Origin of the sequence: Rodentibacter heidelbergensis (genome assembly GCF_002000125.1) — a bacterium.
Lineage (GTDB): Bacteria > Pseudomonadota > Gammaproteobacteria > Enterobacterales > Pasteurellaceae > Rodentibacter > Rodentibacter heidelbergensis.
On record NZ_MLHH01000027.1, the window covers coordinates 1 to 57671 of the forward strand.

At 40.3% G+C, this 57671-nt stretch carries 45 protein-coding genes, 1 pseudogene and 1 riboswitch (1 of these 47 running past the window's edge); of the genes and pseudogenes, 30 read left to right on the plus strand and 16 right to left on the minus strand.

From position 1 onward, the window contains the following. The 10 genes and pseudogenes from BKK48_RS09205 to BKK48_RS09250 all read left to right on the plus strand — a co-directional run. Positions 1 to 7147 (plus strand): hemagglutinin repeat-containing protein (locus tag BKK48_RS09205; protein ID WP_143538860.1); only part of this gene is annotated, 7147 nt, incomplete at its 5' end. A 118-nt stretch (positions 7148 to 7265) separates the two neighbouring features. Further along, positions 7266 to 7523, plus strand: coding sequence for a hypothetical protein (locus BKK48_RS09210; protein ID WP_143538862.1), 258 nt, complete (start codon positions 7266 to 7268; stop codon positions 7521 to 7523). 131 nt (positions 7524 to 7654) lie between these two features. Then, positions 7655 to 8887, plus strand: a pseudogene (locus tag BKK48_RS09215) (hemagglutinin repeat-containing protein); the annotation flags it as partial. Between the two features lies 1 nt (position 8888). Continuing rightward, positions 8889 to 9242: a hypothetical protein gene (locus BKK48_RS09220; RefSeq protein ID WP_077428092.1), complete on the plus strand. Its 354-nt coding sequence runs from the start codon at positions 8889 to 8891 to the stop codon at positions 9240 to 9242. 287 nt (positions 9243 to 9529) lie between these two features. Beyond that, the gene (gene thrS, locus BKK48_RS09225; RefSeq protein WP_077428094.1) at positions 9530 to 11461 is read left to right on the plus strand and encodes a threonine--tRNA ligase; all 1932 of its coding nucleotides are present in this window, start codon (positions 9530 to 9532) and stop codon (positions 11459 to 11461) included. A 198-nt stretch (positions 11462 to 11659) separates the two neighbouring features. Then, positions 11660 to 12031, plus strand: coding sequence for a YgiW/YdeI family stress tolerance OB fold protein (locus BKK48_RS09230; RefSeq protein WP_077428096.1), 372 nt, complete (start codon positions 11660 to 11662; stop codon positions 12029 to 12031). Positions 12032 to 12169: 138 nt separating this feature from the next. Beyond that, complete coding sequence (locus BKK48_RS09235; protein WP_077428188.1) at positions 12170 to 12838, plus strand: response regulator; 669 nt, start codon at positions 12170 to 12172, stop codon at positions 12836 to 12838. Further along, the gene (gene qseC / locus BKK48_RS09240) at positions 12828 to 14180 is read left to right on the plus strand and encodes a quorum sensing histidine kinase QseC (RefSeq protein WP_077428098.1); all 1353 of its coding nucleotides are present in this window, start codon (positions 12828 to 12830) and stop codon (positions 14178 to 14180) included. The genes BKK48_RS09235 and qseC overlap by 11 nt, the downstream gene beginning before the upstream one ends. 161 nt (positions 14181 to 14341) lie before the next feature. Then, a complete protein-coding gene (sohB, locus tag BKK48_RS09245) occupies positions 14342 to 15400 on the plus strand; it encodes a protease SohB (RefSeq protein WP_077428100.1) in 1059 nt (352 codons plus the stop codon). Positions 15401 to 15589: 189 nt separating this feature from the next. Continuing rightward, on the plus strand, positions 15590 to 16450 hold the full coding sequence (locus BKK48_RS09250) for an OmpA family protein (protein WP_077428102.1): 861 nt from the start codon (positions 15590 to 15592) through the stop codon (positions 16448 to 16450). 57 nt (positions 16451 to 16507) lie between these two features. On the opposite strand, the gene BKK48_RS09255 is transcribed toward BKK48_RS09250, so the two are convergent. Next, positions 16508 to 17371: a fructosamine kinase family protein gene (locus tag BKK48_RS09255; protein WP_077428104.1), complete on the minus strand. Its 864-nt coding sequence runs from the start codon at positions 17369 to 17371 to the stop codon at positions 16508 to 16510. A gap of 209 nt (positions 17372 to 17580) precedes the next feature. On the opposite strand from BKK48_RS09255, the gene pheS reads away from it, so the two are divergent. The 3 genes from pheS to BKK48_RS09270 are packed head-to-tail and all read left to right on the plus strand — an operon-like array spanning position 17581 to position 21307. Continuing rightward, complete coding sequence (gene pheS, locus BKK48_RS09260) at positions 17581 to 18570, plus strand: phenylalanine--tRNA ligase subunit alpha (RefSeq protein ID WP_077428106.1); 990 nt, start codon at positions 17581 to 17583, stop codon at positions 18568 to 18570. Positions 18571 to 18618: 48 nt separating this feature from the next. Then, positions 18619 to 21006 (plus strand): phenylalanine--tRNA ligase subunit beta, encoded by a 2388-nt coding sequence (pheT, locus tag BKK48_RS09265; protein WP_077428108.1) that lies wholly within the window; start codon positions 18619 to 18621, stop codon positions 21004 to 21006. A 4-nt stretch (positions 21007 to 21010) separates the two neighbouring features. Further along, complete coding sequence (locus BKK48_RS09270) at positions 21011 to 21307, plus strand: integration host factor subunit alpha (RefSeq protein ID WP_077428110.1); 297 nt, start codon at positions 21011 to 21013, stop codon at positions 21305 to 21307. Between the two features lie 51 nt (positions 21308 to 21358). On the opposite strand, the gene BKK48_RS09275 is transcribed toward BKK48_RS09270, so the two are convergent. The 4 genes from BKK48_RS09275 to xseB all read right to left on the minus strand — a co-directional run bounded on the left by BKK48_RS09275 (position 21359) and on the right by xseB (position 24968). Next, entirely contained in the window at positions 21359 to 21850 is a 492-nt protein-coding gene (locus BKK48_RS09275) for a C40 family peptidase (protein WP_077428112.1), read from the minus strand. 50 nt (positions 21851 to 21900) lie between these two features. Then, positions 21901 to 23769 carry a 1-deoxy-D-xylulose-5-phosphate synthase gene (gene dxs, locus BKK48_RS09280; RefSeq protein ID WP_077428114.1) on the minus strand — a complete coding sequence of 623 codons (1869 nt, stop codon included), beginning with the start codon at positions 23767 to 23769 and terminating at the stop codon, positions 21901 to 21903. A 69-nt stretch (positions 23770 to 23838) separates the two neighbouring features. Continuing rightward, positions 23839 to 24729 carry a (2E,6E)-farnesyl diphosphate synthase gene (ispA, locus tag BKK48_RS09285; RefSeq protein WP_077428116.1) on the minus strand — a complete coding sequence of 297 codons (891 nt, stop codon included), beginning with the start codon at positions 24727 to 24729 and terminating at the stop codon, positions 23839 to 23841. Beyond that, entirely contained in the window at positions 24729 to 24968 is a 240-nt protein-coding gene (gene xseB / locus BKK48_RS09290; RefSeq protein WP_077428118.1) for an exodeoxyribonuclease VII small subunit, read from the minus strand. The genes ispA and xseB overlap by 1 nt, the downstream gene beginning before the upstream one ends. 168 nt (positions 24969 to 25136) lie before the next feature. Here xseB and thiI point away from each other — a divergent pair, with 168 nt between their 5' ends. Then, entirely contained in the window at positions 25137 to 26588 is a 1452-nt protein-coding gene (thiI, locus tag BKK48_RS09295; protein ID WP_077428120.1) for a tRNA uracil 4-sulfurtransferase ThiI, read from the plus strand. A gap of 25 nt (positions 26589 to 26613) precedes the next feature. Here thiI and BKK48_RS09300 read toward each other — a convergent pair whose 3' ends face one another. Then, a complete protein-coding gene (locus BKK48_RS09300; RefSeq protein ID WP_077428122.1) occupies positions 26614 to 27561 on the minus strand; it encodes a gluconeogenesis factor YvcK family protein in 948 nt (315 codons plus the stop codon). A 150-nt stretch (positions 27562 to 27711) separates the two neighbouring features. Continuing rightward, a riboswitch (molybdenum cofactor riboswitch) is annotated at positions 27712 to 27873 on the plus strand. On the opposite strand from BKK48_RS09300, the gene moaA reads away from it, so the two are divergent. The 5 genes from moaA (at position 27862) to BKK48_RS09325 (ending at position 30902) form a co-directional block, all read left to right on the plus strand. After that, on the plus strand, positions 27862 to 28875 hold the full coding sequence (gene moaA / locus BKK48_RS09305) for a GTP 3',8-cyclase MoaA (RefSeq protein WP_077428124.1): 1014 nt from the start codon (positions 27862 to 27864) through the stop codon (positions 28873 to 28875). Its footprint overlaps the riboswitch before it by 12 nt. A gap of 51 nt (positions 28876 to 28926) precedes the next feature. Further along, complete coding sequence (gene moaC, locus BKK48_RS09310; RefSeq protein ID WP_077428126.1) at positions 28927 to 29406, plus strand: cyclic pyranopterin monophosphate synthase MoaC; 480 nt, start codon at positions 28927 to 28929, stop codon at positions 29404 to 29406. Beyond that, positions 29407 to 29652, plus strand: coding sequence for a molybdopterin synthase sulfur carrier subunit (gene moaD, locus BKK48_RS09315; protein ID WP_077428128.1), 246 nt, complete (start codon positions 29407 to 29409; stop codon positions 29650 to 29652). Position 29653: 1 nt separating this feature from the next. After that, the gene (moaE, locus tag BKK48_RS09320; RefSeq protein WP_077428130.1) at positions 29654 to 30106 is read left to right on the plus strand and encodes a molybdopterin synthase catalytic subunit MoaE; all 453 of its coding nucleotides are present in this window, start codon (positions 29654 to 29656) and stop codon (positions 30104 to 30106) included. Positions 30107 to 30236: 130 nt separating this feature from the next. Beyond that, entirely contained in the window at positions 30237 to 30902 is a 666-nt protein-coding gene (locus BKK48_RS09325; protein ID WP_077428132.1) for a Bax inhibitor-1/YccA family membrane protein, read from the plus strand. 56 nt (positions 30903 to 30958) lie between these two features. Here the strand turns inward: BKK48_RS09325 and BKK48_RS09330 are convergent, their stop codons facing one another. Continuing rightward, positions 30959 to 31855 (minus strand): TIGR01777 family oxidoreductase, encoded by an 897-nt coding sequence (locus BKK48_RS09330; RefSeq protein ID WP_077428134.1) that lies wholly within the window; start codon positions 31853 to 31855, stop codon positions 30959 to 30961. After that, positions 31855 to 32307: a transcriptional regulator ArgR gene (gene argR, locus BKK48_RS09335; RefSeq protein ID WP_077428136.1), complete on the minus strand. Its 453-nt coding sequence runs from the start codon at positions 32305 to 32307 to the stop codon at positions 31855 to 31857. The genes BKK48_RS09330 and argR overlap by 1 nt, the downstream gene beginning before the upstream one ends. A gap of 205 nt (positions 32308 to 32512) precedes the next feature. Between argR and mdh the strand changes: the two genes are divergently transcribed. From mdh to cysB, 9 genes are all read left to right on the plus strand, one after another. Then, positions 32513 to 33448, plus strand: coding sequence for a malate dehydrogenase (mdh, locus tag BKK48_RS09340; protein ID WP_077428138.1), 936 nt, complete (start codon positions 32513 to 32515; stop codon positions 33446 to 33448). 300 nt (positions 33449 to 33748) lie between these two features. After that, the gene (locus BKK48_RS09345; protein ID WP_077428140.1) at positions 33749 to 34360 is read left to right on the plus strand and encodes a ComEA family DNA-binding protein; all 612 of its coding nucleotides are present in this window, start codon (positions 33749 to 33751) and stop codon (positions 34358 to 34360) included. Positions 34361 to 34560: 200 nt separating this feature from the next. Then, positions 34561 to 37368 (plus strand): 2-oxoglutarate dehydrogenase E1 component, encoded by a 2808-nt coding sequence (gene sucA / locus BKK48_RS09350; protein ID WP_077428142.1) that lies wholly within the window; start codon positions 34561 to 34563, stop codon positions 37366 to 37368. 83 nt (positions 37369 to 37451) lie between these two features. After that, positions 37452 to 38681: a 2-oxoglutarate dehydrogenase complex dihydrolipoyllysine-residue succinyltransferase gene (odhB, locus tag BKK48_RS09355; protein ID WP_077428144.1), complete on the plus strand. Its 1230-nt coding sequence runs from the start codon at positions 37452 to 37454 to the stop codon at positions 38679 to 38681. 100 nt (positions 38682 to 38781) lie between these two features. Then, positions 38782 to 39951, plus strand: coding sequence for an ADP-forming succinate--CoA ligase subunit beta (gene sucC, locus BKK48_RS09360; RefSeq protein ID WP_077428146.1), 1170 nt, complete (start codon positions 38782 to 38784; stop codon positions 39949 to 39951). Continuing rightward, positions 39951 to 40820: a succinate--CoA ligase subunit alpha gene (gene sucD, locus BKK48_RS09365; protein ID WP_077428148.1), complete on the plus strand. Its 870-nt coding sequence runs from the start codon at positions 39951 to 39953 to the stop codon at positions 40818 to 40820. The genes sucC and sucD overlap by 1 nt, the downstream gene beginning before the upstream one ends. Before the next feature lie 123 nt (positions 40821 to 40943). Then, on the plus strand, positions 40944 to 41567 hold the full coding sequence (locus BKK48_RS09370; protein ID WP_077428150.1) for an L-threonylcarbamoyladenylate synthase: 624 nt from the start codon (positions 40944 to 40946) through the stop codon (positions 41565 to 41567). Between the two features lie 40 nt (positions 41568 to 41607). Next, positions 41608 to 42624 (plus strand): 23S rRNA pseudouridine(2605) synthase RluB, encoded by a 1017-nt coding sequence (gene rluB, locus BKK48_RS09375; protein ID WP_077428152.1) that lies wholly within the window; start codon positions 41608 to 41610, stop codon positions 42622 to 42624. A gap of 9 nt (positions 42625 to 42633) precedes the next feature. Beyond that, positions 42634 to 43605 (plus strand): HTH-type transcriptional regulator CysB, encoded by a 972-nt coding sequence (gene cysB / locus BKK48_RS09380; RefSeq protein WP_077428154.1) that lies wholly within the window; start codon positions 42634 to 42636, stop codon positions 43603 to 43605. A gap of 55 nt (positions 43606 to 43660) precedes the next feature. Here cysB and prmB read toward each other — a convergent pair whose 3' ends face one another. Further along, positions 43661 to 44605 (minus strand): 50S ribosomal protein L3 N(5)-glutamine methyltransferase, encoded by a 945-nt coding sequence (gene prmB / locus BKK48_RS09385; RefSeq protein WP_077428156.1) that lies wholly within the window; start codon positions 44603 to 44605, stop codon positions 43661 to 43663. Between the two features lie 94 nt (positions 44606 to 44699). Here prmB and smrB point away from each other — a divergent pair, with 94 nt between their 5' ends. After that, positions 44700 to 45203 carry an endonuclease SmrB gene (gene smrB, locus BKK48_RS09390; protein WP_077428158.1) on the plus strand — a complete coding sequence of 168 codons (504 nt, stop codon included), beginning with the start codon at positions 44700 to 44702 and terminating at the stop codon, positions 45201 to 45203. A 175-nt stretch (positions 45204 to 45378) separates the two neighbouring features. Here smrB and BKK48_RS09395 read toward each other — a convergent pair whose 3' ends face one another. Continuing rightward, positions 45379 to 46272, minus strand: coding sequence for a LysR family transcriptional regulator (locus tag BKK48_RS09395; protein WP_077428160.1), 894 nt, complete (start codon positions 46270 to 46272; stop codon positions 45379 to 45381). Positions 46273 to 46368: 96 nt separating this feature from the next. Between BKK48_RS09395 and topA the strand changes: the two genes are divergently transcribed. After that, on the plus strand, positions 46369 to 48975 hold the full coding sequence (gene topA / locus BKK48_RS09400) for a type I DNA topoisomerase (protein WP_077428162.1): 2607 nt from the start codon (positions 46369 to 46371) through the stop codon (positions 48973 to 48975). A 38-nt stretch (positions 48976 to 49013) separates the two neighbouring features. Here topA and BKK48_RS09405 read toward each other — a convergent pair whose 3' ends face one another. From BKK48_RS09405 to mukB, 6 genes are all read right to left on the minus strand, one after another. After that, on the minus strand, positions 49014 to 49847 hold the full coding sequence (locus tag BKK48_RS09405; protein ID WP_077428164.1) for a DUF4198 domain-containing protein: 834 nt from the start codon (positions 49845 to 49847) through the stop codon (positions 49014 to 49016). Positions 49848 to 50011: 164 nt separating this feature from the next. Beyond that, complete coding sequence (gene ftnA / locus BKK48_RS09410; RefSeq protein WP_077428166.1) at positions 50012 to 50512, minus strand: non-heme ferritin; 501 nt, start codon at positions 50510 to 50512, stop codon at positions 50012 to 50014. Between the two features lie 19 nt (positions 50513 to 50531). Further along, the gene (ftnA, locus tag BKK48_RS09415) at positions 50532 to 51020 is read right to left on the minus strand and encodes a non-heme ferritin (RefSeq protein WP_077428168.1); all 489 of its coding nucleotides are present in this window, start codon (positions 51018 to 51020) and stop codon (positions 50532 to 50534) included. 947 nt (positions 51021 to 51967) lie between these two features. Further along, positions 51968 to 53389, minus strand: coding sequence for an exodeoxyribonuclease I (gene sbcB, locus BKK48_RS09420; protein ID WP_077428170.1), 1422 nt, complete (start codon positions 53387 to 53389; stop codon positions 51968 to 51970). 12 nt (positions 53390 to 53401) lie between these two features. Beyond that, positions 53402 to 54277: a hypothetical protein gene (locus BKK48_RS09425; protein ID WP_077428172.1), complete on the minus strand. Its 876-nt coding sequence runs from the start codon at positions 54275 to 54277 to the stop codon at positions 53402 to 53404. Positions 54278 to 54360: 83 nt separating this feature from the next. Then, on the minus strand, positions 54361 to 57671 hold the 3' portion of the coding sequence (gene mukB, locus BKK48_RS09430) for a chromosome partition protein MukB (RefSeq protein WP_077428174.1). The gene runs 1216 nt beyond the window's last position; 3311 of the gene's 4527 nt are visible here — the last part of the coding sequence; its start codon lies beyond the right edge, outside the window; the stop codon is at positions 54361 to 54363.

Consider the following 57671-nt stretch of genomic DNA (forward strand, 5'->3'; position numbering starts at 1 on the left):
CGGAACTATCAGTGCCACACAACACGCCCGTATTCATTCAAGTAAAACCATTGAAAATACGGGTAAAATTGAAACGAAACAGGGTGATATTGCAGTTCGTTCACAAAAAAATATTGAGCAAAAAGGTTCGATCGTTTCTCGTCAAAATGGCATTTCTCTACAAGCAAAAGACACGATTGAACAAACCGGTGAGACGGTGTCAAAAGGGGATATTGCTTATCAAGCAACACAAGTCAAGGTTAAAAATGGTGCATTGATTGCGGCCGGTGTGAGTGTTCAAGATACCGCTCAAGGTGAAATGAGATGGCTCAATCAACAAAATTTACAAGGTGCAAATGTTATTATTTCTGCAACGGAGGCGATGACCTCAAACGCTAAACATTTAGCAAGTGGAACGATTAACGTTGAATCAAGAAAAGTTGATTTATCTGGAAGTCAGTTAAGTGCCCATCGTGTTGCCATTCAATCGACTCAATCGCTGTTAAATCTTAATCAAGCTACATTATATAGTGAAGACCGCACTTCACTGTCTAATCCAAACGAGATTTCAACCCATCAAGCCCATTTAAATGCAGGATATTTTGAAGTAGACACCGATAAATTAAATAATCAGCAAGGTAGTTGGATTCAACGTGGTACAGAAACGTTCTCTTTAAATCTAAAAGAGGGATTAGATAATACGCAAGGTAAAATGTCAGTTGAAGGCGCGCTTTCTATTCAAAGCCCATCAATTCAAAATCGTCAAGGCGTACTTTGGTCGAATAATCGTTTATCAATTGATACAAACACAGGAAAGATTGATTCTCAATTAGGTTATTTGTTTGGAAAAAACAATATCGACATTCATTCTGCAATATTTAATAACCAACAAGGTGAAGTTTTGGCGGAGCAAGTTTCCTTATCCGGTCATCAAGTAAATAATGAAAAGGGAAAAATTATTGCCGGCAATAAAGCGAATCTGTCCGTTAACCAATTGAATAATCAGCATCAAGGTATTGTTTATAGCAAAGGGGATCTGACGTTAAATACGAAAAATCTTCTGAATCAAGAGGGGATGATTTCCGCAGCATCTCAGGCAGTTTTAGGTGCAGAATATATTGATAATCGCCAAGGTGTGCTTCAAGGCGAGAGCAATTTTATTATTAAAACGGCCTCACTTAATAATGAACAAGGTGATATTTCGGCTAAAGAGGCAGTTATTTCTGCGGCAGAAATAAATAATACTCAAGGTGTGATGACTGCACAAAATTCATTAACCTTATCTGGTTCTCATTTGGACAATCGTGGCGGTATTGTTCAAGCAAAACAGGCTGAAATAAATTTAATCGATCTTGATAATCGTGCAAATGGAACAAGTGGTTCACTTTTAACGGCTTCAAATCGTCTGGCGTTGAATGTAGCAAATATCAATAACCAACAAACTAAAGCGAGCCAATCTACACCAACGCAAGGTATCCAAGCCGGTGAAGTGATTGTTAATGCAGATCATTTAGATAACCAAGATGGTGGAATTTATGTGGGGAGATCAGCCAATATATCGGTAAATCAATCACTTAATAATCAACAGGGGGAAATTTTATCTACCGGTCGGGTTGATATTACCAATCCTCATTTTACCCTTGTTGTGGATAATACCTTAGGGCTGATTGAATCACTTTCTTCAATAATCTTACAAGCCAAAACATTGATAAATGAAGGTTCGATGAAGACAAAAGGCGATTTAAATATCGCTTTAAAAGAGAGTTTCACACTGAATAAAGCGTTGGGTGTTGGGAACAACCTCACCTTTAATACCAAAGGTGACTTTATCAACAATACCCAACTTGTCATTGGAAATCGTGCATCAATTCAAGGTGAAACGATTAAAAATAATAGCAATGCAGAAATTTCTTCCAGTCACACAGATATTCAAGGGAAGAAAGTCGATAATTTCGGATTGATTGACGGTGATACCACGGTGATTAAAGCCGATGAAGTGAATAATCTCGGTGAAGCACGTCTTTATGGTACACATTTAGCGATTGAGGCGGATAGACTGAATAATTTTGAAAATGCAGAAGGACAATCTGCAACGATTGCCGCCCGTGAGCGTCTTGATCTCGGTGTCGGAGAGCTTGTTAATCGCAACCATGCACTGATTATGAGCTTAGGCACGCTCCATATTGGCGGAAAGTTAGATGAAAACCATCAAGCTATTGGCTATGCAAAGCGTGTCGATAATGGCAGTGCGACCATTGAATCTCTCGGCAATGCTTGGATTCGTTCATATCAGCTTTTAAACCATGATCTGCATTTAAAATTAGGGACAAAAGTTGAAAAAGAATGGATAAGAGAACTAGCCTTGGGCAATGATACCCACCGCTATCGTGATGGTGTAGATGGATACTATAATGTCAATAATGGTAGCCGTAGTCGTTATTCTTATTTCCAATTAAATGATGGTAAGCGAGTTGCTGGAGAAGGTTGGAAAGATTGGCGATATACGAGAACAACCACGACAACCACAATTGAATATCAAGATCCAGCTAAAATTTTGATTGGTAGCGAACTGCATCTTTCTGGTGAAGATTTGAAGAACAAACAGAGCCAAATCTTAGTGGGGCAAAAATTATTACTAGATGACAAAATATTTACTGAACGTACAAACGGATGGCTTAGTAGTACGCTTTCTAAATTAGATAATGAAGATTTGATTGGTAATATTGATGTTACTGACAAAGGTGAATTTGTCCAAGAAAGAAGAATTAGAAGGAAAAGAAAAAAATATTACCATTACCACAACTACAGTGATTTTACGGATGTACACGAAACCAAACATTTTAATTTTGGTTTAGACTTATTGATAATTGGTGAAAAAGTGAGTTCAACCGGTAAACAGGTTGATAATAAAAGCGATTTTCAGGGAATTTCTGTTGCTCAAAAAACACCGTTAGCAACAGAGTTAAATGTAAAATCCGTCAACTTGGAAAATATCACTTCCGGAGTGATGAAAAATCAAGATAATCTCGGCATTAAAACCCACTTGCCGGATATTTCTTTACCTCAAGCAAGTCTTTATAAAATCAATCCGAAGTCAGGATCATTCTTAATCGAAACAGATCCTCGTTTTACCGACCGCACAAAATGGCTCAGTTCGGATTATATGTTCAACGCACTGCGTAGTGATCCTCAAAATCTTCTCAAACGCTTGGGCGATGGCTTCTATGAGCAACGCTTGGTAAACGAGCAAATTAATCAACTGACAGGCAGACGTTTTTTAGAAAACTATCATTCTGATTACGAACAATACAAAGCCTTGATGGATAACGGAGCCTATTATGCGAAAAAATGGAATCTTTTACCGGGGGTAGCATTAACAGCCGAACAGATGAAAGAACTCACCACAGATATGGTGTGGATGGTGAAAAAAGATGTCACCTTAAAAGATGGGACAAAAATAACCGTGTTAGCCCCACAAGTTTATATTGTGGCACGCAATACTGATATTGATAGCCGTGGTGCGCTCATTTCAGCCAATGATGTGCTCATCAACACTAAAGGAGATATTCAAAACAGTGGCGTGATTGCTGGGCGTAACCTCACACATTTGAGTGCAAACAACATTGAAAATTTAGGTGGAAGTCTGCAAGGTCGGGATTTATATCTGTTTGCCAAAAATCGTCTTGATAATTTAGGTGGTGTATTGAAAGCGAGTGAAAATCTCGTAGGCAGTGCGAAAAATATTAATATTGAAAGCACCCTGTCCGAGACGGCTGATAATGGGCGTTTTAAACACCGAAACATTGATAAAATTGCGTCTATTCAGGTAGGTGATGAGGCACATCGTGGAAAAGTAAGCCTTTATGCCAAAGAATCCTTAACTGTCAAAGGTGCGAATATCAGCGTGAAAGGTGATGCAGATTTCCAAGCCGGCGATAAACTCAATTTTGGCACGGTGGAAACTGAAAATAGACAGCACTATATCAAAGACAGTGATAACTATTATAAGCTCGACCAAAAAAACGAGGTAGGTAATCAATTTAACCTCGAGGGTAACAGCCGCTTTGTGGGCAAAAGTGCGGTCGAAATGCGAGGTGTTTCAGCAAGTAGTCAAGGTGAAATGCAAGTGTTATCTGAAGGTGATATTCATATTGAAGAAAGTCGTCAGCAGGAGAAGCTTTCAGAGGGGAGAAAGTGGACAAAGCGTGGCGTGCTTCAGTCTAAAACTGAAATCCGCCGCCATATCCATACCTACGATTTAGCCGAAGGTTCAAGCCTAGATGCTGACAACATCACCCTCCACTCCAGCTATGGTAATGTGAATATACAAGGCGCCAATGTTGTTGCTGAAAACGGCTTAAAGATACAAGGGAAAAACATCGACATCAAAGAAGCCGAAAACCGGATTTATTCAGAAGATTTTTACAGCAAGAAAAAATCCGGATTATTGAGTGGTGGGATAGGCATTACGTTAGGTCGCCAAAAACAAACGTTGGAATCCGACCAAACCAAGTATTATGCCACCGCTTCGCAAGTAGGGAGCTTAAAAGGCGATAGCACGCTTATCGCAGAAAACCATTACAGCCAAAGGGCGAGTAGCCTGAGTTCGGTAAAAGGTGATGTGAATATCCTTGCTCAGCAGGTGAACATTCAATCTGCTGAGGACAAATACGAAACCAACACCAAACAAACCTTTGAGCAAAAAGGCTTAACACTTGCTATCACTTCACCCATCATTTCTGCACTTCAAGCGGTACAAAGCACGGTTAAATCCAGTGAAAAAGTGGGTAAAAGCAAGAATGACCGAGTCAATGCCATGGCAGCAGCAAATGTTGCGATGGATGCTTATCGGGCAGGACAAGCGGTGGGACAGGCAGGAAAAGCCGTTCAAGATGCCCTGGGCGAAGGTGGCGTGGATTCTGTGGTGGGGGTTCAAATCACTTATGGACAACAAAAAAGTGTCAACCAAACTCATGCAGAAGGCAAAACGGCCGCTACATCCCAAGTCAATGCCGGTGGCAAGGTGAATATCATTGCCACGGGAGCAGGGAAAGATTCCAATATCCACATCAAAGGCGCTGATGTTTCAGGCAAAGGCGGAACCCATCTTATTGCAGATAACGATATCAACATCACAGCAGCGGAGCAAAGCCACAAAGAACGCAGCACCAACAAATCAGCCGGTTTTAATGCCGGGGTGGCGATTAAAGTGAGCAATGGTGTGGCGGCTGGTGTGACATTAGGTGGTAACTATGGTAAGGGTTACGGCAATGGTGATGAGAAAACCTATGTGGCAAGCCATGTGGGAGATGCAAATAGCCAAACGACCGTGATAGCAGGTGGTTATGCAAACTTGATTGGCAGCCAACTCAAAGGCCAAAAAATCCAACTTGATGCCCAAAACCTCAACATTGAAAGCCTACAAGATACCGCTACTTACAAAGGCAAACAAATGAACATGGCAGGGAGTGTGACGGTGGGTTATGGGGTTTCCGTAGGGGGCAGTTATAACCAATCGAAAATTAATGCCGAGCATGCGAGCGTGAATGAACAAGCGGGGATTTATGCAGGTGATAATGGTTATGATATAAACGTTAAAAATAAAGTTTCCTTAACGGGGGGCGCAATACTTTCACAAGCGCAGAAAGAAAAAAATCAGTTCACAGCACAAGATTTTGAATATTCTAATATTCAAAATTATTCCAATGCCAAATCGTCAGCAATGGGACTGACAGGAGGTGTATCTTTTGGTCGAGACCAAACTTCTGACGAAGACAAAGAACTCAATGATATTTATCGAAAGGGTAGAGAAGGTGAAACCTTTGAGCAAGCTAATCCAAATAAAGCCAATGAATCAGCGGTGAAATTTGGTTTGGGGACGGATGACATCCACAGTACAGATTTGTATGCACTCGCTAAAGTGGGATTAACCAACTTAGCCAGCAATAGCAAGCAAAGTGAAAATCGTCAAAGCATGACCTATTCGGTGATAAGCGAAGGGAATTTCAATATTGGTAGCACGGAAGGTAAAGAAAATATTAAATCCATCAAAAAATCGACTAAACAAGAAAGCAATAAACTTGAAAAAGTGGATTATGCAAAAATGCAGAAGGACGTTGAGCAGGATGTAGGAACTATTCAAGGTTTTGCGAAAAATGTGGCAGGATTTACTGATGAAGCGTATCGAAGTCAGTTTATTGCGGAGCATCGAATGATGGGTTATGTAACAGATAAAGATGGAAAACCAATAAAAGATAAAAAAATATTGGATGAAATGGAAGGGGAAGCTAAGATGCAGGCTAAAAAGGAAGGGATCTCTGAAGACAAGCTCGAAAAGTATATTACAGATTATATTTCTTTAGAGGTATCTAAGGGTAAAAATATTTATCAACTCTATGAAGTCTTAGATCAGCAGCGTAATAGATTGAGAAAAACAGGGTATATAGATCCAGAAACAGAAAAATATACAGAGAAAGTAGTAGTTGGATTTAATGGTATTTTTAACCAGCTACAAAATGCAGCAAAATATGCGACACAAAATTATGTCACTGATGAAAATAACAACAGGATTTATAAAAACTTATATTTTATTCATAATCCAGAAGCAAATGGACTTTTACCTGAACTACTTGTAGCAGGCTATCAAAAATATTTTGAAGGAAATATTGGGGGATTAGGTAACTCAACAATTCAGGGTAAAAATTTGATGGAAAAATATGGAAAGCAAGGACTGTTTATTGGTTCTCATAGTAGAGGAACATTAACAGTCACTAATGCATTAAATAATTTAGAACAGAATGTTGATTTATCTGGTACAACAATGAAAATGTTAGGACCTGCTACGAATGTAAAAAATGCAGATAGGGTATTTAATAAACTGAGTGGAAGTCATATATTACTAGACAATGATGGAAATGATGGTATTGGGATTTTAATTGGTTGGAATCCCTCAACTCAAACTGTTAATAATCAAAATTATCCTTTATGGAAGTTAGCCTATGATATATTCAAAAGTGATGCTTCACCACATAATTGTGGTGGATTAGGGAATAAATTCTGTCAAGATCAAGGGTATCGAAATCCTATTTATCAGAATGAGTATAGATTAGATAACAAACTTGAGATGAGAAAAGTGATCCCTATCAATAAATTTAATGATAACGAATGAGGTTAATGTGAGAAGTATTATTTTGCTTTGTACATTTGGGTTATCTGGGTGCTTATTTGGATTTGAAGAATTTTTTCCTAATACATATCACAAATGTAGTTCTCTTAGTGGGTGGTGTGTGAATGAACCAGTAGGAGAAATTATGTTTTGGGACATAAGGGATCCTTCTTATAACATTACAGAAAAATGCTGTTCTGAAAAATGGGAGGAACAGGCTAATAAGAGAACTTATAAGAAAAATTTTGTTTTTGAGTTATGTAAAGTTGAGCCGAAAACCGGTGAATCACTAATAGGTAAAACGAAAAGTGAAGTTTACTCTTGCTTGGAACAACATGGGTTGTATCGCTATAGTTCTAAAACAGAGTTAAAAAAATAGATTAGAGAGAGCAAAAATAAATTAGATCAAAAAAACGAGGTGAAAATCAATTTAACCTTGATGGTAAAGTGCGGTTTATTTTCAAAAAGTTTTAAAACAGCTTGAGGATTGACCGTACTTTTATTTTTCACACCAACAAATCAGCTGGTTTTAATGCCGGGGTGGCGATTAAAGTGAGCAATGGCGTGGCGGCCGGTGTGACATTAGGTGGTAACTATGGTAAGGGTTACGGCAATGGTGATGAGAAAACCTATGTGGCAAGCCATGTGGGAGATGCAAATAGCCAAATGACCGTGATAGCAGGTGGTGATGCAAACTTGATTGGCAGCCAACTCAAAGGCCAAAAAATCCAACTTGATGCCCAAAACCTCAACATTGAAAGCCTACAAGATACCGCTACTTACAAAGGCAAACAAATGAACATGGCAGGGAGTGTGACGGTAGGTTATGGGGTTGCCGTAGGGGGCAGTTATAGCCAATCGAAAATTAATGCCGAGCATGCGAGCGTGAATGAACAAGCGGGGATTTATGCGGGGGATGAGGGTTATCACATCAATGTGAATAACCACACGGATTTAAAAGGGGCAATCATCACCTCTACTCAACAAGCGGACTTAAGAAAACAAATTAAGGAAGCCAAAACAGAGGAAGAAAAGACCGCACTTTATAATGAAATTTATAAGCTGCAATATCAAAAACGCTTACTTGAAACCGTGGTTGGTATTGTAGCCGGTTCACCTGATGTGGCGATAACCCAAGGGACATTGCAGTTAGCCGCAACGAAGATGAGGGAAGAAACATTGAAAAACTCAAGATTATTTAAAGGCATTAAAGATGCGAAAACAGGTCAAGTTCTTCGTAATGATAGCTATGATAGTGGTTATTTTGATGGGGTGAAACTAGGTGGGGTGAGGATTGATGTTGATGTGATTTGTAATAGCGGAATGGGAAGTTGTTCACAAAATAGCGATGGTTCTATCAATTTTATAGGAAAAGGAGATAAAGTATTAAGTGATACTATAGATCCTGCACAGAATGAAAAAGCAGCAGGATTATATGGAGAAACAGGAGGCTTTCAGTCAGTTAAAGGTGAATGGAATCTTCATTTTAAAAGATTTCCGTATGAGGTAGGTTCTATCTCAGATTTTACAGTGGAATCTTTTGCTGGAACTCATGATTTTACAGGAGGGCAAATTTGGGGATGGTATGACAAGCAAGGAAACACAGCCAAGAAAAATTCATTTACAAGTGTCGCTTCAACAGTAACGACAGTGGTTGCAATACCTCTATCAGCGCCATTTGCAGTTGCGGATGTTTTGTCTTCTGATTTTGTAGAAGTTCTAATACAAATAGGGGGGCATTAATATGAAGAAAATATTTTTATTAATTGGTTGTTTATCACTATCAAGTTGTTTTTATTCTAATGGGTGTTTCTACACACCTCAAATGGTGAACTGTGTTGATAAAGGAAAGGTATTTCCCTCAGTATCTCGTTATCAAAAACCATATAGTTTAGGAAAAACAAATTCAGAAAAACGATGGAAAGACGTTGTTGCTTGTGGCGGAAAATATGGAGATTATGATGAGGCAAGCATCACTACTGTAGCGGAATCGGATCTTTTTTATCGTTGTATGATTAATAAAGGATATATTCATTTAACACCCGCAGAATGTGGCTTTCAAAATCCTAAATGGGATAAGGGTAAGTGCAATTTATAAATAGGATACTATTGGAGTTTAGACATGTTTATTAATGAAAATAGGTGGCAAATAATATGCGATATATTTTTCCTTTCATTGTTCTTTTATTGAATGGATGTTGGTATTCAAATGGGGGTATAAGTCCCAAGTTTTCTGTTTAACAAGCGAATAAGAAAATGATAGAATTTGCGACCGCACTTTTTTCATTCAATGGTAGGAATGAAGCTCAGTGCGGTTAATTTTATTGAAATTTTAAACGAACATGTCACCTTTCGTATGGGTGACCACTGTATTAAGGAATAACTATGCCAATTATTACTTTACCTGACGGTTCCCAACGTCAATTTGATCGCCCTCTTTCCGTACTTGAAGTGGCTCAGGATATTGGTGCAGGTCTTGCCAAAGCAACCATTGCCGGTCGTGTCAACGGTGAACGCCGTGATGCCTGTGATCTTATCGAGCAAGATGCCACATTGGAAATCATTACCGCAAAAGATGAAGACGGTTTAGAAATTATCCGCCATTCTTGCGCTCATTTATTAGGCCATGCTATCAAACAATTATTTCCAGATGTGAAAATGGCGATTGGCCCTACGATTGAAAATGGCTTTTATTATGATGTGGACTTAGATCGCTCTTTAACTCAAGATGATTTAGAGGCCATTGAAAAACGTATGCTTGAATTGGCGAAAACCAATTATGACGTGGTGAAAAAACGCGTGAGCTGGCAAGAGGCACGAGATACCTTTGAGCAACGTGGCGAGCCGTACAAAATGGCAATTTTAGATGAGAATATTGAACGCACGGCAACGCCGGCGTTATATCATCATGAAGAATATATTGATATGTGTCGTGGGCCACATGTGCCGAATATGCGTTTTTGCCATCATTTCAAATTACAAAAAGTGGCAGGTGCATATTGGCGTGGTGATAGCAAAAATAAAATGTTACAACGTATCTATGGCACAGCTTGGGCAGATAAAAAACAATTAGCCGAATATTTACAACGTTTGGAAGAAGCGGCAAAACGTGATCACCGTAAAATCGGTAAAGCCTTAGATTTGTACCATATGCAAGAAGAAGCACCGGGTATGGTGTTTTGGCACAATGATGGTTGGACAATTTTCCGTGAGCTTGAAACCTTTGTTCGCACGAAATTAAAAGAATACGATTATCAAGAAGTGAAAGGTCCGTTTATGATGGATCGTGTATTGTGGGAGAAAACAGGGCATTGGCAAAACTATGGCGATCTCATGTTTACGACACAATCGGAAAATCGTGAATATGCCATTAAACCGATGAACTGCCCGGGGCATGTGCAGATTTTCAATCAAGGGTTAAAATCTTACCGTGATTTACCTATTCGTATGGCGGAATTTGGTTCTTGCCACCGTAACGAGCCTTCCGGTTCTTTACATGGGTTAATGCGTGTGCGTGGTTTCACCCAAGATGATGCCCATATTTTCTGTACGGAAGATCAAATCGAAAGTGAAGTAACCAGCTGTATTAAAATGGTTTACGACATTTACAGCACCTTCGGTTTTAACGATATTTATGTGAAGCTTTCCACCCGTCCTGAAAACCGTATTGGTTCGGATGAAATGTGGGATCGTGCAGAAGCAGGCCTTGCTGCTGCCTTGGCACATAATCAGCTTGAATATGAAGTTCAAGAAGGCGAAGGGGCATTCTATGGGCCGAAAATTGAATTTGCATTGCGTGATAGTTTAGGTCGTGAATGGCAATGCGGTACGGTGCAGTTAGACTTTGCCTTACCGGGTCGCTTAGAGGCGACTTATGTTGCCGAAGATAATGGACGTAAAACACCGGTGATGATCCACCGTGCAATTTTGGGTTCAATAGAGCGTTTCATCGGGATCATTACGGAAGAATACGCCGGTTTCTTCCCACCATGGTTAGCCCCAACACAAGCTGTGGTGATGAATATCACCGATAGCCAAGCCGATTATGTACAACAGGTTGCAAAACAGCTATCTGATGCGGGGCTACGGGTGAAAACGGATTTACGAAACGAAAAAGTCGGCTTTAAAATTCGTGAACATACTTTACGCCGTGTGCCTTATATGCTGGTTTGTGGTGATAAAGAAATCGCAGAAGGTAAGGTGGCAGTGCGTACCCGTAAAGGGGTTGATCTTGGCTCGTTCAGTGTAGAAGAATTTGCGGAAATCTTGAAAAAACAAGTAAGAAACCGTGAATTAAAATTACTCAACGAAGAATAAAAACACCGTAAAAAACAACCGCACTTTGTAGGCGGTAAACGATAAAAGGCTAGGTTGTTACTAGCCTTTTTTATCAATTTTAAGAAAAATGAAGGTTTCTTAACTTTTTCTTAAGATTTATGCGGTTTAATACACCTCAACAAAGCAACAATGCTTTGAAAAATGAATGATTAACCCTAAATTTAAGAGGAAAACTTTATGAAAAAATTAACATTAACCACATTGCTTGCCATTGCGACCTCAACAGCTTTTGCCGGTTTTAATGGAAATACCAATACCACGCAAGGTGGATTTAAACAAGCGCCTGCACAAGTGATCAGTGTTAAACAAGCTTTATCGGAAAAAGATAACACGATGGTGAGTTTAGTGGGAAATATTACTCAGCAAATTGATAAAGACGATTATCTTTTCAGCGATGGTTCGGCACAAATTAAAGTGGAAATCAAAAATCGTGTATGGAACGGTTTAAATGTAGGGCCGCAAGATAAAGTTAAAATCAGTGGAAAATTAGACAACGATGCCTTTGAAAAAGCAGAAGTTGATGTATATAGCATTGAAAAAGTGAATTAATCATTGGAAATGGTGGGCATTTTGCTCACCATTTCGTTTTGAAAGTGCGGTCACAAAAAGCAATGTTTTTGAAGGTTGGCTTTGCCAACGGCCTCGTGAGAGGTGAACAAACGAATGAACGAGTTTGTGAATAAATTTATGCGAATTTTATTAATTGAAGATGATGCGTTAATCGGCAACGGGCTACAAATAGGGTTATCCAAATCCGGATTTGTGGTGGATTGGTTTACAGATGGAAAAACCGGTTTTAATGCCCTCAATGCCGCGCCCTATGATGCGGTTGTGTTAGATCTCACCTTGCCGAAAATGGATGGATTGGATGTGTTACAACAATGGCGAAGCCATAATCAGTCTATTCCTGTGCTGATTTTGACGGCGCGTGATACCTTAGATGAACGTGTAAAAGGGCTGCAAAAAGGGGCGGATGATTATCTTTGTAAGCCTTTTGCACTGGCAGAAGTTATTGCACGTCTGCAAGCGTTGATCCGCCGTAGCTATGGACATACCACACCGCTACTCACCCACCTGAATGTTACCCTTGATCCGAACCAGCGAAGTGTTCGATTAAATGATGAACCGCTTTCTCTTACCACTCGGGAATATAAGCTGTTAGAGCTTTTTATGCTGAATAAAGATCGTGTGCTTTCCCGCTCAACCATTGAAGAAAAATTATCCACATGGGAAGAGGAAATTAGCAGTGCGGCCTTAGATGTGCATATTTATAATTTACGCCAAAAACTCGGTAAACAATTTATTCGTACTGTTCATGGTGTAGGCTACGCATTGGGGCAGCATGATGACAAATAAAAGTTTAAAGTTCCGCTTGATGAGCGGATTATTTTTGATTGCCCTGTTCGTGTGGCTAATTTCCACTTTTGTGGCTTGGAAAGTCGCTAAAAAAGAAGCTTATGAAGTGTTTGATGCTCAGCAAGTGCTGTTTGCCGAGCGTCTTGCTACCTCAGATTTACAAAATATTTTACTGGGTAATACCGAGTTCAATCGTGGTGGATTTAAACCCCTAAAACGAAAATATGATGACGATGCCCTGGCTTTTGCGATTTTTTCAAAAAACGGGGAGCGATTATTAAGTGATGGGGATAACGGCGATCATTTTATTTTTAGTGATAAAGAAGGATTTGCTTCAGCCTACATCGAAAACGATGATGATAAATGGCGAATTTATTGGTTACCGGTGGCACAAGGGGAATTGCGTATTGCGGTGGGCCAGGAAATTGAATATCGGGAAGAATTAGTCAATAAAATGGTTTTTGGACAAACTGCGATTTGGTTTGGCAGCTTACCGATTTTATTGGCTGTGGTTTTTTATTTAATTCACCAAGCCTTAAAACCGATTAATCAATTAAGCCGTGAACTGTTAGGAAGAAAACCGGGGGACATTTCGCTACTTGACACTTCAAACGTTCCAACGGAAATTTTGCCGTTAGTGAAAAATTTAAATCAATTTTTTGACCGCACTTCGGCGATGTTAAAAAGAGAACGCCGTTTTACCTCTGATGCCGCCCATGAGTTACGCAGCCCTTTGAGCGCATTACGAATTCAAACAGAAGTCGCCCAGCTTGCCGGTGATGATAAAGCCATGCGAGAACAAGCCCTAAGCAATTTAACCCTAGGCATTGATCGTGCCAGTCAGTTAATTGAACAACTTTTAACCTTATCCCGTTTAGATAATTTGAAAGAGCTTGATGAATTACAGCCGATAAAATGGCAAGAAATTATCCCTTCTTTAATTAGTGAGCTTTATATGGGGGCGCAAAAACGGCAAATTACCTTGTCGTTTGAAGAAAAATCTCTCCCTCTTGAAAAGAATGGCCAGCCTTTTTTGGTTTCACTCATGTTGAGAAATCTCTTGGATAATGCGATTAAATATGCCAAACCGGGGGCTTCGGTGAAAGTAATATTATCTAAAAATCACATTATTGTAGAAGATAATGGCGGTGGGGTGAGTGAAAGTGATTTAGCCCGATTAGGACAACGTTTTTATCGTCCTGCAGGACAAAATGAAAAGGGAAGCGGTTTAGGTCTTTCTATCGTATTTCGTATTGCAGAACTTCATCATTATAAAGTTCGCTTAGAAAATGTTATGGATGAAGGAAAAATCATCGGCTTTCGTGCCGTTATCCAATTATAGATAAAAATCAATGCTGACAAATCACAGCATTTGAGAATAAAAATGGCGATTATGTATTGCAAAAGATGAGATTTTATAAAAACTCCCTAAAAAGTTAGGGCTTCCTGTGGGAGTTAAAGTACAATAGCCCACTTGAAAACGGTAAATGAAAGGAATTTATTATGTGGACAGATATTTTTATCGGTTACGGTCTTTTTATTTTAGAAATTTTAACAATCTTGCTGATTATTGGGGCAATTGTGGCCTTTATTATTTCTGCACGTCAGCACAAGAATGGTGTGCAAGGGGAATTAGTGATTACGGATTTATCGGAAAATTTTGAAAATACGGTAAAACAATTGCGTCATTTTCATTTGTCGGAAGAGGAATTGAAACAGCAGGAAAAAGCGGAAAAGAAAGCAGAAAAGCAAAAAGCGAAAGCGTTGAAGGCCAAACTGAAAAAAGGGGAGGCCGTTGAAGCTTCAAAACCCTCTGTTTATGTTTTAGATTTTAAAGGTGATATTTCCGCTTCGCAGACCACGGCACTTCGTGAGGAAATTTCAGCTATTCTTAATGTAGCAACGCCGGAAGATGAGGTGCTATTACGTTTAGAAAGCCCGGGTGGGGTGGTTCATGGATATGGGTTAGCCGCTTCTCAGCTGGCACGTTTAAAACAAAAGGGTATTAAATTAACTGTAGCGGTGGATAAAGTGGCGGCGAGCGGAGGCTATATGATGGCTTGTGTAGCAGATCACATTATCGCAGCCCCTTTTGCCATAGTGGGATCTATTGGTGTGGTGGCCCAAATGCCTAATATTCATCGCTTATTAAAAAAACATGATGTTGATGTAGAGGTGATGACCGCAGGAGAATTTAAACGCACAATGACGGTTTTAGGAGAAAATACCGAGAAAGGAAAACAAAAATTCCAACAAGAATTGGAAGAAACCCATCAATTATTTAAACAATTTGTTCAGCAAAATCGACCGCACTTGGATATGGACAAAGTGGCAACCGGGGAGCATTGGTTTGGTTCGCAGGCATTAGAATTACAGCTTGTTGATGGGATTTCTACCAGTGATGATCTTTTACTTGAGAAGATGAAAGAAAAATTCGTAGTAGGTGTTACCTATAAGGTGAAAAAACCATTATTACATAAACTTGGACAGCAAGCAGAAGAGCGAGTAGAGAGTTTAATTCAGCGTTATATACATAAAAATCGGCAAGATTTTATTCATTAAATTATTTACATTTCTTTACAAAAAAACAGAGAAAATAGAGAGAGTTAGGGTCGTTTAATGTTTACAAAACGACCTTTTGCTATTAGTATAGCCAACCGAAACTTTTATAGTTTTCTAACATGGAATTCATCAATCTTAGTTATGTTTTCTTATTTAGGATAATGCTTTTAACAATTAAAAGGTAACAACATGAAATTATCTCGTATTTTATTATCTACCCTTGCTGTGGCAACCCTTGCCGGCTGTGGTAACTTAAGCAAAGTGACCGCTGAAGGTATGCCGGAATATAAAGATGTAGATGGTGTTCAAGTTCCTCAACTTGTATGGCCTAAAATTGATCAGTCCGGTTTCAACCATGATGGTAGCCAGTTCGGTTCATGGCCAAATTGGGATAACGTTCGTATGATCGAGCGTGGTATGAATAAAGATCAATTATATAATTTGATTGGTCGTCCACACTTCTCTGAAGGTTTATTCGGGGTAGAAGAATGGGATTATGCATTTAACTACCGTGAAAATGGCGTACATAAAATCTGCCAATACAAAATTTTATTCGATAAAAACCACAATGCACAAAGCTTCTTCTGGTATCCAAACGGATGTAACGGTAACTTTGCTTACACATTAAGTGGTGATTTCCTGTTTGATTTCGATAAAGATGTGTTAACCCCACGCGGTAAAGAAGTGGTTGATAATGTGGCTGCTCAGTTAAAATCATCAGGTGCGAAAGAGGTTAAAGTTGCAGGTTATACTGACCGTTTAGGTTCAGATGCCTATAATATGAACCTTTCTCAACGTCGTGCAAACCGTGTTAAAGCACGTTTAATTGAAGATGGCGTTACTGCACAAATTACAGCAATTGGTTACGGTAAAAATCCTCAAGTGAAAGCTTGTGAAGGTTTCCGCCATGCAAGTAAAGAAGAGAAGGATTGTTTACGTCCTAACCGTCGTGTAGAGATCACTGCTTCCGGCTCCGTATTGAAATTACATCAAGAAGGTGGTCAGGTGAATGGCGGAACGCAAGGGCCTACACCTCTTTATCAAAAATAATTTTTGATTGAATGAAAAATAGCATAACAAAAAGTTATGCTATTTTTTTATCTCAAATTAACTTTCTATAATATCGGATAATGTTTTTTGCGTAAGATGAATATAATTACCTAAGAAACGATGACTAAAATTTAACAAATAATAAAGCTGATAAATTGGCTTTCTTTTCTCATATCCCGCCCAATCTAAGGCAAAAGTGCGGTCATAATTGATATAGAATTTTTCAGGGAAAGGCTCAAAAAGTTCGGTGAAGGCAAGATCGCATTCCCTATCGCCCCAATAACATGCGGGATCATAGCTAAAGGTTTGATCATTAACCACGCAGACATTTTCAATCCATAAATTACCGTGCAAAAGGGAAGGTTTAGGATGATGTTTTGCGAGCTTTTGTGCAACGAGACGAACGATTTGATCGATATTTCCAAAATCTAGTCCCTTGTCCTTACATAACTGGAGCTGCCAACCAATACGCTGCTCGCTAAAAAAAGTAGCCCAATTCCCATGCCATTTATTTGGTTGATGTACCGGACCAAGCCAAGTATCGAAATCTAATCCATAATATTGATTTCCGGCAATTTGATGCAATTGGGCTAATTGATGTCCGAAGTCTTCAGTAAGTGAAGATTGTTGTTTAATGTTAAGCGCTTCTAAAAGTAAAAAACTGTGATTTTGTGAACAACCGACACCATAAACCATCGGGAGATGAAGTGCGGTCGTTTTTCGTAACATTTCAAGTTGATCGGCTTCTGCACGGAACATTGAGCGGTAGGATTTTTCATTGGCTTTGACAAAAACAGGCGCAACGCCATCATCAATAATCCAAGCTTCATGAATTTCTCCACGGTGGATACATTCCTTGTGTTTAATTGAATAATAAGCGCCAAATTGATCGGCTAAGACTTGAGAAACGGATTTCCACATAATCATCTCCTAGACACAACAAATTCACTCTTATTCTAAAAGATTTTCTAAAGATTACTGTGATATACCTCAAACTTTTAGAGATTAAATGATGCGATAAAATCCCCCTGAAATAGAGGATAATTGATAAATAAAAGGGTGATTTTTTAGTGCGTTGGTATTATCATTAAGCCCATTTTCAAATAATAGAAATTAATCAGAGGAAAGTTATGCAACATCTGAAAGATCTTGTAGAGAAAGCAAAATTGGCGATCGATACGATCGAGAATAAAAGTTTATCGGCATTGGATGAAATTCGTGTCGAATATTTTGGTAAAAAAGGTCATTTTACTCAATTAATGCAAGAACTTCGCAATGTTGCGGCAGAAGAGCGTCCGGCAATTGGGGCTAAAATTAATGAGGCAAAACAGGCTGCGCTTGATTTTTTAAATGCTAAAAAATCAGAATGGGAGCAAGCAGAACTTAATGCTAAATTGGAAAAAGAACGGGTCGATGTTACCTTACCGGGGAGAAAAATCGAAAAAGGGGGATTACACCCTGTTACGATCACCATTAATCGTGTTACCCAGTTCTTTTCCGAACTCGGTTTCTCCGTGGAAAATGGGCCGGAAATCGAAAGTGATTACTATAATTTTGATGCATTAAATATTCCAAAACATCATCCGGCAAGGGCAGATCACGATACATTCTGGTTTAATCCTGAATTATTACTTCGTACTCAAACTTCCGGCGTTCAAATTAGAACTATGGAAAAAATGCAGCCGCCTATTCGCATTATGGCGCCGGGGCGTGTTTATCGTAACGATTACGATCAAACCCACACCCCAATGTTCCATCAAATTGAATTACTTTATGTGGATAAAAAAGCCAATTTTACGGAATTGAAAGGCTTATTACATGATTTCTTACGATCATTTTTTGAAGAAGATTTACAAGTTCGTTTCCGTCCTTCCTATTTCCCATTTACCGAACCTTCTGCTGAAGTGGATGTAATGGGGAAAAATGGTAAATGGCTTGAAGTATTAGGCTGTGGAATGGTTCACCCAAATGTTTTACGCAATGTCGGCATTGATCCTAATGAATATTCCGGTTTTGCGGTAGGAATGGGGGTTGAGCGTTTAACGATGTTACGCTACAACGTCACAGACTTACGTTCCTTCTTTGAAAACGATTTACGTTTTTTAAAACAATTCAAATAATGATATTTAAATAGCAATAAAACAACGAATTTTTAAAGGATAAGCATAATGAAATTTAGTGAACAATGGGTAAGAGAATGGGTTAATCCAAGCATTTCAACAGAACAGTTAAGTGAACAAATCACCATGCTTGGATTAGAGGTCGATGGTGTAGAAAATGTCGCCGGTGATTTCACCGGTGTTGTGGTTGGCGAAGTCGTAGAATGCGCTCAACACCCTGATGCCGATAAATTACGCGTAACAAAAGTCAATGTAGGCGGGGAGCGATTATTAGACATCGTTTGCGGCGCACCAAACTGTCGCCAAGGATTAAAAGTGGCTTGTGCCGTGGAAGGGGCCGTATTGCCGGGTAATTTTAAAATTAAGAAAACCAAATTACGGGGTCAGCCCTCTGAAGGAATGCTTTGCTCATTCTCTGAATTAGGCATAGATGTTGAAGCCGAAGGAATTATTGAATTACCGTCTGATGCACCGATTGGTGAAAATTTACGGGATTACTTAAATTTAGACGATCAAACCATTGAAATCAGTTTAACGCCAAATCGTGCCGATTGCTTAAGTATTGCCGGTATTGCTCGTGAAATCGGTGTGGTGAATAAACTTTCGCTAAATCAACCGCACTTTGATGCGATACCGGCAACGATTTCGGATCGGGTTGAGATTGATGTGAAAGCACAAGAAGCCTGCCCTCGTTACCTATTACGTCTGGTGAAAAATGTCAATGTCAATACCACCTCGCCAATTTGGTTACAAGAAAAATTGCGCCGCTGTGGTATTCGTTCTATTGATCCTGTTGTCGATATTACGAATTATATTTTGCTGGAGTTGGGTCAGCCAATGCATGCCTTTGATGCAGACAAAGTTAAACCACCGGTACAAGTGCGTTTTGCAAAAGAGGGTGAAGAGCTGGTTTTACTTGACGGAAATACCGCAAAATTACAATCCAACACCTTACTTATCGCCGATCAAAATGGCCCACTGGCAATGGCGGGTATCTTTGGTGGACAAGCAAGTGGTGTGACCAATGAAACCCAATCAGTCATTTTAGAAGCGGCTTTCTTTGCTCCCTTAGCTATTGCCGGTCGTGCAAGACAATATGGTTTACACACCGATGCTTCTCATCGCTTTGAGCGTGGGGTTGATTTTGAATTAGCCCGTCATGCGATGGAGCGTGCAACGGCATTGTTGCTTGAAATTTGTGGGGGAGAGGCTGGAGAAATTAATGAAGCCGTGAGTGAAGCCCATTTACCGAAATTAAAGACCATTCAACTTCGTCGTGAAAAATTAGATGCCTTACTGGGGCATCATATTGACACGGAAACGGTGAGCGATATTTTCAATCGTCTTGGTTTTAATGTGCAATATGCCAATGAGGTTTGGACGGTAACACCGACCAGTTGGCGCTTTGATATTGAAATTGAAGAAGATTTGATTGAAGAAGTAGCGCGTATCTATGGTTATAACAGTATTCCAAATCATGCCCCATTAGCCCATTTACGGATGCGTGAACATAAAGAAGCGGATTTAGATTTAGCCCGCATTAAAACCGCACTTGTCGATGCCGACTATCAAGAAGCCATCACTTATAGCTTTGTTGATCCGAAAATTCAAGGATTACTTCATCCTCAGCAACAAGCCCTCATCTTACCTAATCCAATCTCGACTGAAATGTCAGCGATGCGGGTTTCATTGTTAAGCGGATTATTAGGCGCAGTACTCTATAACCAAAACCGCCAACAAAATCGGGTTCGTTTATTTGAAACAGGATTACGTTTTATCCCTGATGCGAAAGCTGAATTTGGTGTTCGTCAAGAATTTGTATTAAGTGCCGTCATAAGCGGTTCTGCCAAAAACGAAAGTTGGAACACGAAAGCAGAAGCCGTTGATTTCTTTGATTTAAAAGGGGATTTAGAAAGCCTGCTTTCTTTAACCGATGTGGGAGATAAAGTCCGTTTTGTGGCAAAAACCTTTGATGCGTTACACCCGGGACAATCTGCTGCAATTGAATTAGACGGAAAAGAGATTGGGTTTATAGGTACACTTCACCCATTGATCTCTCAAAAACTGGGGTTAAATGGTAAAGTGGTTGTATTTGAAATTTTATGGAATGCCATCGCCAATCGTCAGGTTGTTCAAGCAAAAGAAATTTCAAAATTCCCTGCCAATCGCCGTGATTTAGCCTTGGTGGTTTCCGATGACATTGCCGCAGGCGAGGTCATTGAAGCCTGCAAACAAGCAGGGGGAGAAAAACTCACTCAAGTGAATTTATTTGATGTGTACAAAGGTATCGGTGTACCAAGTGGTGCAAAAAGTCTTGCCATTAGCTTAATTATTCAAGACAATGAGAAAACTTTAGAAGATGATGACATCAATAAAGTGATCTCTGCGGTATTAGACGAGGTTAAACAACGTTTTAACGCTGAATTAAGGGACTAACGCTATGACATTGACAAAAATCAATATTATCGAATTTTTAATTGAAAAATATCATTTGCAAAAACAAGAGGCGAAAACCTTAGTGGATAATTTCTTTGAGGAAATTCGTCAGTCTCTTGAATCGGGCAACGAGGTGAAATTGTCCGGTTTCGGTAATTTTGAACTGCGTGATAAGGCTTCTCGTCCGGGGCGTAATCCAAAAACAGGGGAGAGTATCCCTGTTTCTGCCCGACGTGTGGTTGCTTTTAAACCGGGACAAAAGTTGCGTAATCGAGTAGAGAAAGCCAAATTGACAAAATAGCGAAAGATAAAAAGTGCGGTGATTTAATTGTTTAAATGACCGCACTTTGTTTTAAATTCGTCTTACTTGCCAAAAGGTTTTTGTCCAATAAGGGGAGTGTATTGAAGAATAAATCACCCCGCCTTTTGTGGAGGCATGGAGAAATTGCCCGTTTTTAACATAAATTCCCACATGGTATCCATTAGGGCCACGACCGGTTTTAAAAAAGATCAAATCGCCGGTTTGGATTTCTTCTTTGTGAATAAGTTTTCCGTACTTCGCTTGATCTTTTGTGGTTCTTGGCAAGGTAATGTTAAAACGGTCAAAAAAGGTTTTCTGAACGAAACCGGAACAGTCAATCCCACGGCGGGATTGCCCACCTAAAACATAAGGCGTGCCTGCCCATTCGTATTGCTGCTCACTGAGTAAAGTGATCGCCATAATAGGGTCATCAATTCTCCCTTTATAATTAATTGCGTATTCCTCTCTCTCCTGATTTCCAGAGGAACAAGCAAAGAGGGAAAGGGTAATCATTATAAAAAATAATCGATTAATCACTGTCATCTTGTTTCTCAAAAGAATGAAAATGTGCCTACCGTTGCCTATAACAGGGTTTATTTGATGCGATATTTCTCTTTAGTGAAGGCAACAATTTGCGCTTCAATACCTTGTGCATCTAATTGTAATTCATGAAGTATTTCTTGCTGTGTTCCCTGTGGAATGAAAAAATCCGGTAAACCGAGTTGTAAAAGTGCGGTCGGTTTTGCCGATGAATTTAACACTTCAGCTACAGCAGAACCTGCACCGCCCTGAATGGCATTTTCCTCTAAGGTGACTAAATAATCGTGAGTTTGTGCAAGGACATTAATCATTTCCACATCAAGGGGTTTGACAAAACGCATATCCACCACGGTGGCATCCAGTTTTTCCGCCACTTTTAAGGCATCAGGGAGTAATGTGCCAAAATTTAAAATAGCGATATTTTTCCCTTCTCTTACTAAGCGGGCTTTTCCTATTGGCAACATGCTCAGTGGTAATAATTCAACCCCTACCGCATTGCCCCGTGGATAACGCACCGCCGCCGGTTTGCCACATTGATAGCCGGTATAAAGCATTTGGCGACATTCGTTTTCATCACTTGGGGTCATGATGATCATATTCGGAATACAACGCATAAAACTTAAATCAAATGCCCCTTGATGGGTTTGACCGTCAGCCCCCACAATCCCCGCTCGGTCAATCGCAAAGAGAACGGGCAGATTTTGAATGGCGACATCGTGGATTAATTGATCGTAGGCCCGCTGTAAGAAAGTGGAATAAATCGCCACAACGGGTTTATAGCCTGCAATGGCTAATCCGGCAGCAAAGGTGACGGCATGTTGTTCGGCAATCGCCACATCAAAATATTGTTGTGGGAAACGCTGAGAAAATTCCACCATACCGGAACCCTCACGCATTGCAGGGGTAATCCCAATCAGTTTTGCATCCTTTTCGGCCATTTCACAAAGCCAATCACCGAAAATTTGCGAATAGGTTGGTCTGGCAGTAGATTTAGGTAATTCACCGCTTGTAGGATCGAATTTCGGCACACCGTGGAAACCGATAGGGTCCTTTTCAGCCGGGGCGTAGCCTTTTCCTTTTTTGGTTTTTATGTGAAGAAATTGAGGGCCTTTTAAATTTCGCATATTGCTTAGAGTGGCGACTAATTCTTCAATATTATGGCCATCTACCGGGCCAATATAGTTAAAACCGAGTTCCTCAAATAAGGTACTTTCCGGTGAGAACATCACCCCTTTCATATGTTCTTCGGTTTTTTTCATAAAATTCTTCACACTGGGCACTTTATCAAGAATTTTTTTGCTGCCGTCACGAACGGTGGAGTAAAAAGCACCGGAGAAAATACGGGCGAGATGATTATTGAGTGCCCCCACATTTTCTGAAATCGACATTTCATTGTCGTTTAAAATCACCAGCATATCGGTATGCAATGCGCCTGCGTGGTTGAGCGCCTCAAATGCCATGCCCGCCGTAATCGCCCCATCGCCAATGACACATACGGTTTTTCGCCCGGCATTTTCACGTTCTGCCGCAACGGCCACACCTAGCCCTGCGCTAATAGAAGTGGAAGAATGACCGACACTTAATACATCAAATTCACTTTCTTCCCGCCAAGGAAAGGGGTGAATACCGTCTTTTTGACGAATGGTAGACATTTGATCTCGGCGACCGGTAAGAATTTTGTGAGGATAAGCCTGATGACCCACATCCCAAATGAGCTGGTCAAAAGGCGTTTTATACACATAATGGAGTGCAACGGTTAGTTCTACAGTTCCTAACCCTGAGGCTAAATGGCCGCTGGTTTGGCTAACGGAGGTTAAAAGATAATCGCGTAATTCTTGGCAAAGTTGTGGGAGTTGTTCTTTATTTAGAAGACGCAGGTCTTCCGGTGAATTAATTAAAGATAAAAGAGGGTAGTTGTCCATTGTGAGTTATTCCAAAAAATTTGTGATTTTTGACCGCACTTTTCACTTAAATCAGTGATAGGGTCTTCATTAACTTTTTCTCGTAATAATAAATTCCGCCAAAGCACGAAGTGCGGTCGTATCAAAAGGAATGTTATCCAATTCGCTCAATGCCATTTGATATAAATCTTGCGCTTTTTGTTTTGCTCCTTCTAAGCCGAGTAATTTAGGGTAAGTGCTTTTATCCAGATCTAAATCCGAGCCTACAGGTTTACCGATTTCTGCACTCTCTCCCTCAATATCTAAAATGTCATCTTGTACTTGAAAGGCAAGGCCAATGGCATCAGCATAACCGGTCAAGCTTTGTTCTAAGGATTGGTTGGAAAAATGCGGTGAGCAAATAAAGCCCAGTTTTAATGCGGCAGTCAACAAGGATCCGGTTTTATTGCGATGGATTAATTCTAATTCTTGTAAGGTAATTTGTTTGTGTTCTGAAATTAAGTCTAAACTCTGTCCTAAACACATTCCTTGCACACCGGAAGCATGGGCTAAAATTTGCACCAAAGCCAGTTTCTGTTCCGAGGAAATATAAGGGGTTTGAGTGAGCATTTCAAAGGCAAAACTTTGTAAGGCATCACCGGCAAGAATGGCAGTGGCTTCATCAAAAGCGATATGACAGGTGGGATGCCCTCGGCGGAGATCATCATTATCCATTGCCGGTAAATCATCGTGAATTAAGGAATAAGCATGAATGGCTTCAACGGCAGCAGCGGCGTAATCAAGAGATTGTTCGTTCGCATTGAGCATTTTCCCTGTCGCATAAACCAAAAAAGGGCGAACTCGTTTCCCCCCTAATAACAACGCATATTTCATTGCCTCAAGCAGAGGGGCATGATGGTTTTCAATTCCCTCAAATTGCCTTTCTAGAAAATGGTTAATACGTTGCTGAACTTGTTTGAGTTGTTGGTTAAATGGGCTCATTATTCCTTTTCCTCATAATCACTCAAAGGTGCAGTATCACTTTTTTGCAATAGAATTTGAATACGCTGTTCGGCTTGTTTTAAACGTTCCTGCCCGAGTTGAGCCAATTGAATTCCTTGTTCAAATTCTTTTAGGGATTCTTCTAAGGGTAATTCGCCACTTTCCAGCCGAGAAACAATGGTTTCTAACTGTGCCAATGTGCTTTCAAAATCTGGAGAGGAAGCCGATTTTCGAGCCATTTAATCCACCTTATTTATGGGAAAATAAAGGGTATTGTACTGTAATTTTAAGGGATGTTAAAAATTTATTTCAAAAAATAGGCATGAGTATGATAAGCCATCTCGTTGTATGGACTTTTCTTCCGCTTTGCGTAAAATATTCGCTATTTTTTATTATGCTCAATCCTTATGAAATTTATTGTTAAACTTTTTCCCGAAATTATGATTAAAAGCGAAAGCGTGCGTAAACGTTTCGCTAAAATTCTTACCAGTAATATTCGCAATATTTTGCAAAAATATGATGAAGAAACCGCCGTAGTACGTCATTGGGATTACATTGAAGTGCGGTCAAAAAATGATGCACATCGTGATGCCTTAATTGACTTGTTACAACGTATTCCGGGGATCCATCATTTTCTTGAAGTAGAAGAAAAACCTTTCACGGATTTACACCATATTTTCGAATTGACCCTTGCTGATGTAGAAGCCCAACTCCAAAACAAAACCTTTTGCGTGCGGGTTAAACGCAAAGGAAAACATACCTTTAGCTCTATTGAAGCGGAGCGTTATATCGGAGGCGGGTTAAACCAACATATTGAAAGTGCCAAAGTGCAGTTGAAAAATCCCGATGTGACGGTGCGTATTGATATTGAAGATGACAAAATGATGCTGGTGAAAAAACGTCACACCGGCATTGGCGGCTATCCTATTGGTACACAAGAAGATGTCCTTTCTTTAATTTCCGGCGGGTTTGACTCCGGTGTTTCAAGTTATATGCTCATTCGCCGTGGCTCACGGGTGCATTATTGTTTCTTTAATTTAGGCGGCGCTGCACACGAAATCGGTGTGAAGCAAATGGCCTATCATATTTGGCAACGTTATGGTTCGTCTCACAAAGTCCGTTTTATTGCCATCAATTTTGAAGGGGTTGTTGGTGAAATTTTAGAAAAAGTCGATAACGGACAAATGGGCGTGGTGTTAAAACGAATGATGGTGCGGGCAGCAAGTAAAGTGGCGGCTCGTTTAAATATTGAAGCCATTGTCACCGGGGAAGCATTAGGGCAAGTTTCCAGCCAAACCCTCACTAATTTGCGTTTAATTGATGAAGCCAGCGAAGCGTTGGTTTTACGCCCACTCATCACCCATGATAAAGAACAAATTATCGCTCTCGCAAAAGAAATTGGCACAGACGATATTGCCAAATCGATGCCGGAGTTTTGTGGGGTGATTTCCAAAAATCCAACGATTAAAGCGGTGCGTGACAAGATTTTGGCAGAAGAGGGGCATTTTGATTTTGAGATCCTAGAACGTGCGGTACAACATGCCCAATATTTGGATATTCGTCAAATTGCAGAAGAAACGGAAAAAGAAGTGATTTCCGTTGATGCGCTTTCCGTACTGGGGGAAAACGATATTATTTTAGATATTAGAAGCCCGGAAGAAACCGATGAAAACCCCTTTGAATTAAATCACCACAAGGTGATCTTAATGCCGTTTTATAAACTCTCGTCACAATTTGGCTCACTCGATCAAAGCAAAAATTATGTTTTGTATTGTGAACGTGGTGTAATGAGTAAATTGCAAGCCCTCTATCTGAAAGAAAACGGCTTTTCAAATGTTTTCGTATTCGCAAAAAAATAAGCTGATTTTGACCGCACTTTCTTGTTTAGGAAGAGCAGTGATTTAATTCTTCCAACATTTCATCGATGGCTTTTGCCAATAATGTGCGGTCATGGCGATAACTGACATCATCGGCATTTAGCCGTTTTTCTAACACCTTAACGGAAGAAATTGGGGAAAAATCGACCGCACTTTTTTTGCCTATTGGTATGATGACCCCATCTAATACCTCTGCACCGAGGGTTCGGTGAATCCACTGAAGGCGATCTTGTAAAGAAAGGGTCGCCGCCGCACCGAGTTCAACCCCTAAATTATCAATAAAAATTTTCTTTGCCGAGCTTGCTTGAAGTGCGCTGCTTATATCGGATAAGAGCAATGGTGGCATAATGCTGGTTAAAAAACTTCCCGGGCCGAATAAAATCACATCCGCTTGTTCAATAGCATAAACCGCTTCTGGCGTGGCTTGAACAAGGGGAATAAGAAAGAGGGATAGGGGAACTTCGGTTAAATTATCAATACTCACTTCCCCAACAATGCTTGCTCCGATCCCTGTACTGGCGGCGAGATGCACCGGGCTTTCCGACATAGGAATTAAATGGGATTTCACCCGCAACAAATCACGAATTAAATTCACCCCATCTAAAGGACGAATGTGCATATTTTCAAGAGCTTTTAGCATTAAATTGCCGAGGTTGTGGCCGGCTAATTCCCCATCGCCCCCAAAGCGATATTCAAAGAGGGCAGAAGCGGTAGTCGGTTCAATGATGATTTGATTGAGGCAATTGCGTAAATCGCCCCAAGCAATCCCCCCTTGCTGCTGGCGAATACGACCGGTTGAGCCGCCGTTATCTGTGGTGGTAACGATACCGGTTAAGCGTTCTTTCATAAAACTAAGAGCCGACATCACCCTCCCCAATCCATGACCGCCACCAATAGCGACAACGCGTACATCATTTAAATAATCATAATGGCGGTGTGGGGTTAAATCGGACATAAACGCTCTCTTTCTACCTAGAATGGATTAATTTGTCATACATTATATATTTATTTATATAATTGATTTAAAAGAATTTATTGAAATTTTGAACAAGAAGGGCAGATGCCTTGCTTTTTTTGTTCTGTATCTTTTAAAATGCAGGGCAATTTTATCGCATAACTCCGAGCTTGTTTAGTCTAAGTTCCTCTTTGGTGAAAATACTTTAGTGAGGAATATGACGACAATGCCAATAACGCTATTTGTTATTCAGGGATATGCTGGAAACGGCTTGTCCTCTCCATTTTAGAAAGGTGTCACATGCAATCTATTCCCATTAAAAACGTGGGGAACGCACGTTTAATTGATGCGTTTCAGCGTACTTATTATTATTTGCGGCTCTCGATTACCGATCAGTGCAATTTTCGTTGTAATTATTGCTTACCTAACGGTTATCAGCCTGAAGCCAATAAGCCTCATTTTCTTACCCTTACTGAAATTACACGCCTTGTGCAAGCCTTTGCCAATATGGGGACAGAGAAAATCCGTTTAACCGGTGGCGAACCGACCTTACGAAAAGATTTTCTCACTATTGCAGAGCACATTGCACAAATTGAAGGTATTCGCCAGGTGGCATTAACCACGAACGGTTATCGTATGGCAAAAGATGTGAAGGCTTGGAAAAATGCAGGAATTAGCTCGATTAATGTGAGCTTAGATAGCCTTGATCCTAAAATGTTTTATCATATTACCGGTATCAATCAATTTGATGAGGTGATGCGTGGTATTGATCTCGCTTTTGACGTGGGCTATCAGAAAGTAAAAGTCAATTCCGTATTAATGAAACAATTAAATGACATTGAATTTGAGCGCTTTTTAGCTTGGGTGAAAGATCGCCCCATTCAAATGCGTTTTATTGAACTGATGCAAACCGGTGAAATGGATACTTTTTTTCAGCGTTATCATCTGTCGGGCAATATTTTAGCCGATAAACTGCTTGCAAAAGGTTGGGCAGTGCAACCAAAATCCTTAACAGACGGGCCGGCTAAAGTGTTTAAACACCCTGATTATGTTGGGGAAATCGGTTTAATTATGCCTTATGAAAAAAACTTTTGTGCAAGCTGTAATCGTTTACGGGTTTCGGCAAAAGGAAAATTGCACCTTTGCTTATTTGGTGAAGAAGGCATTGAATTGCGCGATTTGTTGCAATCTGACGAACAGCAATCGCTTTTACAAGCCCGAATTTTTGCCTCTTTACAAGGCAAACGTGAACATCATTATTTACACCAAGGTGATAGTGGAATTCGTCAACATCTTGCTTCCATTGGTGGCTAAACGAATGATAAAACCAAAATTTTTTCAAAATTCAACCGCACTTTTAAATTTATGACAACATTTACCCATATCAACAGCCAGGGCGAAGCCAATATGGTGGACGTTTCCGGCAAAATTGAAACCGTGCGTGAAGCACGAGCTGAAGCGCTTGTGACTATGTCACAAGAAACGCTTTCGATGATTTTAAAAGGTGAACATCACAAAGGAGATGTATTTGCTACGGCTCGCATTGCCGGTATTCAAGCCGCAAAACGCACTTGGGAACTCATTCCCTTATGCCATCCATTATTGCTTTCTAAAGTAGAAGTCAACCTTGAACCTTTAGTGGAATATAATCAGGTTCGTATCGAATCCCTTTGCAAACTGACCGGTAAAACCGGCGTAGAAATGGAAGCCCTAACGGCAGCAAGTGTTGCGGCGTTAACCATTTATGATATGTGCAAAGCAGTACAAAAAGATATTGTGATTGAGCATGTTCGATTATTGGAAAAGAGCGGTGGAAAATCAGGTCATTTTTTAGTGGAGAAATAAATGTTAAAGGTGTTGTTTTTTGCACAAACCCGTGAGTTGATTGGTAGAGATGAAATTCAAGTGGAAGAGATATTTTCCACCGCAGAAGCCTTGCGTGACCACCTCAGCCAAAAAGGGGATAAATGGGCGTTGGCTTTAGAAAAAGGAAAAACTCTTGTGGCGATTAACCAAACCCTTATGCCCCTTGAAAGTGAGATTAAACCCGGTGATGAAATTGCCTTTTTCCCACCGGTAACGGGGGGATAAGATGCAGGAAATTCACATTGCCGTACAGGAAGAAGAATTTGATCAAAATGCCATTTATCATTGGCTTTCGGCCTCTCATTCTGTTGGGGCGACAGTGATTTTTGTGGGAAAAGTGCGTGATCTTAATTTAGGCGATGGGGTATCAAGCCTTTATCTAGAGCATTATCCCGCCATGACGGAAAAAGCCTTACATGACATCGTCACGAGAGCAAAACAACGTTGGGATATTCAGCGGGTTGCCGTCATTCATCGGGTAGGATTGCTCAATACCGGTGATGAAATTGTGTTGGTTGGGGTCAGTTCTGCACATCGTGGTGAAGCTTATCGAGCCAATGAATTTATTATGGATTACCTCAAGTCAGAAGCCCCCTTTTGGAAAAAAGAACAAACCGATAAAGGTGAGCGCTGGATTGAGGCAAGAGATTCTGACAAGGCAGCCTTAGAAAAATGGTAAAACGTAAAATGGTAAAAGGTGGCATAGTGTGGTTTGTTTAAATAAAAATAATTTTTTTATTAGCCATTGACTTTTTATACACTCGCCCTTACCTTACACACTGCATTTAACTATATCATAAGGAGCTTTTATGCAATCACGCATTATTGTTGACTCAAGAGATGAATCCTTATTAAGCACCCATAAAGTGCTTCGTAATACCTATTTCTTACTTGGGCTGACAATGGCATTTTCGGCAGTTGTCGCCTATATTTCCATGGCGATGAATTTGCCTTATCCAAACATTATTGTGTTATTAGTCGGCTTTTATGGCTTGCTTTTCATTACCCATCGTTTGGCTGACCGCCCGGCGGGTATTCTAGCGGCATTTGCCTTTACCGGTTTTATGGGCTATACCATTGGGCCAATTCTCAATATGTATGTCGCAAACGGTATGGAAGACTTAGTGATGTTGGCATTTGCCGGCACCGCGATTGTTTTCTTTGCTTGTTCAGCCTATGTGTTGACAACTAAAAAAGACATGTCATTTTTGGCAACCGCCATGTTTGCCTTATTCATTGTGCTTTTATTGGGTATGGTCGCCAGTTTCTTCTTCCAAATGCCGGCATTAGCCATTGCTATTAGTGCATTATTCGTTGTCTTTTCTACAATGACGATCTTGTATGAAACCAGCAATATCATTCACGGTGGTGAAACCAATTATATCCGTGCCACAGTAAGTATTTATGTCGCAATCTATAACTTGTTCTTAAGCTTACTAAGATTGCTTTCAATTTTCTCAAATAACAACGACTAAATTTGATGAAAAATAAAACGCACCTTGATTACCTATCAAGGTGCGTTTTTTTATTACTATTTTTCGGGGAAAAGTGCGGTCAAATATTGAGGTAAATTTTCATAGTGAAAATGAAATTCGGCTTCAAGAAGCCGCGCAGGGTAAACCTTCTGACTTTCAAGTAAAAGTGTAGAGCGTTCACCTAAAATCAACTTTAATGCCAAGCTTGGGGCAGGAAAGAAAGCGCAACGTTTTAGGGATTGGGCAAGCTGTTGATTAAAGGTTTTATTCATCACCGGTTGTGGCGATACAAAATTATAAACCCCATGGCATTGAGGATGTTCTACGAGAAATAAAATCCCGCTCACCATATCTTCCAAAGCAATCCATGGCCAGTATTGCGAGCCTGAACCTAAAGGGCCGGCCAAATTCCAGCGATAGAGCGGAAGTATTTTTTGTAGTGCGCCCCCCTGAGGTGAAAGCACAATACCGGTTCGAAGCAGGCAAACCTTGGTTTTTGCCTGCAATGCGGCACTTTCCCAAGCTTGGCAAAGTTGTGCGGTAAAGGTGTGATGTGCAATCGGGCTTGTTTCAGTGAGTGTTTCCATTGAACGATCGCCGTAAATTCCCGTGGCAGAGCCAGAAATAAAACGAGGGCGATTAACACCAGCATTAATTAATTTCGTTAATTGTTGTGTTAAGGTTATTCGGCTGTCATACAGTACTTTCTTTTGTGTTTTTGTCCAAGGTTTTGCAAAAATAGGCTCTCCGGCGAGATTAATAACCACATCAAATTCATCTAAATTTTTAAAAGACGAAAGTGCGGTCAAAAATCGTAAAGTTTTTTGCGGAAAAAGGGCGGTTGCTTTTTTCTCATGTCGAACCAATAAGGTAAGCTGATATTGTTTTTGTAAAAGTTCAGAGATTAAGGCTTGCCCGATGAGACCGGTTCCGCCGGTAATAAGGATATTCATTAGAGTGAACGTTCAAACAAATCTTGAATTCGGTCAATCAGTGTTGAAATCGCTGTTACCCGTGTTGGGGTAACAAAAATCGTATCATCACCGGCAATCGTGCCGAGAATCCCCCCAGGCTTTCCAATGGAATCGAGCAGGCGAGCAATTAACTGCGCAGCCCCCGGTGTGGTTTTAATGACGACTAAAAATTCGTTATGGTCAATATCCAATACTAAATTTTTTAACGGACTGCTTGTGGTGGGCACGCTGAGTTCATTGGGTAAACAATAAACCATTTCCATTTTTGTGTTTCTGGCCCGCACTGCCCCGAATTTACTTAACATCCGTGAAACCTTAGATTGATTAATGCCGGGAAAACCTTGGTTTTTAAGGGCTTCAACAATTTCACTTTGAGAGGAAAAGCGCTCTTGGCTGAGTAGTTCTTTAAATACTTTTGTTAAATTATCCACTTTTCGTTTTTAGGTAGGCTTAAATTTGCATAAGCGTTGCATAAAAATTCAAGTTATGCAACTAAAATCCAAGGTTAAAAGCTTAAAAATAGGGAATTTATAAGAGAAATTTGAGCTAGATCTCATAATTGCATTTCTGTGTTTGTAATTTATGATCTAACCTTTTAGAATTTACTCGTTTATTCACAAACTCAAGGAGTCAACGATGAAAGTTGCTGTATTAGGAGCTGCCGGCGGTATTGGCCAAGCATTAGCGTTATTATTGAAATTACAATTACCGGCTGAAACGGAATTGTCGCTTTATGATATTGCCCCCGTTACGCCGGGTGTGGCGGCTGATGTGAGCCATATTCCCACGGCAGTAAAAGTAAAAGGCTTTTCCGGTGAAGATCCAAGCCCGGCCCTTGAAGGTGCAGATATCGTATTAATTTCAGCCGGTGTGGCACGCAAACCGGGTATGGATCGTTCTGATCTGTTCAATATTAATGCAGGAATTGTTCGCCATTTAATTGAAAAAGTGGCGGCCGTTTGTCCAAAAGCTTGTGTGGGTATCATTACCAATCCGGTTAATACAACGGTGGCGATTGCAGCAGAAGTGCTGAAAAAAGCAGGCGTTTATGATAAACGCAAATTATTTGGCGTGACAACCTTAGATGTGCTTCGTTCTGAAACCTTTGTTGCCGAATTGAAAAATTTAAACGTTTCCCGCACAACAGTACCTGTGATTGGTGGACATTCCGGGGTAACCATTCTTCCATTACTTTCTCAAGTGCCTTATGCTGAATTTTCAGCCGAAGAGGTGGCTCCGTTAACAAAACGAATTCAAAATGCCGGAACAGAAGTGGTGGAAGCCAAAGCCGGAGGCGGTTCTGCAACTCTTTCTATGGCTCAAGCCGCAGCACGTTTTGCCCGTTCATTAGTGAAAGGTTTAAGTGGTGAAACCGTTGTGGAATGTACTTATGTAGAAGGCGATGGCAAATATGCCCGCTTCTTTGCCCAGCCTGTTCGTTTAGGTAAAGAGGGGGTAGAAGAAATTCTGCCAATTGGCCCACTCAGTGAATTTGAACAAAATGCATTAGAAGCGATGCTTCCAACATTGCGGGCAGATATTGAATTGGGTGAACAATTTATTAACGGTTAATCCCTTTTTCTCCATAAGAAAGGCGCAAAATAGGCGCCTTTTTTTATGGAAAAAGAAAAATTTTAAGAAAAACCGTGAGTTAGTTCACAGATTTGAAAAGTGGTGTTTGCATAAATCATTTGATAAGCGTATTCTAAACTCATAAAGAACAAGTGCTATCCTAAATAGCCGATATTTATTTTGCTTTCCGAGTAGTGTCTCTCCCGAGGCACTTTTTTTTGCCTGTTAAAATGAACTAATCAATTATCTTTCAGTCTTATAGCCTGTCTTTTGACAAATATTATTTTTATAGGAGTATTTATGAAATCGTTAAAATCTTTATTAAGTTTAACTGCACTTGCATTAGCTGTTTCTGGTTCTGCTTTAGCCAATGAAAATGCGCTAAGTGCTTTAAAAAATGAGGCAACAAACAATATTAATTCGATAGTTCAAAGCCAAAAACAAACTGCAACTTCCACTAAAAACAGTGCGATGGAAAATGTGGTGAATGTAAAAGAAAAAGCGAAAGAATCGGCGAAATCTTTAAAAGAGAGCGCAAAATCAGCAAAAGAGTCGGCAAAAAGCAGTGCGAATTCTGTACAGGAAAAAGCCAAGTCTGCCCAAGAGAAAATGAAATCAGCGACTTCATCTGATAATTCATCAATGAAAGAAAAAGCGACTGAAAAATTAAATTCAGTTAAAGATAAAGCGAAAGCAGAGAAAGATAAAATTGCTTCAAGTGCAAAAGTGAATATTAATAAAGCTGATGCTGCCAGCTTGCAAAAACTTTCCGGTATTGGTGAGAAAAAAGCACAGGCTATCATTGACTACCGCAATAAAGTTGGCAAAATCAAAAATGCCTCAGAATTATCAAATATTGATGGATTGGGCAGCACAACCATTGAAAAAATTGCCCCTTATTTAACATTCTAAAATGTGTGATAAATTTAACTGCACTTTTCAAGGCCCGACAGTTTGTTGGGCTTTTTTATTGCCACTAAAAATAGCTCATAGTAGAAAAAATGGTTGAGCCAGATCACAAATTTGTAATAAACCTGTAATGAAATATTTTACATCTTTGATCCTATTGTATAATGAGTGGCGAATTTAATAGATAATTATTCGAGGTGAATATGCAGCCAAACAAGGCTTTTGAGGAATGGTTGGCAACAACCGCATTAGGTGGTGCGAACCAAGCCTATATCGAAGAATTATACGAGCGTTATTTGGATGACCCACATTCCATTGATGAAAGTTGGAAAACCACGTTCGACTCCTTCCCAAAATCAACTGTCGTTGAACAAGCCCACTCCCCGGTGCGTGATTATTTCCGTCGTTTAGCCCGTGAAAATAACGCAGAAACCGTAACAGTGATTGACCCAGAAGCCAGTGCAAAATTGGTGAAAGTGCTGCAGTTTATTAACGCTTATCGATTCCGAGGTCATTTGGAAGCAAACCTTGATCCCCTTAACTATTATCGTTGGAAAGTCTCCAGTGTACCGGAATTAGATTACCGTTATCATGGATTTACGGAACAAGATCTCAACGAAACCTTCAATATTAATCATTATGTCTATCAACGTGACACCATCACCCTTGCAGAATTAAACGATATGCTGAAAGAAACCTATTGTGGTTCTATTGGCTTAGAGTTTATGCATGTGCAGGATATGGAACAAAAAATGTGGCTTCAAAACAAATTAGAAAGTCGCTTAAATCAACCGCTTTTTACCCATCAAGAAAAAATTAATTTTCTTAATGAATTAACCGCAGCAGACGGACTGGAACGTTATCTTGGGGCGAAATTCCCCGGTGCAAAACGTTTTTCCTTAGAGGGGAGTGATGCCTTTATTCCATTGATGAAAGAAATTATTCGTCATGCAGGTAAGCAAGGCGTAAAAGATATTGTAATGGGTATGGCGCACCGTGGGCGTCTAAATATGCTCGTCAATGTATTGGGTAAAAAACCGGAAGATTTATTTGATGAATTTGCCGGCAAACATTCAGGCGATCGCACAGGTGATGTGAAATATCACCAAGGTTTTTCTTCTGATTTTGCAGTGGAAGATAACTTGGTTCATTTAACTCTGGCTTTCAATCCTTCTCATTTAGAAATTGTCAGCCCTGTGGTGATTGGGGCGGTTCGCTCACGTCAAACCAAGAGAAACGATCTTGAACGGGCCCAAGTATTGGCCGTTACCGTCCATGGTGATTCCGCAGTGGCAGGGCAAGGTGTGGTACAAGAAACCTTAAATATGTCCAATGCACGAGGTTATACCGTAGGCGGCACAATTCGTATCGTAATCAATAACCAAATCGGCTTTACCACCTCAAATCCGAACGACACCCGTTCCACAGAATATTGCACCGATATTGCGAAAATGATCCAAGCGCCGATTATCCATGTTAATGGCGATGATCCGGAAGCGGTGGCTTTTGCTGCCCGTATGGCGGTGGAATATCGTAGCCTGTTTAAACGGGATATTTTCATTGATTTAATTTCTTATCGTCGTCATGGGCATAATGAAGCCGATGAGCCATTGGCTACCCAGCCAATGATGTATAGCATTATCAAAAAACATCCGACACCTCGCAAAGTCTATGCTGATCGCTTAGTGGCAGAGGGCGTGCTCAGTGAAGAACAAACCATTGAAATGATGAATCTTTATCGTGATGCCTTAGATAACGGTGATCGTGTTGTGACAGAATGGCGTGAGATGGATACCGCCAAAATGGATTGGTTGCAATATCTCAATTACGACTGGACATCGCCTTATGAAAATACCTTCCCGAAAGCACGTTTTTCCACGCTTGCTAAACGTGTTTGCGAATATCCGGAAAGTTTACGGGCACATCCTCGGGTAGAGAAAATTTATAATGATCGTAAAGCCATGTACCAAGAAGAAAAATTATTCGATTGGGGAATGGCGGAAACCATGGCTTATGCCACCTTGCTTGATGAGGGCGTTAATGTTCGTTTATCCGGTGAGGATGCCGGACGGGGAACCTTCTTCCATCGTCATGCCGTTGTTCATAACCAAAATGATGGTACAGGCTATGTGCCGCTTACCCATTTACATGCCAATCAAGGACGTTTTGAAGTGTGGGATTCCGTCCTGTCGGAAGAAGCGGTACTGGCTTTTGAATATGGTTATGCGACCACCGATCCAAAAACACTCACCATTTGGGAAGCGCAATTTGGCGATTTTGCCAATGGGGCACAAATTGTAATTGACCAATTTATCAGTTCAGGCGAACAAAAATGGGGAAGAATGTGTGGTTTGGTGATGTTGTTACCACATGGTTATGAAGGACAGGGACCAGAGCATTCTTCTGCACGGTTGGAACGTTATTTACAATTGTGTGCAGAGCAGAATATGCAAGTTTGTATCCCATCTACCCCGGCACAGGTTTATCATATGTTACGCCGTCAAGCATTGCGTAAAATGCGTCGGCCGTTAATTGCTATTTCACCAAAATCCTTACTACGCCATCCTTTAGCGGTGTCAACTCTGGAAGAGCTCACTAATGGCGAATTCCAAACGGTGATAGGCGAAGTGGATGAGCTTGATCCGAAAGGGGTTAAACGTGTCGTGTTGTGTTCCGGTAAAGTCTATTATGATTTATTAGAACAACGCCGTGCTAATCATCAAACCGATGTGGCGATTATTCGTATTGAACAGCTTTACCCTTATCCTCATGAAGATGTGAAAAAAGCCCTTGAACCTTATACCCATGTGAAAGATTATGTATGGTGTCAGGAAGAGCCACTCAACCAAGGGGCTTGGTATAGCAGTAAGCATAATTTTGAGAGTTCTATTCCTGATGGAGTGAAACTCAACTACGCCGGGCGTCCGGCATCAGCTTCTCCGGCGGTGGGCTATATGTCATTACATACGAAACAGCAAAAACAATTAGTGGATGATGCGCTAACATTGTAAAGTGCGGTTAAAAATCACAAAGATTTGTCGGGAAGAAATCGTACTCTTCCCGACAAAAAATTAAGAAACAAAAAGGAAATACTATGACAATTGAAATTCTTGTTCCTGATTTACCGGAATCTGTTGCTGATGCGACAGTGGCGACATGGCATAAAAAAGTCGGTGAAGTTGTAAAACGTGATGAAATCTTAGTCGAAATTGAAACGGATAAAGTGGTGTTGGAAGTACCGGCACAAGCTGATGGTGTGCTTGCTGAAATTTTACAGGCCGAAGGGGCAACAGTTGTCAGTAAACAGGTGTTAGGCCTGCTTTCCATAGCACAAGCCGGCGATCTGAGTACTGCAACCCTAAAAGAAACCAATGAGCCTACACCGGCCGATCGTAAAAATGCGGCCATTGAAAATAGCCATAATAACGCTGCGGATCAAAGTCCGGCAATTCGTCGTTTATTGGCAGAGCATGATCTTGACGCTTCACAAATTCAAGGATCAGGTGTGGGAGGAAGGCTCACTCGTGAAGATATTGAACGTGAACTTGTTAAGCGAGATGCGCAAAAAGTGAAAGAGCAGGTCGCCACAGAGCAAAATACCATTAGCACGGTAGCATACAGTGCTCGTTCTGAAAAACGTGTTCCAATGACAAGGTTGCGTAAACGTATCGCCGAACGGTTACTGGAAGCCAAAAACAGCACAGCAATGCTCACCACCTTTAATGAAGTGGATATGCAACCGATAATAAATTTGCGTAAAACTTACGGTGAAAAATTTGATAAACAACATGGCGTGCGTTTAGGGTTTATGTCTTTTTATATTAAAGCCGTTGTCGAAGCCTTAAAACGTTATCCGGAAGTCAATGCCTCGATTGATGGTGATGATATTGTTTACCATAACTATTTTGATATTAGCATTGCCGTTTCCACACCACGAGGGCTAGTTACACCGGTGCTGCGTAATTGTGATAAGCTCAGTATGGTGGAAATTGAAAAACAAATTAAAACCCTTGCAGAAAAAGGGCGGGACGGAAAGTTAACCGTGGACGATTTAACAGGCGGTAATTTCACCATTACCAATGGTGGGGTGTTCGGTTCTTTAATGTCCACACCGATTATTAACCCACCACAAAGTGCCATTTTAGGTATGCATGCCATTAAAGAGCGTCCGATTGCACTGAATGGTGAAGTCGTCATTCGTCCTATGATGTATTTGGCACTTTCTTATGATCACCGATTAATTGATGGCAAAGAATCCGTTGGTTTCTTAGTGACAATTAAAGAATTATTAGAAGATCCGACAAGATTACTTTTAGAAATCTAGGCAAAAAGTGCGGTCAATTTTGATCGCACTTTTGTTTTTTAGCAAAAATATGATACTTTCAGATGGCTTATCACATACAGAGAAAATGCGGGGGAAATAAATGAATCTACATGAATATCAAGCAAAACAGCTTTTTAAAGAATATGGATTACCGGTCAGCGATGGGGTGATTTGTCATTCGGTTGAAGATGCCGCCATGGCACCTTTTCAGCTTAACGGTGATACTTGGGTGGCAAAATGTCAAGTCCATGCCGGCGGGCGGGGCAAAGCAGGTGGGGTTCAATTAGTACATAATGCAGAACAAGCCCGAGCTTTTGCCAAAAAATGGTTAGGTCATCGCTTAGTGACCTTTCAAACGGATAAGCATGGTCAACCGGTGAACAGTATCTATATTGAAGAAACCTGTGATATTGATAAAGAACTTTATCTTGGTGCTGTTATTGATCGCTCAACCCAAAAAATCCGGTTTATGGCCTCTTGTGCCGGAGGAGTGAATATTGAAGAAGTTGCGCGAGATACCCCCCATTTAATTCATACCCAATCAATTGATCTTCTAATCGGTGGAATGCCTTATCAAGGGCGGGAATTAGCCTTTAAATTAGGGTTAAGTGGCGAGCAAAATAAACAATTTGTTCATCTCTTTGTGCAATTAGCAAAATTATTTGTAGAAAAAGACCTTTCTCTTTTAGAAGTTAACCCCCTTGTCATCACAAAACAAGGCAATTTGGTTTGCTTGGATGCAAAAGTCGCCATTGATGATAACGCCTTATTCCGTCATAAAGATTTATTGGCTTTGCGAGATTTAAGCCAAAGTGACTTGCGTGAGGCCGAAGCAGAAAAACATCAGTTAAATTATGTGGCCTTAGAGGGCAATATCGGCTGTATGGTCAATGGAGCGGGGTTGGCTATGGGCACAATGGATATTGTTAAACTCTATGGCGGAGAGCCGGCAAATTTCCTTGATGTGGGAGGGGGGGCGACAAAAGAACGTGTCGCTGAAGCCTTCAAAATCATTCTGACTGATGAGGCAGTAAAAGCGATTTTAGTGAATATTTTTGGCGGAATTGTCCGTTGTGATCTCATCGCTGAAGGGGTGATCGCCGCCATTCAAGAAGTGGGCGTTGAAGTCCCTGTGGTGGTGCGTTTAGAAGGAACGAATGCTGAATTAGGGCGTAAAATTCTGTCGGAAAGTGGCGTGAATTTAATCGCAGCCAATAGTTTACAAGAGGCAGCACAAGCCGTGGTGAATGCAGCGAAAGGAGAAAAGTGATGTCGATATTAATTAATAAAGAAACGAAAGTCATTTGCCAAGGGTTTACCGGTGCTCAGGGCACATTTCATTCCGAGCAAGCCATTGCCTATGGCACAAAATTAGTCGGGGGTGTATCCCCCAATAAAGGGGGGACTACCCATTTAGGCTTGCCGGTATTTAATACGGTACGAGAGGCCGTTGAAGCAACAGGTGCGACAGCCACGATGATTTATGTGCCTGCCCCATTTTGTAAAGACGCGATTTTAGAAGCCATTGATGCAGGAATTCAATTGATTGTCTGTATAACTGAAGGTATTCCTACGCTGGATATGCTTACGGTAAAACAGAAATTACATGAAAGCGGGGTCATTATGATTGGTCCTAACTGCCCGGGAGTGATTACCCCTGAAGAATGTAAAATAGGGATTATGCCGGGAAATATTCATAAAAAAGGGAAAATTGGCATTGTGTCCCGTTCCGGTACCTTAACTTATGAAGCAGTAAAACAAACCACCGATGAGGGCTTTGGACAATCCACTTGTGTGGGGATTGGGGGCGATCCGATTCCCGGTTCAAGTTTTATTGATATTTTAAAACGTTTCCAAAATGATCCTGAAACCGAAGCCATCGTGATGATTGGTGAAATCGGTGGTTCTGCCGAAGAAGAAGCGGCTGCTTATATTAAAGACCACATTACCAAACCAATGGTGGGCTATATTGCAGGCGTTACCGCACCAAAAGGAAAACGTATGGGACACGCCGGAGCCATTATCAGTGGCGGGAAAGGGACGGCTGAAGATAAAATTGCTGCGCTTGAAGGTGCAGGGGTGAAAACAGTAAGAAGCTTAGCAGAAATTGGCTCTGCATTAAGAACATTACTGAGCTAAAAACACATTAAGAAATGACCGCACTTTGATAATCTGTTCAACGTGCGGTTTTTTATCACAAGTTTTTATAACCTAGTGATTAAAAGGTGTATAATCTCGGCGGTATTTTTTAAAGGAAAAATGATGAGTCAGTTTTTTTATATTCATCCTGAAAATCCACAGGTTCGTTTAATCAATCAAGCAGTGGAAATTTTGCGTAAAGGCGGGGTGATTGTCTATCCTACCGATTCCGGTTATGCATTAGGTTGTATGCTAGGAGATAAACAGGCGATGGATCGTATTATTGCGATTCGTCAATTACCGGAAGGGCATAATTTTACCTTGGTGTGTCGTGATTTATCCGAGCTTTCTCATTACGCTACAGTGAGTAATGTTGCTTACCGTTTAATCAAAAATAATACGCCGGGGCGTTATACCTTTATTCTGACCGCAACAAAAGAATTACCACGTCGTTTAATGACATCGAAACGAAAAACCATTGGTTTACGAGTACCGGATAATCAAATCGCCTTAGATTTACTCAGAACATTGGGCGAGCCTATTCTTTCCTGTTCTTTGATGTTACCCGGGGAAGAATACCTTACTCAATCTGATCCTGAAGAGATTCGGGAACGTTTAGAACACCAAGTAGATTTAATCATTCATGGCGGTTATTTGGGGCAAGATCCCACCACAGTGGTGGATTTAACCGAAGATACACCGGTTATTTTGCGTGAAGGCAGCGGTTCTACCGCCCCCTTTATTTAACTTATACCAAGACGCTTGTGAAAGCGACAAAGGAAATACAATGAAAACCAACCAATCAAGAAAAAACACCCATCAACATCACGAAAAACGTCAGGAAAATCGACCGCACTTTGAGCGTAAAAATACAGCTCAAGAGGCTATTTTGGACAAAGCATTTCCAACGAAAAGAAAATCCTCCCCACAACAAATGAAGCCGAAAGCAGAAGGGGAAAAATTACAGAAAGTTTTGGCTCGTGCTGGGCAAGGATCACGCCGTGAAATTGAAGCGATGATTGCGGAAAATCGGGTCAGTGTCGATGGAAAAATGGCCACTCTGGGTGATCGCATTGATGTGCATTCCGGGGTAAAAGTGCGTATTGACGGCCGCATTATTAATCTTCAGCAGGCACAAAAAGAAATGTGTCGTGTGTTGATGTATTACAAACCGGAAGGGGAACTTTGCACACGGAGTGATCCGGAAGGGCGTGCAACCGTATTTGATCGTTTACCCCGTTTGAATGGTGCTCGTTGGATTGCGGTGGGTCGTTTGGATATTAACACCTCGGGATTATTATTATTTACCACCGATGGTGAATTGGCAAACCGCCTTATGCACCCAAGCCGTGAAGTGGAGCGTGAATATTCCGTGCGTGTGTTCGGACAAGTGGATGACGTGATGTTGGCTCGTTTACGCAAAGGGGTGCAGCTTGAAGACGGCCCGGCAAATTTTAAGGAAATTAAATTTACCGGTGGGGTCGGTATGAATCAATGGTATGACGTGACCTTAACAGAAGGACGTAATCGTGAAGTACGCCGTCTGTGGGAATCACAAGGTATTCAAGTCAGCCGTTTGATTCGTATTCGTTATGGCAATATTCAATTAATGAAAGGTTTGCCACGGGGCGGATGGGAAGAAATGGATCTTGAGAAAGTGAACTATCTGAGAGGATTAGTGGGATTACCTCCGGAAACAGAAAGCAAACTTGATGTAACCAAAGCTCGCCGTCGGCCAAAATCAGGGCAGATTCGTAAAGCGGTAAAACGTTACACTGAATTGGGAAAACGTTATAAAAAATAGGGGTCTGCGATGAAAATGCAACAACTTCGCTATATTGTGGAAATAGTGAATCAAAATTTGAATGTGACAGAAGCAGCAAATGCACTTTATACCTCACAACCTGGGATCAGCAAGCAGGTACGTTTATTGGAAGATGAACTCGGCCTAGAAATTTTTGAGCGTAATGGAAAACATATTAAATCCGTTACGCCTGCCGGGAAAAAAATCATTTCTATTGCCCGAGAATTGTTGGTAAAAGCAGAAAGCATTAAATCTGTTGCCTACGAATATACCCGCCCTGATCATGGTGTATTGCGTATTGCCACAACCAATACCCAAGCCCGCTATGTGTTACCTTCGGTGATTGAACGCTTCTCTAAACAATATCCTGATGTCAGTTTACATATTCATCAAGGCTCACCAACACAAATTCATGATGCACTTATGTCTGGAGAAGTGGATTTGGCAATCACCACGGAAGCCGCCTATTTGTTTGATGATCTCATTCAATTGCCTTGCTATTTGTGGAATCGTTCTGCTATCGTAAAATCCGATCACCCCTTAGCAAAAGTGAAAAACCTCACTATTGAAGAACTCGGGCAATACCCACTGGTTACCTATACTTTTGGTTTTACCGGGGTATCGGATTTAGACTATGCTTTCAATGCAGCCGGCATTTTGCCGAATATCGTTTTTACGGCGACCGATGCTGATGTCATAAAAACCTATGTACGTCTAGGGCTAGGGGTTGGCATTATGGCAAGTATGGCGCATACCCTGCTTGATCATGATCTTGTTGCTATCGATGCCAGCCATTTATTCCGCTCCAGTATGACGCAAATCGCTTTTAAACAAAGTACCTTTTTGCGTAACTATATGTATGATTTTATCGAATATTTTTCACCGCACCTTACCCGCCCTATGGTGGAAAAAGCCGAGAAATTACGAGATAACAATGAGGTGAAAAAATTATTTGATAATGTGGAATTGGAAGTAAAATAGCCACATTTATAAAAAAGCGGTCAAAATTCAAAGAGAATATTGATCGCTTTTAATATTAAAATAACGCCTGATATTTCACTAATTCTTCACGGCTTATAGCAAACACGCCCAAACCGCCATTTTTGAGTTCAACCCAGTCAAAGGGGATATCAGGGTACTGTTCAATGAGGCTGACCATGCTGTTTCCTACCTCACAAACCAATACACCGTTTTCCGTTAAATAATCCGGTGCTTGTTTTAAAATTTGTTTCGTGATGTCCAAACCATCTTTCCCTGAACCCAAAGCAAGTTCAGGTTCAAAATGAAACTCTTCCGGCATATCCGCAAGATCGTCTTCATCCACATAAGGGGGATTGGTTACGATAAGATCGTATTTCTGCCCTGCAATATTCTCAAATAAATTTGATTGAATCGGGAAAACTCGATGTTCCATTTGATGGCGGGCAATATTGATTTCTGCCACATTGAGCGCATCAACAGATAAATCCACCGCATCCACTTCTGCATCAGGGAATGCATACGCGCAGGCAATCGCAATACAACCACTGCCGGTGCAAAGATCAAGAATGTGCTGTGGTGTTTGTTTTGCTACACCTTCAAAACGCTCTTGAATGAGCGCACTAATCGGAGAACGAGGAATAATCGTGCGTTCATCCACATAAAACTCATGGCCACAAAACCAGGCACTGTTTGTGAGATAAGCCACAGGAACACGCTGTTCGATACGGGTTAAAACCAACTGAATGAGACTTTCTTTTTCTGACGGAGTCAAACGACTCGGGAATAATTCGGTGGGAAAATCAATCGGCAATTGTAAACCGGCAAGCACCAGTTGAAGGCTTTCATCCCAAGCATTATCATAGCCTTGTCCATAGTAAATATCAGAACGGTTGAATACACTATATGTCCAACGGAGAAAATCTTGAATGGTATGAAGTTCATGGGCAACATTATCTTCTAAAATTGTTGCTACCAATTCTTGATTGTATGTGGTTTCCATCGTCTTTTCCTTATAAAAAAATTTGCCTAGTTATACCACAAGGTGTGGAGGATAACTATGATATGATACGCCAAATTTGAAATGAGTAAGAAAAATGCAAGAAGAATTTGAGTTATTTCGTGCTGAAACGAAAGGGATTAAACCCATTAAACAGGATACTATTATTGCACCACGCCAAAAGAGTGGTCAAAAAAAGTCTTATTTGCGTGATATTCGAGAAAAAGAAGATACCTTATTTTATTTTTCCGATGAATATGAGCCGTTGCTCAATGAAAATGATGGGATTGTAAAATACCTTCGTGAAGGGGAGGATTCGCATTTATTGAAGCAATTACGTCGTGGGGATTTTTCTCCCGAGCTCTTTTTAGACTTGCACGGTTTAACCCGTGAACAAGCTAAAATGGAGCTTGCTGCATTATTGCTTGCCTGTGAAAGTGAGCGAATAGATTGCGCCAGCATTATGACCGGCTACGGCTCTTTTACTTTAAAAAAACAAATTCCCCGTTGGTTGGTTCAACATCCCAAAGTGCGTGCATTGCATCAAGCCCCAAGAGAATGGGGCGGCGATGCGGCAATTTTGATTTTAGTCGAGGTATAATTTTCTTTTTCTATAAAGGAAGATCAAGTAAAAGTGCGGTCAATTTTGAGTATGTTTTCAAAATGATGTAGAAATGCCCAAAGCAAACTAGAGTAGGACACATTGGGTGTGTCCGTTTAAACATTGATTTTATAATGTACACACTGAGTTTATTCATCCTACAAATAACCCGAAATCAAATTTCAGTGCAAAGCCCTAAACTGGTTAAAAATTCAATAAATGCCCGCACTTTTGCCGGTAAATGTCGGCGGTTTGGATAAACAACATGAATTTCCAATTCTTGTTGTTTGTATTCCGGTAAAATTTCCACTAATTCCCCTGTTTTAAAAGCATCATCTAAAATAAAATGGGGTAAATTCACAATGCCAAGCCCTGCTTTTGCCATATCTAAAAGGGCGAGGCCATTATTGCTTACGACTTTTGATTTAATTTTAAAACGCTGAGTTTGGTTTGGCCGTGCACCTTGCCAATTCACTTGGTTTAATGTGCTTTTATAAAGTAATCCTTCATGTTGTTCTAAGTCATTCGGGGAGCTGGGTATACCATATCGCTCAAGATAACGGGGAGAGGCTGCAAAGTGAATGGTAGAAGTGCTGATTTTACGAGCCACTAAAGAACTGTCTTGCATATAGCCAATGCGTAAAGCAAGATCATAGCCTTCCGCCAGTAAATCGATTTTTTTATCGTTAAATTCCACTTCAACATGTAAATTAGGGTGTGCCGCAATAAACATCGGAAGATTAGGGGAGATGAATAATAACCCAAAATCTCGAGGAACAGAAATCAACAGGTTACCTTGTAGGGTTGTTGTCATGTTGCTGATACTTGCATCGGCTTCATCTAAATCCTGCAAAATACCTTGGCAACGTTGGTAATACATCATACCGGCTTCTGTGGGCATAATCTTTCTTGTAGTACGTTGTAACAAACGGGTTTTAAGATGTTCTTCCAACTGAGAAACTAATTTGCTTGCCATCGCGACTGACATATTTTGTTGTGTTGCTGCTTGCGTAAAACTTTGTGTTTCGACAACTTTGCAAAAAACAGAAATCGCATTGAGTTTGTCCATTTATATCCCTTTTTTCAAAAAAAACTTGATTTTGCTAGCGTAACTTTGCACTATACCGCCAATTTTACAAAATGCTAGCAAAAATTAGGTAATCAAATGAGTAAATCTTTGGTGATTGTCGAGTCACCGGCAAAAGCGAAAACCATTAATAAATATCTGGGTAATCAATATGTAGTGAAATCCAGTGTAGGGCATATTCGTGATTTACCCACCGTGGGGACAAGCACCGGTGAAAAAGCCAAACCCATCTCAACTAAAGGGATGAGTGCTGACGAAAAAGCAAAGGTAAAAGCAGAGAAAGAACGTAATGCGCTGGTAAAACGAATGGGAATTGACCCTTATCATGATTGGAAAGCGAATTATCAAATTTTGCCGGGGAAAGAAAAAGTTGTCGCTGAATTAAAAAATCTCGCCAAAAAAGCCGATCATATTTATCTCGCCACCGATTTGGATAGAGAAGGGGAAGCCATTGCTTGGCATTTACGAGAAGTGATTGGTGGTGATGATGAACGTTTTAGTCGTGTGGTGTTTAATGAAATTACCAAAAATGCGATAAAACAAGCCTTCGAGAAACTGGAACACTTAAATATGGATCGTGTCAATGCGCAGCAAACCCGTCGATTTTTAGATCGGGTTGTGGGTTTCATGGTTTCGCCACTTTTATGGAAAAAAGTCGCTCGGGGGTTATCTGCCGGACGTGTACAATCTGTTGCAGTAAAACTCTTGGTCGAACGTGAACGGGAAATTAAAGCATTCCAACCGGAAGAATATTGGGAAGTTGCCGTTCTCACTCAAACCTTAGGTAAAGAAAATATCCGTTTGGATGTCGTAGAGTATAAAGGCAAAAAATTTGATCCTAAAAATCAGAAAGCGGCACAAAGTGCGGTCGATTTTCTCAGTGTTTCAGATTACGTTGTCACAGATTTAGATACCAAACCCACCAGTTCACGCCCTCGTGCGCCTTTTATTACTTCAACATTGCAACAAACAGCGAGTACCCGTTTGAGTTTTGGTGTGAAAAAAACCATGATGCTGGCTCAACGTCTTTATGAAGCGGGGTATATCACTTATATGCGTACTGACTCGACAAATTTAAGTCAAGATGCGCTCAATATGGCTCGTCACTATATTGAACATCGTTTTGGTGCACAGTATTTACCGACAAAACCGAATTTTTATTCAAGCAAAGAAAATGCCCAAGAAGCCCATGAAGCGATTCGCCCATCAGATGTGAACACACTCCCGGAACATCTAGAAGGAATGGATAAAGATGCCGTGCGTCTTTATGATTTGATTTGGCGTCAATTCTTAGCCTGCCAAATGCCACCGGCACAATATGATAGCAGCACACTCACTGTCACTGCTGGCGATTATACACTAAAAGCAAAAGGGCGAATTTTACGTTTCGATGGTTGGACGAAAGTCTTACCACAAATCGGAAAAAATCCTGAAGATCAAGAATTACCAGAAGTCAATGTTGCTGAAAAATTGGCCTTAAAAGAAGTGCAACCAACTCAGCATTTCACTAAGCCGCCGGCTCGTTTTACTGAAGCTGCTTTAGTCAAAGAACTAGAAAAGCGGGGAATTGGTCGTCCTTCCACTTATGCGGCAATTATTTCCACTATTCAAGAACGTGGCTATGTGAGAACCGAAAATCGCCGTTTTTATGCTGAAAAAATGGGCGAAATCGTTACCGATAGGCTTAATGAATCCTTTGGTGATTTGATGAATTATGATTTCACCGCCAATATGGAAAATGTGCTGGATCAAATCGCTTCAGGTTCGGCAAATTGGAAAACGGAATTGAATCAATTTTTCAAAGACTTTTCCAATCAATTATCAAAAGCAGAATTAGATGAACTTGAAGGCGGCATGCGTCCGAATAGTTTGGTGGAAACAGATATTAAATGTCCGACTTGTGGTAGAAATATGGCGATTCGTACGGCCAGCACCGGGGTATTTTTAGGTTGTACCGGCTATGCTTTACCGCCTAAAGAGCGTTGCAAAACTACGATTAATTTAATTCCTGAAGCGGAATTACTGAATGTATTAGATGAATCTTCCGAAACAAAAGCGTTGATGGAGCGTAAACGTTGTCCAAAATGTGGTACAGCAATGGACAGCTATGTTATTGATGCTAATCGTAAAATTCATATTTGTGGTAACAATCCAAATTGCGATGGCTATTTAATTGAAGAGGGCTCTTTTAAGATTAAAGGCTATGACGGGCCAATTGTTGAATGTGACAAATGCGGTGCGGATATGCACTTGAAATTAGGTCGTTTCGGCAAATATATGGCTTGCACAAAATGTGATAATACACGAAAAATTTTGAAAAATGGCGAACTGGCCCCGCCAAAAGAAGAACCGGTACATTTCCCTGAATTAAAATGCGAAAAATCGGATGCTTATTTTGTGTTGCGTGACGGTGCAAGTGGGGTGTTTATGTCTGCCCATAATTTCCCTAAATCACGGGAAACCCGCCCTGCAAAAGTGGCAGAGCTTGCGTTGTATCGGGAACGTTTACCGGAAAAATTAGCTTATCTTGCTGATGCACCGCTAAAAGATCCTGAAGGAAATGAAGCGATTATTCGTTTTAGCCGTAAAGAGAAAAAACAATATGTGACTTCAGAAAAAAACGGTAAAGCAACAAAGTGGATTGTTGATTTTATTGACGGAAAATGGATTGAGCGAAAAAAATAGAAGATAAAAGTGCGGTTAAAATTAACCGCACTTTTGTTTTAGTGGTGATGTTCAGGTTTTGGAGGGAGTTTATCCAAACCTTTTCCCACCGGAAAAATTAAGGTTGAATAATTCGCTGAATATTGGCAAATATGTTGATCGGCAAATGGCGTTTTATGAACGACTTTTATTTTCCAAATCCCGTCAATTAACGGAATGATATTCACACGCCCTTGGCTATCTGTTTTACCGGAAAAGCCTTGAGGCTCACGATGACCCGTAGCCGCCTCTAAATCTTTCACAATAACAGTATCTGCCGTAGCAATAACTGTTTCTCCCGCTAATGGCATTTCATTATAGAAAATTTGAACAGGGAAGGCTTCGCCTGATTTTGCTAGGCTAGGATCTTTTAATGGGACAATTTCAAGGGGTAGTCCGATACGGGTCATGGCCATTTCTGCATTTAAAGGCTGTTTTCCCACCGTCACAAGGCTTTTGCCAAACATTTGAGTTTGCTCACAATAAGTGGCATTTGATGTTCCTTGCATATTGTCCATTTTCCAACCCTCAGCATTTTGCGACCAAAAAGTCGGTTTGTAGGTTGCAGTAATCCAGTAAGAACCCGTATTTAAAGGTTTTTCTGACTGATATTGATAATTTTCACCTTTTTGGACTAGGGGCTGATGGACACCATCTTGGTTGATAATTTCCATCGGCGCAAAAATAGATAGGCGGGCCTCTGGGATTTTTTCAACATAGGGGTAGTCTCCGTAAGCTAGCTCGGCTTTTAAAATATTGCCTTCTTTTAGTTGTTGCGGTGCGGACACCCAAACTTCGTGAGCTTGCACAGTACCGATACAAAGGGTTAGAGCGACAATAAAATTCTTTTTCATTATTTTCTCCTTTAAATGAAAATCATTTACTAAAAATGGGGTAGAAATATAGAGGAAAAGTCGAGAAGAAGCGAGTAGTTTTCTTTTGATTTGTGAAATCGATCACAAAAAGGCGGCCATAAAACTTCATGTTAAATGACCGCACTTTATAAAATACTGATGTTTTAAAGAGTTGTTTCAGCCAATTTGCCTAAATCTTTATCAATTAGGAATAATCCTTTGCCATCATCACCAAGCAAATTCAATTTATCTAAAATTCCGCTGAATAATTTTTCTTCTTCATGCTGTTCTGCCACATACCACTGTAAAAAATTAAAAGCAGAATAGTCTTTTTCTTCAAAAGTACGTCCAACTAACTCGTTGATTTTACCTGTAATGAATTTCTCATGCTCATAAGTGATTTCAATTACTTCTTTTAAGGATTTATATTCATGAGCAGGGGCTTCGATTGCTGAAATCACGGCTAATGCGCCGGTTTCGTTCAAATAGGTAAATAATTTACGCATATGTTGCATTTCTTCAGCCGCATGTGCAGACAAAAACTTTGCCGCACCTTCGAAACCCTGTTGATCACACCATGCGCTCATTTGAAGGTATAAATTAGAAGAATAAAACTCTAAATTCATTTGATCGTTTAATAATTTTATTACGTTTGCTGATAACATTTTATTTCTCCTTAATGTCTTATTCCAATGTTGCTAAATCACGATCGATGAAATATAACCCCTTACCATCGTCGCCCACAAGGTTAAATTTATCAATAATACTACTGAATAATTTTTCTTCTTCGTGTTGTTCTGCCACATACCACTGTAAAAAATCAAATGTAGAGTAGTCTTTATGGGCAAAAGTGACTTCAACCAATTCATTAATTTTTGATGTTACAAATTTCTCATGTTCAAGTGTGATTTCAAATATTTCTTTCAGCGACTGATAGTCATTTTTAGGGGCTTCAATTTTTCCTAAAAGTGGCATACCGCTTGTTTCGCTCACATACTGGAATAACTTTTGCATATGTTCCATTTCTTCATCGGCATGACGAAGCAAGAATGCTGCCGCACCTTCATAACCCTGTTTTGAGCACCAAGCACTCATTTGCAAATACACATTAGAAGAGTAGAACTCGAGATTAATTTGCTCATTTAGTTTGTCTGTAATTGCTTGATTAAGCATAACCAACTCCTTTTTCTTTTGGTGAGTAAAAACGACTTGAATTAGGTTTTTTATTCTAGAGCTTCAAATGAGAATTTTCAATACAATATTTAAAATTAATATCATAACCCATTAATTTTAAATAAAAAAATAATAATATCAATTCTCATTAACGTAGCCACTTTAATTTCTGTAACAGCGTCACATTATAGACATATTATTATCTTCCTTATTCTTACATCACAAATAACTCCTTGAGTTAATCCTTAAAAGAAGCATGAAACGAAGCGGTTGAATTTAGTGTTTCAATTTAGAAGATTTCGTTCAAAACAGCTAAGACATCATCAATACATTCAGCAAAAATCAAAATAGGCTTCCTTCTAAAAAGTCAGCCATTTTTATCTGTTGAAAAATAGTGGGGGAAACGAATTTCACTTGCCAACAGAACACCAAATAAAAAGTGACTTACCATAACATATTATTTAACATAATATGCATTATGCGAAATTAGTGATAAGGTGAGCGAAAACTACGGATTAATAAAATCACAGAGTTATACACAGGTCACAAATACTAGTTAAACAAGACAAATAAAGTGATTTCCAAGCGTTGTAACGCTTTCTTATTGTGATTTATTGAATGGTTAATATTGAGTGTCAGTGTTTTGTAAAGGTTTTCTTATGTTTTGGTGAGATGCGTAAAGTGCTTATTTTTTTATTAGAGATGGAAAATAATTTAGGAAAAATCAATATCTCATAAAAAAGTGGTTAATCTTTAAATGCGATAAATGATGTGAAAAGTTGGTGGTTTTCTCTCACCTTTTAAAAGGTATTTGTTATGGCTTCTAAAATAAGTTTAACGATGAGCAAGAAATCAATCTGAAAAGTTATTTGAGAATTGATATGTTTGGCATTAAAAAAGCATATTCGGTGAACGAATATGCTTTCATCTTGTGATGTTGTCACAATTTAACTGAGTAATTTAACCCCATATTCATAAATTTGTTGTAATAAGGCTAGTTTTTCCGGATGGTTAGCATGCTCATTAGCAAGCTGCTGTAAACTCTTTTCAAACTCAACGGCACCTTGCTCTAATTTCCGTTGGCGGTATTTCTGCCATTTTAATTGCTCTGAGCGTGTTAAGGTTTTATAAAAATGTCTTGCTCGATAATGGAATAACAACTCTGCTATACGCTTATCTTCAAAGGCTAAACCGTGCTCAGCCAATTTCTCAGCCGGTAATTGTCGTAAAATCGCCATATTATTTTTATCTGCGTAACTAAAAAAGCCATTATAAAGCTCGGTTTCCACATTATCGCTTGGCTCAAACTCACGCTCTTGGCTAAATATATCCGTTACTTTTTCTCGAATATCAAAAGAAGCACGCAATTTAGCCAGGTTTTCCAAACATAATTGACGATCTATACCTAAACGTTCTGCGTTTTCTGGCAATAAGGTTTTTGCCGGAGCCAGAATGGGGCATTTATTGATATGCACCAGTTTTAATGGAACGGATGGCACTTCCCTTTTTTCCAATTCAGATTTTTTAGTATATAAATCATCACGCAATTCATCTGCATTTTTTACCAGTAAATTATCAATATCACCGGCCAAATCACAAACGATCACGGCATTTTGATTAGTGGGATGCCAAGCTAATGGCGCAATCCATGTGCAATTTCCACGATAATTACCTAACATACCGGAAACATGGACGAGAGGTGTCATTTCGGCAGTATCAATGAGCTTCTCTATTTCTTTTTTACCACGATTATCAAAGAAATATTGGAATAATTTAGGCTGTTTTTCTTTGATTAATTTTGCCATTGCAATAGTAGCATAGACATCTGACATCGCGTCATGCGCATTTTCATGTTCAATGCCATTCGCTTTGGTAAGATTTTCCAATTTAAAATTGGGTACGCCCTCTTCATCAACACACCATTGAATACCTTCCGGACGAAGTGCATAACAGGCACGCACTAAATCCAATAAATCCCATCGGGAATTACCATTTTTCCAACTATATTCATAAGGGTCGATAAAATTTCGATAAAAAGTATAACGGGTCATTTCATCATCATAACGAATATTGTTATAGCCCATTACACAGGTGTTTGGCTTTGAAAATTCCGCAAGAATTTTTTCTGCAAATTCTGGTTCCGGTATGCCTTTTTCATTACATTCTTGGGGGGTAATCCCGGTGACCATCACCGCTTCAGGAGAAGGCAAATAATCGTTGGTTTGCTTACAATAAAGCATTACCGGCTCACCGATAATATTAAAATCGGCATCGGTACGAATACCGGCAAACTGCGCAGGGCGATCTTTTGCCGGGCTAATACCAAAGCTTTCATAATCATAAATAAAGAAGCTAAAATTATTTGCCATACTACTCTCTTTTTAAAGGATGAATTTGTCTAGATAGTATAAGCAAAAAATTGCACTTAAACTAAATAGAATACCTAATCCATTGATTTTGCTAATTTTCTCTTTAAAGATAAGCGCACCGGTAATCGTACCAAGACAAATTACCCCGATGTTCATTCCAGCAAAAACTAATGTCGGGTTAGTGCCGAAACTTTGATGTGCTTTAATATAAAAGAGAATATTAAAGAAATTTAATACGCCTAAAAGCAACCCGCCCAGAAAACTTGGTACGGTCCATTGTGTTCTTTTCAGCACTAAATAGATAAACATTACGCAAGCAGCAAGCGAGAAGGAAATAAATAACGTTGCCGGAAATGCGCCCCCGCTTTTGGCGACTTGCTTAAATAAAATATCAATAATGCCATAGCCGAACCACACGCCAATTAAGCCTAAAACGCCCTTAAAATTGACCGCACTTTGTCCTTGGTTAGGTTTCGTCAGCAAACAAAATAGCCCAATAAAGGCGAGAAAAATCCCGACGATTTTTGATTGGCTTAGTGTTTCGTTGAAAATTAAAAATGCAGCTAAGATAGGAAGGAATAAAGAAAGGCGCTGTGCCGCATCAGAACGAACGATCCCCGCAAACTCTACGGCTTTTGACATAATAATAAATACACTTGGCAGCAATAGTCCTAAGGCCAAAAAGATGGGAGAATGTTCACTTTGCGCAATGAAATCAGTAAAGGCAAGCCCTTTAAAATCAGGTTTTAATAGAAAATAACTGAGGGTAATCGCAACAATATAATTGAAGGCAATAGCCTGTTCGATGATGATGTTTTTTCTACGTGCCACTTTAAGGAGTACAGAAACGGCAACACTACAAAAAATCGCAAGAATAAGATTGTGCATAATAATCCTTAATAATTTGTTTGGTTAAACGGTAAAAGAAAGTGCGGTCAAAATTCATGAATTTTCAACCGCACTTTTCTATTTTAGTCCGTTGCACCAAACCCACGTAGTCCGACCACATGAACCTGTTCTTGGTTACCAGAAATTTTTCTCACCAGTTTATAGGTCGTCCCTTTTTCCGGGCTAATGTTTTCCGGTGCGGCAATGAGTAATTGCATATCCAACCGTTCACAAAGCTCAAATAAGGTAGAAATGGACTTACCATCAAGTCGCGCCGCTTCATCCAAGAAGAGTAAGCGACAAGGTACGATATCTTTACCACGAATACGGCGGCTCTCCTCTTCCCAGCTTTGTACCACCATTAAGAGAATGGACATCCCCGTACCAATTGCTTCACCGGTTGAAAGTGCGCCACTTTCCGCACGCAACCAACCGTCTGCACCACGGAATACTTCCACTTCAAGTTCAAGATAATTGCGATAATCCAAGAGCTCTTCACCGATGGTTTGAGCGCTACGTTGCCCCATATCAATGTGTGGATTAATACGTTGATACAGTTTTGCCATCGCTTCGGAAAAGGTAATACGATTGTCATTGAATAAATCTTGATATTCGTCTTGTTGGCCGGAAAGGGCATCAAGCAGCATCGCGTGTGTATCACGAATATTGACGACCAAACGAACAGATTTCACCTGACCGAAGGCAATATTTTGCAAACCTTGATTGAGCATACGAATACGATTTTGCTCACGTTGAATGGTTTTACGCATAATATTTGCCACACTTTCAGAATTAATCGCTAATTTTTTCTCACGATCGGTCAACTCTGCCGTCAAACGTGAAAGTTCAATTTCCATTTGCTCAATGGCATCAATCGGGTCATCTGTTTTGATAATGTCTTGACGAATGCGCTCGCGTAAATGCTGGTAAACCGCAATAAAGAAGCGAACTTTATTTTCCGGTTTGCGGCTGTCTTCCGAGGCTCTCAAGCTATCCCGCAAATATTCATTATCAGCTACGGCAGTACGCAATGCCCCCAAGGCTTTATCCGACATTGAACGTAATTCATCTGCAGATAAATAAGCCAATTCACGACGGTTCAAACGTTTTTCCATATCAGAATGACGGGATAACCGTAAAACCACACACCAACTCACTTTGGCGGCTACCACTAACTCCCGTTGGGTTTTATAATCACGTTCGGCCTTACGAATACGACGACTTAAGTTTTCCCCTTCGCTTTCAATTAATGTCAGCTGTTTTTCTACATATGAACGGCGTTGTCTGCTACTTGAGAGCTGTTGATGTAATTCATCACGGCGAAGGCGAGCCCGCTCCTCTGCGCCTTCATCAGCTCGAACCCCTAATTCGCTCACCTCATCCATTAATTCTTTTAATAGCTGATTTTTGCTCTCATAAGAACTTTGTAATCCAATAAAGACTTGATTGTACTGAGCAAATTGAGCTTGTTTTTGGCGCAGCTGTTCACGTTGTGTATCACGCTGTGTTTGCATGACTTCTAAACGTTTGCGTAACTGCTCATTTAATTCAGAGGTTTCCGCCTGGCCTGCATCTTCATAAGCAAAATGATGTTTGCGTTGTACCACATCGGCTAATGCAAATACCCGTTGTTGCACCTGTTTTTGGCGTTCAATAGCTTGAGCTAACGCATTTTTTAAATGGTCATAATTTGCCGGATCACTTTGCAGTGTATTCGCTATCGGCTCTAATTGTGACAACGTATCGCCATGTTGACGAATAAATAATTCGTCTTGTTCGGCAAGATCTAATTGCTCACGACATTCCTCAATGCGATCAATTAACGCTTCATCTGCCAACACACCTAATTGAGGGATTAATTTATTGAGTAATTGTATTCTCTCTTTTGCGTTATCTAACTGAATGCGTATCTGCTGCTCACCGCTGTTAAATTGATTTAATTCACGATCAATGTCATTACGTTCACGGTTAATTTCCGCCATCACCTCTTCTGGGTTGGGTTGAAATGCCAAGGCTAAATGTAAACCAACAAACTGGCTAAAATGTTCGTGTAAACGCTGGCATTTTTGTACATCAAAGGCAATTTGTGCGTAATCTTCCGCCACTTCATCCCGTTCGATTTGTAAAGCTTCTAAATGTTTTTCTCGAGCCGCCCGGCCAAATAATGGAATTTCGGGGAATTTAGAATAACGTAATTCACGTTCAGACACTTGCACTACCACACCCAACTCAAGCTCTTGGGCGGATAATACGCTGTCATCAAAAGCGGTTGGATCACCCTCAATTAAATAAAGATCATCCGGGCAATCATCCAATTGGGCTAATTGTTCTCTTACGATATTGAGATCACGCACTACAATCGCATGACGTGCAGGCCCATAAAGGGCTGAAAAATACGGTGCATCCTCAATAGGAACATCGTCATAAAGTTCAGAAAGCAATACCCCACCAAAACGTTCTGCGAGAGCATTTAAACGAGGGTCTTCAGAACCGTCCGGCTGGCTCAGACGGGTAATTTGCCCATCTAACTGTTGGCGTTTTTGCTCAAGTTTGTCACGTTGCATCGTCAACTCACGCTCTTTAACGAGTTGAGCTTGCATAAAATTCATCACATCTTGACTATGTTCAAAGGTTTCACCACTTTGCTCTTCTAAACGCGCTAAGGCAGATTGGGCCGTTAGCCAAGCCGGCGCTTTGCGTGCATTTTCCTCATAAAGTGCGGTTAAATTTTCACGTTTTTGACGAAGCGTTGAACGGTTTTCCAATTGTTCGGAAAGGGTTGCCGATAGATCCTCCACCAAGGCTTCTTGCTCAGTATAATATTCTTCTAATTCCTCGGCGGTTTCTAAATTGAGATTAGCCCGTTGATTAAAATCATTCAGTAATTTGACCGCACTTTGTTGTTGGGTATAGCGTTGTTCAAGCTCATGTAATTTTCCACGAAGCGGTGCGGCTTGTTGGGCTTGCAATTTTTGGCTTGGATATTCACGCAATAATGCTTTAGCGCTTTCCCAAGCGGCCGAACGTGGGAGATCACCGGCAATTTTACAAACCAGCTGATAAGCTTTATCGAATTGAGATTTTGCTGCTTCAGAAATCGACATCTTATGCTCTAATTCCAGCACGGTTTCCGTCAAACTTTCCGCATGGGCTTCAAATTCTGCATGATAATCTTCAACATTTTTTACACTTAATTCAGCTAATCCACATAGGGTTTTGGCTTTTTCCAATGCGGCAATGGCCTGTTGATATTGCAAAGCTCGGGTTTGCTGGGCATCAAGTGCTTGTTGATAATCGGCAAGTTGTGCACGAACCGCATCAATTTCAATTTCTGTTTGCTCAAATTGAGCCTGGCTTTCTTCTAACGCCTCATTTGCATTTTCTACAACGATTT

What these genes read in the sequence shown, in the direction of transcription:
- BKK48_RS09220 (WP_077428092.1), top strand. Translation starts at nt 8,889, where the DNA reads ATGAAGAAAATATTTTTATTAATTGGTTGTTTATCACTATCAAGTTGT.
- thrS (WP_077428094.1), top strand. Translation starts at nt 9,530, where the DNA reads ATGCCAATTATTACTTTACCTGACGGTTCCCAACGTCAATTTGATCGC.
- BKK48_RS09230 (WP_077428096.1), top strand. Translation starts at nt 11,660, where the DNA reads ATGAAAAAATTAACATTAACCACATTGCTTGCCATTGCGACCTCAACA.
- BKK48_RS09235 (WP_077428188.1), top strand. Translation starts at nt 12,170, where the DNA reads ATGCGAATTTTATTAATTGAAGATGATGCGTTAATCGGCAACGGGCTA.
- qseC (WP_077428098.1), top strand. Translation starts at nt 12,828, where the DNA reads ATGACAAATAAAAGTTTAAAGTTCCGCTTGATGAGCGGATTATTTTTG.
- sohB (WP_077428100.1), top strand. Translation starts at nt 14,342, where the DNA reads ATGTGGACAGATATTTTTATCGGTTACGGTCTTTTTATTTTAGAAATT.
- BKK48_RS09250 (WP_077428102.1), top strand. Translation starts at nt 15,590, where the DNA reads ATGAAATTATCTCGTATTTTATTATCTACCCTTGCTGTGGCAACCCTT.
- BKK48_RS09255 (WP_077428104.1), bottom strand. Translation starts at nt 17,371, where the DNA reads ATGTGGAAATCCGTTTCTCAAGTCTTAGCCGATCAATTTGGCGCTTAT.
- pheS (WP_077428106.1), top strand. Translation starts at nt 17,581, where the DNA reads ATGCAACATCTGAAAGATCTTGTAGAGAAAGCAAAATTGGCGATCGAT.
- pheT (WP_077428108.1), top strand. Translation starts at nt 18,619, where the DNA reads ATGAAATTTAGTGAACAATGGGTAAGAGAATGGGTTAATCCAAGCATT.
- BKK48_RS09270 (WP_077428110.1), top strand. Translation starts at nt 21,011, where the DNA reads ATGACATTGACAAAAATCAATATTATCGAATTTTTAATTGAAAAATAT.
- BKK48_RS09275 (WP_077428112.1), bottom strand. Translation starts at nt 21,850, where the DNA reads ATGACAGTGATTAATCGATTATTTTTTATAATGATTACCCTTTCCCTC.
- dxs (WP_077428114.1), bottom strand. Translation starts at nt 23,769, where the DNA reads ATGGACAACTACCCTCTTTTATCTTTAATTAATTCACCGGAAGACCTG.
- ispA (WP_077428116.1), bottom strand. Translation starts at nt 24,729, where the DNA reads ATGAGCCCATTTAACCAACAACTCAAACAAGTTCAGCAACGTATTAAC.
- xseB (WP_077428118.1), bottom strand. Translation starts at nt 24,968, where the DNA reads ATGGCTCGAAAATCGGCTTCCTCTCCAGATTTTGAAAGCACATTGGCA.
- thiI (WP_077428120.1), top strand. Translation starts at nt 25,137, where the DNA reads ATGAAATTTATTGTTAAACTTTTTCCCGAAATTATGATTAAAAGCGAA.
- BKK48_RS09300 (WP_077428122.1), bottom strand. Translation starts at nt 27,561, where the DNA reads ATGTCCGATTTAACCCCACACCGCCATTATGATTATTTAAATGATGTA.
- moaA (WP_077428124.1), top strand. Translation starts at nt 27,862, where the DNA reads ATGCAATCTATTCCCATTAAAAACGTGGGGAACGCACGTTTAATTGAT.
- moaC (WP_077428126.1), top strand. Translation starts at nt 28,927, where the DNA reads ATGACAACATTTACCCATATCAACAGCCAGGGCGAAGCCAATATGGTG.
- moaD (WP_077428128.1), top strand. Translation starts at nt 29,407, where the DNA reads ATGTTAAAGGTGTTGTTTTTTGCACAAACCCGTGAGTTGATTGGTAGA.
- moaE (WP_077428130.1), top strand. Translation starts at nt 29,654, where the DNA reads ATGCAGGAAATTCACATTGCCGTACAGGAAGAAGAATTTGATCAAAAT.
- BKK48_RS09325 (WP_077428132.1), top strand. Translation starts at nt 30,237, where the DNA reads ATGCAATCACGCATTATTGTTGACTCAAGAGATGAATCCTTATTAAGC.
- BKK48_RS09330 (WP_077428134.1), bottom strand. Translation starts at nt 31,855, where the DNA reads ATGAATATCCTTATTACCGGCGGAACCGGTCTCATCGGGCAAGCCTTA.
- mdh (WP_077428138.1), top strand. Translation starts at nt 32,513, where the DNA reads ATGAAAGTTGCTGTATTAGGAGCTGCCGGCGGTATTGGCCAAGCATTA.
- BKK48_RS09345 (WP_077428140.1), top strand. Translation starts at nt 33,749, where the DNA reads ATGAAATCGTTAAAATCTTTATTAAGTTTAACTGCACTTGCATTAGCT.
- sucA (WP_077428142.1), top strand. Translation starts at nt 34,561, where the DNA reads ATGCAGCCAAACAAGGCTTTTGAGGAATGGTTGGCAACAACCGCATTA.
- odhB (WP_077428144.1), top strand. Translation starts at nt 37,452, where the DNA reads ATGACAATTGAAATTCTTGTTCCTGATTTACCGGAATCTGTTGCTGAT.
- sucC (WP_077428146.1), top strand. Translation starts at nt 38,782, where the DNA reads ATGAATCTACATGAATATCAAGCAAAACAGCTTTTTAAAGAATATGGA.
- sucD (WP_077428148.1), top strand. Translation starts at nt 39,951, where the DNA reads ATGTCGATATTAATTAATAAAGAAACGAAAGTCATTTGCCAAGGGTTT.
- BKK48_RS09370 (WP_077428150.1), top strand. Translation starts at nt 40,944, where the DNA reads ATGAGTCAGTTTTTTTATATTCATCCTGAAAATCCACAGGTTCGTTTA.
- rluB (WP_077428152.1), top strand. Translation starts at nt 41,608, where the DNA reads ATGAAAACCAACCAATCAAGAAAAAACACCCATCAACATCACGAAAAA.
- cysB (WP_077428154.1), top strand. Translation starts at nt 42,634, where the DNA reads ATGAAAATGCAACAACTTCGCTATATTGTGGAAATAGTGAATCAAAAT.
- prmB (WP_077428156.1), bottom strand. Translation starts at nt 44,605, where the DNA reads ATGGAAACCACATACAATCAAGAATTGGTAGCAACAATTTTAGAAGAT.
- smrB (WP_077428158.1), top strand. Translation starts at nt 44,700, where the DNA reads ATGCAAGAAGAATTTGAGTTATTTCGTGCTGAAACGAAAGGGATTAAA.
- BKK48_RS09395 (WP_077428160.1), bottom strand. Translation starts at nt 46,272, where the DNA reads ATGGACAAACTCAATGCGATTTCTGTTTTTTGCAAAGTTGTCGAAACA.
- topA (WP_077428162.1), top strand. Translation starts at nt 46,369, where the DNA reads ATGAGTAAATCTTTGGTGATTGTCGAGTCACCGGCAAAAGCGAAAACC.
- BKK48_RS09405 (WP_077428164.1), bottom strand. Translation starts at nt 49,847, where the DNA reads ATGAAAAAGAATTTTATTGTCGCTCTAACCCTTTGTATCGGTACTGTG.
- ftnA (WP_077428166.1), bottom strand. Translation starts at nt 50,512, where the DNA reads ATGTTATCAGCAAACGTAATAAAATTATTAAACGATCAAATGAATTTA.
- ftnA (WP_077428168.1), bottom strand. Translation starts at nt 51,020, where the DNA reads ATGCTTAATCAAGCAATTACAGACAAACTAAATGAGCAAATTAATCTC.
- sbcB (WP_077428170.1), bottom strand. Translation starts at nt 53,389, where the DNA reads ATGGCAAATAATTTTAGCTTCTTTATTTATGATTATGAAAGCTTTGGT.
- BKK48_RS09425 (WP_077428172.1), bottom strand. Translation starts at nt 54,277, where the DNA reads ATGCACAATCTTATTCTTGCGATTTTTTGTAGTGTTGCCGTTTCTGTA.